51 protein-coding genes, 1 tRNA gene and 1 pseudogene (1 of these 53 cut by a window edge) are annotated in these 57,139 nt (G+C 71.1%); 20 read left to right on the top strand and 33 right to left on the bottom strand.

The window, feature by feature from the left end; all coding sequences use genetic code 11:
* The 17 genes and pseudogenes from ACFV20_RS31260 to ACFV20_RS31180 all read right to left on the bottom strand — a co-directional run.
* On the bottom strand, positions 1-740 hold the 5' portion of the coding sequence (locus ACFV20_RS31260) for a GNAT family N-acetyltransferase (protein WP_385662783.1). The gene continues 223 nt to the left of window position 1, outside the view; only the first 740 of its 963 coding nucleotides appear in the window; its start codon is at positions 738-740; its stop codon lies off the left edge, out of view.
* A gap of 2 nt (positions 741-742) precedes the next feature.
* The gene (locus tag ACFV20_RS31255) at positions 743-1,957 is read right to left on the bottom strand and encodes an ATP-grasp domain-containing protein (protein WP_385662780.1); all 1,215 of its coding nucleotides are present in this window, start codon (positions 1,955-1,957) and stop codon (positions 743-745) included.
* Positions 1,954-3,159, bottom strand: a complete 1,206-nt coding sequence (locus tag ACFV20_RS31250; RefSeq protein WP_385662777.1) for an MFS transporter — start codon at positions 3,157-3,159, stop codon at positions 1,954-1,956. Before ACFV20_RS31250 ends, ACFV20_RS31255 begins: the two co-directional genes overlap by 4 nt.
* A 72-nt stretch (positions 3,160-3,231) precedes the next feature.
* Complete coding sequence (locus ACFV20_RS31245; protein ID WP_385662774.1) at positions 3,232-4,137, bottom strand: NAD(P)/FAD-dependent oxidoreductase; 906 nt, start codon at positions 4,135-4,137, stop codon at positions 3,232-3,234.
* 36 nt (positions 4,138-4,173) lie between these two features.
* Positions 4,174-5,772, bottom strand: coding sequence for a gamma-glutamyltransferase (locus ACFV20_RS31240; protein ID WP_385662771.1), 1,599 nt, complete (start codon positions 5,770-5,772; stop codon positions 4,174-4,176).
* Entirely contained in the window at positions 5,769-6,644 is an 876-nt protein-coding gene (locus ACFV20_RS31235; protein WP_385662768.1) for a 3-keto-5-aminohexanoate cleavage protein, read from the bottom strand. The genes ACFV20_RS31240 and ACFV20_RS31235 overlap by 4 nt, the downstream gene beginning before the upstream one ends.
* A gap of 24 nt (positions 6,645-6,668) precedes the next feature.
* Entirely contained in the window at positions 6,669-7,715 is a 1,047-nt protein-coding gene (locus tag ACFV20_RS31230) for an alanine racemase (RefSeq protein WP_385662765.1), read from the bottom strand.
* Positions 7,716-7,923: 208 nt separating this feature from the next.
* Positions 7,924-9,714 (bottom strand): S9 family peptidase, encoded by a 1,791-nt coding sequence (locus ACFV20_RS31225; RefSeq protein WP_385662762.1) that lies wholly within the window; start codon positions 9,712-9,714, stop codon positions 7,924-7,926.
* 2 nt (positions 9,715-9,716) lie between these two features.
* On the bottom strand, positions 9,717-10,997 hold the full coding sequence (locus ACFV20_RS31220) for an aspartate aminotransferase family protein (RefSeq protein WP_385662759.1): 1,281 nt from the start codon (positions 10,995-10,997) through the stop codon (positions 9,717-9,719).
* A 29-nt stretch (positions 10,998-11,026) separates the two neighbouring features.
* Entirely contained in the window at positions 11,027-12,265 is a 1,239-nt protein-coding gene (locus ACFV20_RS31215; protein WP_385662756.1) for an MFS transporter, read from the bottom strand.
* The gene (locus ACFV20_RS31210; RefSeq protein ID WP_385662753.1) at positions 12,262-13,512 is read right to left on the bottom strand and encodes an ATP-grasp domain-containing protein; all 1,251 of its coding nucleotides are present in this window, start codon (positions 13,510-13,512) and stop codon (positions 12,262-12,264) included. Before ACFV20_RS31210 ends, ACFV20_RS31215 begins: the two co-directional genes overlap by 4 nt.
* An 8-nt stretch (positions 13,513-13,520) precedes the next feature.
* A complete protein-coding gene (locus ACFV20_RS31205) occupies positions 13,521-14,744 on the bottom strand; it encodes an NAD/NADP octopine/nopaline dehydrogenase family protein (protein WP_385662750.1) in 1,224 nt (407 codons plus the stop codon).
* A 15-nt stretch (positions 14,745-14,759) separates the two neighbouring features.
* Positions 14,760-15,680 carry a TauD/TfdA family dioxygenase gene (locus ACFV20_RS31200; RefSeq protein ID WP_385662747.1) on the bottom strand — a complete coding sequence of 307 codons (921 nt, stop codon included), beginning with the start codon at positions 15,678-15,680 and terminating at the stop codon, positions 14,760-14,762.
* A gap of 31 nt (positions 15,681-15,711) precedes the next feature.
* Positions 15,712-16,683: a TauD/TfdA family dioxygenase gene (locus tag ACFV20_RS31195; RefSeq protein ID WP_385662744.1), complete on the bottom strand. Its 972-nt coding sequence runs from the start codon at positions 16,681-16,683 to the stop codon at positions 15,712-15,714.
* 18 nt (positions 16,684-16,701) lie between these two features.
* Positions 16,702-17,859 (bottom strand): GNAT family N-acetyltransferase, encoded by a 1,158-nt coding sequence (locus ACFV20_RS31190; protein WP_385662741.1) that lies wholly within the window; start codon positions 17,857-17,859, stop codon positions 16,702-16,704.
* A pseudogene (locus tag ACFV20_RS31185) lies at positions 17,856-18,509 on the bottom strand (ACT domain-containing protein); the annotation flags it as partial. The pseudogene ACFV20_RS31185 and the gene ACFV20_RS31190, both read right to left, overlap by 4 nt.
* Before the next feature lie 192 nt (positions 18,510-18,701).
* Positions 18,702-18,881, bottom strand: a complete 180-nt coding sequence (locus ACFV20_RS31180) for a hypothetical protein (protein ID WP_385662738.1) — start codon at positions 18,879-18,881, stop codon at positions 18,702-18,704.
* 130 nt (positions 18,882-19,011) lie between these two features.
* Between ACFV20_RS31180 and ACFV20_RS31175 the strand changes: the two genes are divergently transcribed.
* Entirely contained in the window at positions 19,012-20,100 is a 1,089-nt protein-coding gene (locus ACFV20_RS31175) for a LuxR family transcriptional regulator (RefSeq protein WP_385662735.1), read from the top strand.
* Between the two features lie 413 nt (positions 20,101-20,513).
* On the opposite strand, the gene ACFV20_RS31170 is transcribed toward ACFV20_RS31175, so the two are convergent.
* The 5 genes from ACFV20_RS31170 to ACFV20_RS31150 all read right to left on the bottom strand — a co-directional run bounded on the left by ACFV20_RS31170 (position 20,514) and on the right by ACFV20_RS31150 (position 25,581).
* The gene (locus ACFV20_RS31170; protein WP_385662732.1) at positions 20,514-21,050 is read right to left on the bottom strand and encodes an NUDIX hydrolase family protein; all 537 of its coding nucleotides are present in this window, start codon (positions 21,048-21,050) and stop codon (positions 20,514-20,516) included.
* Between the two features lie 76 nt (positions 21,051-21,126).
* Entirely contained in the window at positions 21,127-22,266 is a 1,140-nt protein-coding gene (locus ACFV20_RS31165) for an amidohydrolase family protein (protein WP_385662730.1), read from the bottom strand.
* Position 22,267: 1 nt separating this feature from the next.
* Positions 22,268-23,671: a glutamine synthetase gene (locus ACFV20_RS31160; RefSeq protein WP_385662727.1), complete on the bottom strand. Its 1,404-nt coding sequence runs from the start codon at positions 23,669-23,671 to the stop codon at positions 22,268-22,270.
* An 80-nt stretch (positions 23,672-23,751) separates the two neighbouring features.
* Positions 23,752-24,564, bottom strand: a complete 813-nt coding sequence (locus tag ACFV20_RS31155) for an SAM-dependent methyltransferase (RefSeq protein ID WP_385662724.1) — start codon at positions 24,562-24,564, stop codon at positions 23,752-23,754.
* A gap of 201 nt (positions 24,565-24,765) precedes the next feature.
* A complete protein-coding gene (locus ACFV20_RS31150; RefSeq protein WP_385662721.1) occupies positions 24,766-25,581 on the bottom strand; it encodes a hypothetical protein in 816 nt (271 codons plus the stop codon).
* 189 nt (positions 25,582-25,770) lie between these two features.
* Here ACFV20_RS31150 and ACFV20_RS31145 point away from each other — a divergent pair, with 189 nt between their 5' ends.
* Genes ACFV20_RS31145 through ACFV20_RS31115 form a run of 7 tightly spaced genes read left to right on the top strand, consistent with a single transcriptional unit; the run spans position 25,771 to position 32,966 of the window.
* On the top strand, positions 25,771-26,484 hold the full coding sequence (locus tag ACFV20_RS31145; RefSeq protein ID WP_385662719.1) for a helix-turn-helix domain-containing protein: 714 nt from the start codon (positions 25,771-25,773) through the stop codon (positions 26,482-26,484).
* Between the two features lie 52 nt (positions 26,485-26,536).
* Positions 26,537-28,054 (top strand): M24 family metallopeptidase, encoded by a 1,518-nt coding sequence (locus tag ACFV20_RS31140; protein WP_385662717.1) that lies wholly within the window; start codon positions 26,537-26,539, stop codon positions 28,052-28,054.
* Positions 28,054-29,031: a thiamine pyrophosphate-dependent dehydrogenase E1 component subunit alpha gene (locus ACFV20_RS31135; protein WP_385662715.1), complete on the top strand. Its 978-nt coding sequence runs from the start codon at positions 28,054-28,056 to the stop codon at positions 29,029-29,031. Before ACFV20_RS31140 ends, ACFV20_RS31135 begins: the two co-directional genes overlap by 1 nt.
* A complete protein-coding gene (locus ACFV20_RS31130) occupies positions 29,019-29,999 on the top strand; it encodes an alpha-ketoacid dehydrogenase subunit beta (protein ID WP_385662712.1) in 981 nt (326 codons plus the stop codon). The genes ACFV20_RS31135 and ACFV20_RS31130 overlap by 13 nt, the downstream gene beginning before the upstream one ends.
* A gap of 41 nt (positions 30,000-30,040) precedes the next feature.
* A complete protein-coding gene (locus ACFV20_RS31125; protein ID WP_385662709.1) occupies positions 30,041-31,402 on the top strand; it encodes an amidohydrolase family protein in 1,362 nt (453 codons plus the stop codon).
* Positions 31,399-32,280 (top strand): cupin domain-containing protein, encoded by an 882-nt coding sequence (locus tag ACFV20_RS31120; RefSeq protein WP_385662706.1) that lies wholly within the window; start codon positions 31,399-31,401, stop codon positions 32,278-32,280. Before ACFV20_RS31125 ends, ACFV20_RS31120 begins: the two co-directional genes overlap by 4 nt.
* Positions 32,277-32,966: an SDR family oxidoreductase gene (locus ACFV20_RS31115; RefSeq protein ID WP_385662703.1), complete on the top strand. Its 690-nt coding sequence runs from the start codon at positions 32,277-32,279 to the stop codon at positions 32,964-32,966. The genes ACFV20_RS31120 and ACFV20_RS31115 overlap by 4 nt, the downstream gene beginning before the upstream one ends.
* Positions 32,967-32,990: 24 nt before the next feature.
* Here the strand turns inward: ACFV20_RS31115 and ACFV20_RS31110 are convergent, their stop codons facing one another.
* The 4 genes from ACFV20_RS31110 to ACFV20_RS31095 are packed head-to-tail and all read right to left on the bottom strand — an operon-like array spanning position 32,991 to position 34,769.
* Positions 32,991-33,638, bottom strand: a complete 648-nt coding sequence (locus tag ACFV20_RS31110) for an endonuclease (RefSeq protein WP_385662700.1) — start codon at positions 33,636-33,638, stop codon at positions 32,991-32,993.
* 3 nt (positions 33,639-33,641) lie between these two features.
* Positions 33,642-33,986, bottom strand: coding sequence for a DUF3140 domain-containing protein (locus tag ACFV20_RS31105; protein WP_385662697.1), 345 nt, complete (start codon positions 33,984-33,986; stop codon positions 33,642-33,644).
* 52 nt (positions 33,987-34,038) lie between these two features.
* A complete protein-coding gene (locus ACFV20_RS31100; protein ID WP_385662695.1) occupies positions 34,039-34,515 on the bottom strand; it encodes a Dps family protein in 477 nt (158 codons plus the stop codon).
* A complete protein-coding gene (locus tag ACFV20_RS31095; protein ID WP_385662692.1) occupies positions 34,512-34,769 on the bottom strand; it encodes a WhiB family transcriptional regulator in 258 nt (85 codons plus the stop codon). Before ACFV20_RS31095 ends, ACFV20_RS31100 begins: the two co-directional genes overlap by 4 nt.
* A 183-nt stretch (positions 34,770-34,952) precedes the next feature.
* Here ACFV20_RS31095 and ACFV20_RS31090 point away from each other — a divergent pair, with 183 nt between their 5' ends.
* Entirely contained in the window at positions 34,953-36,140 is a 1,188-nt protein-coding gene (locus tag ACFV20_RS31090) for a thiolase family protein (RefSeq protein ID WP_385662689.1), read from the top strand.
* Positions 36,141-36,240: 100 nt separating this feature from the next.
* Positions 36,241-37,014, top strand: a complete 774-nt coding sequence (locus ACFV20_RS31085) for a sulfite exporter TauE/SafE family protein (RefSeq protein ID WP_385662686.1) — start codon at positions 36,241-36,243, stop codon at positions 37,012-37,014.
* A 2-nt stretch (positions 37,015-37,016) separates the two neighbouring features.
* On the opposite strand, the gene ACFV20_RS31080 is transcribed toward ACFV20_RS31085, so the two are convergent.
* Complete coding sequence (locus tag ACFV20_RS31080; protein WP_385662683.1) at positions 37,017-37,817, bottom strand: HAD-IIA family hydrolase; 801 nt, start codon at positions 37,815-37,817, stop codon at positions 37,017-37,019.
* A 95-nt stretch (positions 37,818-37,912) separates the two neighbouring features.
* Between ACFV20_RS31080 and ACFV20_RS31075 the strand changes: the two genes are divergently transcribed.
* Positions 37,913-38,653 carry a cobalt-precorrin-6A reductase gene (locus ACFV20_RS31075; protein WP_385662680.1) on the top strand — a complete coding sequence of 247 codons (741 nt, stop codon included), beginning with the start codon at positions 37,913-37,915 and terminating at the stop codon, positions 38,651-38,653.
* 5 nt (positions 38,654-38,658) lie between these two features.
* Here the strand turns inward: ACFV20_RS31075 and ACFV20_RS31070 are convergent, their stop codons facing one another.
* The 3 genes from ACFV20_RS31070 to ACFV20_RS31060 form a co-directional block, all read right to left on the bottom strand.
* On the bottom strand, positions 38,659-40,734 hold the full coding sequence (locus tag ACFV20_RS31070) for an MDR family MFS transporter (RefSeq protein WP_385662678.1): 2,076 nt from the start codon (positions 40,732-40,734) through the stop codon (positions 38,659-38,661).
* Positions 40,735-40,815: 81 nt separating this feature from the next.
* Positions 40,816-41,586, bottom strand: a complete 771-nt coding sequence (cobF, locus tag ACFV20_RS31065; RefSeq protein WP_385662675.1) for a precorrin-6A synthase (deacetylating) — start codon at positions 41,584-41,586, stop codon at positions 40,816-40,818.
* Between the two features lie 217 nt (positions 41,587-41,803).
* Positions 41,804-42,382: a DUF309 domain-containing protein gene (locus ACFV20_RS31060; protein WP_385662672.1), complete on the bottom strand. Its 579-nt coding sequence runs from the start codon at positions 42,380-42,382 to the stop codon at positions 41,804-41,806.
* A 98-nt stretch (positions 42,383-42,480) separates the two neighbouring features.
* Between ACFV20_RS31060 and ACFV20_RS31055 the strand changes: the two genes are divergently transcribed.
* Both ACFV20_RS31055 and ACFV20_RS31050 read left to right on the top strand, forming a co-directional pair.
* A tRNA-Pro gene (locus tag ACFV20_RS31055) sits at positions 42,481-42,554 on the top strand.
* A 227-nt stretch (positions 42,555-42,781) separates the two neighbouring features.
* The gene (locus ACFV20_RS31050) at positions 42,782-43,606 is read left to right on the top strand and encodes a DUF427 domain-containing protein (protein WP_385662669.1); all 825 of its coding nucleotides are present in this window, start codon (positions 42,782-42,784) and stop codon (positions 43,604-43,606) included.
* On the opposite strand, the gene ACFV20_RS31045 is transcribed toward ACFV20_RS31050, so the two are convergent.
* Positions 43,572-44,300: a TetR/AcrR family transcriptional regulator gene (locus ACFV20_RS31045; RefSeq protein WP_385662666.1), complete on the bottom strand. Its 729-nt coding sequence runs from the start codon at positions 44,298-44,300 to the stop codon at positions 43,572-43,574. The genes ACFV20_RS31050 and ACFV20_RS31045 overlap by 35 nt on opposite strands.
* Positions 44,301-45,108: 808 nt before the next feature.
* On the opposite strand from ACFV20_RS31045, the gene ACFV20_RS31040 reads away from it, so the two are divergent.
* Genes ACFV20_RS31040 through ACFV20_RS31020 form a run of 5 tightly spaced genes read left to right on the top strand, consistent with a single transcriptional unit; the run spans position 45,109 to position 51,626 of the window.
* Entirely contained in the window at positions 45,109-46,515 is a 1,407-nt protein-coding gene (locus ACFV20_RS31040; protein ID WP_385662664.1) for an oligosaccharide flippase family protein, read from the top strand.
* Entirely contained in the window at positions 46,512-48,668 is a 2,157-nt protein-coding gene (locus ACFV20_RS31035; protein ID WP_385662661.1) for a glycosyltransferase, read from the top strand. The genes ACFV20_RS31040 and ACFV20_RS31035 overlap by 4 nt, the downstream gene beginning before the upstream one ends.
* Entirely contained in the window at positions 48,665-50,122 is a 1,458-nt protein-coding gene (locus ACFV20_RS31030) for an O-antigen ligase family protein (protein ID WP_385662659.1), read from the top strand. Before ACFV20_RS31035 ends, ACFV20_RS31030 begins: the two co-directional genes overlap by 4 nt.
* The gene (locus ACFV20_RS31025; protein ID WP_385662656.1) at positions 50,119-50,862 is read left to right on the top strand and encodes a hypothetical protein; all 744 of its coding nucleotides are present in this window, start codon (positions 50,119-50,121) and stop codon (positions 50,860-50,862) included. The genes ACFV20_RS31030 and ACFV20_RS31025 overlap by 4 nt, the downstream gene beginning before the upstream one ends.
* On the top strand, positions 50,859-51,626 hold the full coding sequence (locus ACFV20_RS31020) for a polysaccharide deacetylase family protein (protein WP_385662653.1): 768 nt from the start codon (positions 50,859-50,861) through the stop codon (positions 51,624-51,626). The genes ACFV20_RS31025 and ACFV20_RS31020 overlap by 4 nt, the downstream gene beginning before the upstream one ends.
* A gap of 107 nt (positions 51,627-51,733) precedes the next feature.
* Here the strand turns inward: ACFV20_RS31020 and ACFV20_RS31015 are convergent, their stop codons facing one another.
* Positions 51,734-52,834, bottom strand: coding sequence for a GNAT family N-acetyltransferase (locus tag ACFV20_RS31015; protein ID WP_385662650.1), 1,101 nt, complete (start codon positions 52,832-52,834; stop codon positions 51,734-51,736).
* 154 nt (positions 52,835-52,988) lie between these two features.
* Between ACFV20_RS31015 and ACFV20_RS31010 the strand changes: the two genes are divergently transcribed.
* On the top strand, positions 52,989-54,077 hold the full coding sequence (locus ACFV20_RS31010) for a GNAT family N-acetyltransferase (protein WP_385662647.1): 1,089 nt from the start codon (positions 52,989-52,991) through the stop codon (positions 54,075-54,077).
* Positions 54,078-54,165: 88 nt separating this feature from the next.
* On the opposite strand, the gene ACFV20_RS31005 is transcribed toward ACFV20_RS31010, so the two are convergent.
* Positions 54,166-55,356, bottom strand: coding sequence for a glycosyltransferase (locus ACFV20_RS31005; protein ID WP_385662645.1), 1,191 nt, complete (start codon positions 55,354-55,356; stop codon positions 54,166-54,168).
* Positions 55,357-55,489: 133 nt separating this feature from the next.
* Here ACFV20_RS31005 and ACFV20_RS31000 point away from each other — a divergent pair, with 133 nt between their 5' ends.
* On the top strand, positions 55,490-56,926 hold the full coding sequence (locus ACFV20_RS31000) for a sugar transferase (RefSeq protein ID WP_385662642.1): 1,437 nt from the start codon (positions 55,490-55,492) through the stop codon (positions 56,924-56,926).
* The last annotated feature ends 213 nt before the right edge of the window (positions 56,927-57,139 follow it).

The following is a 57,139-nucleotide window of genomic DNA, read 5'->3' as shown; positions in this document are numbered from 1 at the left end:
TCCCCGCCCATCTTCTCGTCGATCTGTCCGGCCGGAACAGGGGCGAAGCCCAGCCGGCATTTGAATCGGAAGAGACCGGGCTGTGCGATGTGTCCGAAGGCCGAAGTGTCGTTGCCGAGTGACATGGTGGGCAGCCCGAGTTCTCGGGCGGTCCGGAACACGGCCGCGTAGATGCCGTGCAGGACTCTGGCACGGCGTGCCGGCGCCGTGGCCGCGGCGAAGCGCAGTTGCAGCAGGCCCTGTGAGGGACGCAGCCACAAGATGCAGCCTGCCACCATGCGCTCGCCGTCGTAAGCGAATGCCGTCATCTGCTCATGGTGCTGGGCCAGGAGGCGGTCGCGATGGCGGCGGGCGTAGTTGACGCCGTTGCGCATCCGCTCCACCTGGGCGTCGTACACGGTGAGGAAGGCGTCCAGGCGTTCCTCGTCCAAACCGTCACGAATGCTCAGCGACAGTCCCGCGTCGTTGAGACAGCGGCGTCCCAGACGGAGGTTGCGCCGTTCGGAGGCGGGCAGGCGCGCGGTGAACTCCTCGTCGCTGCCGGTGAGGTCGGCGACCCAGTTGACCAGTGCCGGTTTGACGATGAAACCGGCCTCGGCCAGGGCCGCTCTGTCCTCCGGGGCGGGTTCGTCGACCCTGACGATGTCGAGGTCGTGGTGCGGCAGAAGGCCACGCCAGGCGCCGTCGCGCGCGTCGGCCGCGTCGACCCAGGCGATGTGGAGACCGTTGCGGCTTTCCACCCTCATGACGTTGCCTCGCCGAGTGTGATCTCGTAGGCCTCGCGGAGCAGGTGCATGCGTTCCCTGATCTGTGCTTCCGTGTCGCCGCGCAGCAGTACGACGCCCGCGTGGGCGGCGGAGTTGATGACCCGGTGGGACACTTCTCCCACGCTTGCTCGTACGTCTGCGTGGACGGCGCCAGGGCAGCGCAGCAGTTCCTCGTTCGTGCTGATGGCCTCTATGCGGCCGTTGGGGCGTGGCAGCATGAACTGCGCCAGATAGTCCGTGGCGGGCTTCGCCGTGACGGCGGAGGGTTCCTCCAGCGAGGCGGCGAGGAACTCGTGCCAGAGGTCGACTCCGTACTGGTGCAGCATCTGCTCGGCGATGCCGCCTCCGCCCGGCCGGCAGGCGATCTCCCCCACCAGGTGCCGGTCGGCGGACTTGAGGACCTCCAGGTGCGTCACGCCGTCACGCAGTCCCAGCGCCTGCACGGCGGCCGAATGCAGTTCCTTCACCAGCAGTGCCTGCGGATGTTCGTCCGGCAGTGTGTAGGAGGCGATGTAGTCACCGACGCTGCCGAGCACGGGGGCGGCGTACTTGGCGACGGCGGCGAAGACCACTTCGCCCTGACGGACCACGGCGTCGCAGTGGAACTCCTCCCTGATGTCGACGTACTCCTCGGCGAGGAGGGGGTAGGGCCATTCGCGGAGCCCCCGGGACCTCTCCGAGGCGGCCAGCTCGGCCGTTTCCCTTTCGTCACGGAGCACGAAGACGTCCTCGGCACCTCCCCCGAGGACCGGCTTCACAACGACCGGCCAGCCCAGGTGCCGCGCTGCCCGAGTGACCTCCGTCAGGTCCCCCAGCAAACGGAAGTCGGCGACCGGAATGCCGGCTTCGTGCAGGCGTTGCTTCATCACGTACTTGTTCGTGAACGCGTTCGCCATGTCGAACCCCGCTCCGCGGACCCCGAAGTGTGAGCGGATGTATCCGCCGGTCGGGACGTTCAGCTCGGCCGGGGCGACGACGTGGGTGAACGGATTCCGCTGCCGGATCCTCAGGGCCGCCAGCCGCACCTCGGACACATCGAGGACATTGGTCACCAGTTCGAGATCCGTGTCCCCGGTGTAGAAGTGACGGAATCTCGGGTCCGTGATGACGGACAGCTGGATGTCGGACCGTTCCTGGAGCATCCGCGCGGCCGTCTGTTTGGTGGTGTTGATGAGCAGTACGCGCTTCATGGCTGTGTCCTAGCGTCGGCAGGGGAAAGCGGCAGGTCCTCCTCGGTGGGGGGTGGCGTGTGTCGCCACCACACCCAGCAGGCGCCCACTGCGGTCAGCGAGACGGGCAGGAGGGCCCAGGGCATGCGGAACAGGTCTGCGGCCAGGCCGAGTACGAGGGCGGAGGCCGCCCAAGCGCCCATGACGAACGTGCGGATGATGGTGTTGACGCGGCCCGCGAGGTCACCGGTGACGTTCTGCTGGCGGTAGGCCATGGAGACGGTGTTGACGCCGCCCTCCCCCAGAGACACCAGGCAGAAGCCCACCAACGCCGTGCAGGGCCAGGGGACGAGGAGGGTGATCGCTCCCGCGGCGCACACGGTGAGCCACAGCAGCAGGTGGCGATGACCACGCACGCCCGTCGACAAGCGGCCGCTGAACCACGCTCCCGCCGCGGCGGCCACTGCGGCACACGAGACGGCGAGCCCCATCGTGCCGGGCGAGTAGCTCCAGTGGGACGCCCCCATCGTGATCAGCGTCGGCTCCAGCGCTCCTGCACCCAGGTTGTAGACGGCGAGTGCGATGGTCAGCCGGCGCAGGTCGGGCCGTGCGCGGAAGTGGGTGAATCCCTCGCGCAGCATCGTGGTCCAGGCGGCGTCGGACCGCTGCCCGGTGGGATGCCGTGGCAGCACTGTCGCGGCCGAGGCGGTGAGCAGGAACGTCGCGGCGTCGATCAGCAGGGCCCAGGTCGTTCCGAGGGTGCCGATCACCATTCCGCCCAGTGCGGGCCCGATGAAGCGGGCCACGAGGACGGCCGTGTTGTAGTGGCTGGTGGCCTTCTGGAGCCGGTCCGCCGGAACCAGTGCGGGGATGAGTCCGTAGTCCGCGGCGACGTTCGAGGCGACATTGGCCAGGCCCAGAACGAACAGGGACGCGAACACGCAGCCGATCAGGTCGTGCGCGATGAAGAACGGGACAGCGCCGACGGCTGCACCCTGGATCAAGTCGGCGACAGCGAAGGTGACACGTCTGTCGTACCGGTCGATCAAAGGGCCGAGCAACGGTCCCAGCAGGTAGGGAAGGGTGCGCGCGGCCACGCTCAGAACGGCGAGCGCAGGGGACTCGGTGGTGTCGAGAATGGCCAGGGGCGCCGCCACGAAGAGGAACGTGGTACCCACCATCGACACGGCCGAAGCCGCCGTCAGCACCCAGAAGGCCTTCACGTCGGTCGCTTTCCCATCAGTGATCAAATTCTGTGCTGTTCTTCGTCTTCTGCGCCGGCCCGTGGGGAGGGCCTACTCCATGACGAAGTCTTCCCAGGCGGCCCGGGCGGCGTTGAGACCGCTGCTGGCGGCACCGGTCCACATGTAGTACGACGTGCCCAGGGCGTTGCCCGCGCTGTAGACGAGCGGGTGCGAGGTACGGCCGTTGATGTCGGTCCTCGGGTAGCCCTGCTCGGTGAGTTGCAGGCCCAGCGGTTTGGTGAACCGCTGGTCGGGTTGGGCCACTTCGGCGAGCAGGACAACGCCGACGACGATCTCGCGGCCCTGGACAGTGCGCAGTTCCACCTCGCCCGAGTTCAGGGTCCGTGCGCTCTCGACCTGGTCCACGACGATGTCGGCACCGTCGTGTATCAGCCGATCCGCGGCCTCCTGCTCCTGGCTGACGGCTTCCGGGTCCCGGACGACCACCGTCATCCGGCCCGCGTGGGCCTGCGCGAGCCGGGCCATCCAAATGGTGTTCCCGCCGTCACCGACCACCGCGAAGTCCTTGCCCGCGTTCTCGTACGTGTGGCAGTAGGGACACTCGAAGACGGTCTTTCCCCACGTGTCCTCGGGGAGCCAGGCCGGGATGCGGTCGTAGCGGCCGGTGGCGAGGATCGTCCGGCGTGCGGTGTAGGTGTCTCCCGCCCGGGTGCGGACGGCGACGTGCTCGTCGAAGGCCTGGACGTCGTCGACGGCCTCCCAGAGGAACTCGACACCGCTGCGCTCCGCGTCGCGTTCCATCTTCGCGTACACGACTTCGGGGCGTTCGCCGTGTGCGAAGGGCACATTGCGCATGCTCGTGGCGGTCGAGTTGCGCCGGTCGCGCGTGGAGACGACCAGCACCCTGCGCCTGGACCGGCCGAGCATGACGGCGGCGGTCAGACCCGCCGCGCCCGCCCCGACGATGATGGCGTCGTACTGCGTGGTCACGTCCATGTGTTCCGACCTCCCGTTTCCCGCTCGGGCCGGCCGTTACCGGCCGGCTGTGAGACCTTCATGGCGTCCTTCGTCCAGGCCGTAGGTGAATCCACCGGCTCGTTCCACGACGCGTACGACACCGCCCACGCTGGCCTTGGGCACGACGTCGTGTCCTCTGGCGCCGAGTTCGGCGACCGTGTCGGCAGGCATGTGCGCGTCGACCCGCAGCTGCAGTGCCATGCCCGCTTCGGCCTTGTCGCTGCCCGGGTAGTACGTCCAGCGCGGCAGAGAGAGGGCCTGCAACGGATCACACCCGTCGAGCAGCAGCCGGATCAGTACTTGGGCGTTCCACTGCGTCTGGCCGTCACCACCCGGGGTTCCGCCCAGATGGCGCAAGCCGTCGGCTCCTGAGGTGAGCCAGGGCAGGATGGTGTTGACCGGCCTTCTGCCGGGCGCCACGCTGTTGGGTTCACCCTGCTGGAGCGTGGAACTGCGCCCGACCCGGTTGCACAGCAGCAGCCCCAGTTCCGGCACACCGACCCCTGAGCCGAAACCGAGGCCGAGGCTCTGTACCCAGCTGACGCCGTTGCCTTCCCTGTCGAGGATGCTGAACTGCGTCGTGTCGCCCTGGTGGTAATGGCCCAGGCAGCGGGAGGCGCTGCGCCGGTCGGGGTCGACCGCGGCGGCCAGTTCGGCGAGGACGCCGGGGTCGAGAGCGTCGGGGTCGCATCCGAGTGCGGGGTCGCCGAGCCGGCGCAGGCGCCAGCCGTAGGTCTGGTTGACGATCTCGGCAAGCAGGTGGATACCGGCCGGTGTGTCCAGCTGCGCCCCGGAGCTCAGCCGCTGGTACAGGGCGAGGTTCTGCAGCAGCAACGGGCCCTGGGTCGGGGCGGGGGTGGTGGCGACCGTGTGGTCACCGACCCGCTGCGTCGGAGCGATGCCGAACTCCGCGTGGTCGGCGAGGCAGTCCGTGGCGCGGATGAGGCCGCCCAGGTCGGCGCCGGCCTTCTCCACGGCTCGACCGATCACGGCACGCAGCCGCTCGGGGTGGTCGGCGTGCTCGGCCACCAGCGTGTACAGGCGGGCGAGACCCGGTTGCACAAGGACGGATCCCACGGCCTGCGGTGAACCAAAGACGCTGTACTGGGACTGGAATTCGCTCTGCGCCAGGTATTCGAGGTTGGACTTTCCCCAGCGCGCCGCCTGCCCGGTGATGACGGTGCCTTCCGCAGCGAGGCGGAAGGCCGGCTCCAGCAGACGTTCGAGGCTGAGGGTGGCATGCCGACGGTGGAGCGCGTACCAGGCGTCGATGAGGGCCGGTGTGGACACCGACAGAATGCCCGTCTCGGGCACCGTCGCGTGTCCGCGGGACCGGTAGGCGGCCGGGTCGGCGGCCTGCGGGGCTCGGCCGAGGGAGATCAGCGACGAGGCGTGCGGGGCGTCGGCGGTCCGGAAGACGACGGCCGCGTCTCCCGCGGGGCCGCAGGCCATCGGCAGGGTGACGGTGAGCACCGCGGACGCGGCGATGGCAGCGTCGAAGGCATTGCCGCCGATGTCCAGCACGTCCAGGGCCGCGAGCGTGGCCGCCGGGCTCCCCGTGGAGACCATGACCTCACGGCCCCACTGCTGACGGTCCCTCAGGACGTCTCTCACTTCACCCCCGCCGTGCTCGCAGCGCGGTCGACCGGCTTGAGGCCGATGATGCGGCGGGCCTCCTCCGGTGTGGCCGGCTCACGGCCCATTTCGCGGGCGATGCGCACGACGCGCTCCACCAGGCGCGGGTTCGTGGCCGGGGTGCGGTCGCGCCAGTCGTAGTACGGGTTGTCCTCCAGGCCGACGCGTACGTGGCCGCCGAGCGAGAGGGCCAGTGTGTTGGCCGCGAGTTGGTACCGGCCGATTCCCGCGAATGCCCAGGTGGCGTCCGCCGGCAGCGCGGCCAGGACGGCGGCGGCGTTCGCGGCGCTGACGTCGGCGGTACCGCGCGAGCCGAACAGGATGTTGAAGTAGTGCGGTCCGGGCAGGATGTCCTTGGCGATGAGGTAATTGGCGAAATTGGCCATACCGATGTCGAAGATTTCCAACTCGGGCACGATGCCCCGCTCACGCATTGCGGTTGCCAGGCTGGTGATCATCTCGGGGGTGTTCACCGATGCCGAGGTGGGGAAGTTCATCGACCCGAGGGTCAGGGACGCCATCTCCGGCTTCCCGAGTCCGCTGACGGAGAGTGATTCACTGCGGCGATCGAAATCGTTCCAGTTGCGACCGCTCGTCGTGACGACGAGGACCATGTCGGGCGCTTCCGCGGCGACGGCCTGACAGATGTCGTCGAATTTCTCCGCATGCCAGGTGGGTTCCTCGTCCTCACCTCGCGCATGCAGATGCACCATGGAGGCACCGGCCTCAAAGCAACGCTTTACGTCCTTCGCTATCTCTTCCGGAGTGGTCGGGACGTGCGGCACCTTGTCCTTGCGCGGAATCATTCCAGTGGGACACAGATTGATGATGACGCTGTCGGCCGGGCTCACGCTAATCTCCTTGAAACGGTCCGCTCAGTGAGGGGATTCAGGCAGGAGGACCGGATGCCAGCGGTCCGTCTCGACGCCTGATGCATTCAGCAGATGGACGGGAAGTCCCTGCAGCATGAAGGGGCAGATGTGGGCGGGTAGCAGGTCTACGGATTGCCCCGGAATCAGGCCGGCCTCATGCAGTTGTCTTCCATCGCGGTCCCGTGCGGTGACGTCGGGGTCCCAGTCGTGGTACGCGGTGGCGAGCAGCCCGTCGGCATCGGTGCGGACCCGGTCGCCGGTGACGTCCACCACCCGGGTCCGCACGCACAATGCGACGTCGTCCGCGGTGCACACTCCGGTTTCGGCGGAGCCCGCGTCGAACAGTGCGTAAGCCCCGGCGCAGATCTCGGTCACCCCGGGGACCCGGGCGGCAGCCGCCGCTCCCGCGGTTCCGCTGACCGACACGGTCGGGCACTCGATACCGTCCCGCCGGATCTCGTCCGCCAGTTCGGTCAGAACCCCGGCGACGCGTCGCGCCACGATGGCCGCGTCACGCATGTCCTGGCGTGTGGTGATGTTGGTGTAGCCGGCAACGCCTGCCAGCCTGACGCCGGGCGTGTGATCCACCAGAGCTGCAAGCCGGGCGGCGCGCTCCGGGGCGACTCCTCGGTCGTCGCCGAAGCTGACGTCGACACGGAGGGCGAGTTCCACGCCGGCGGCGACCGCGGCCGGCCCGAGCAGACCCACCGTCTCGGCGTCGGCGACGTTGACGGCGAGACGCGCGTCGGGTCGTTCCGCGCGGACACGGGCGGCGAACTCGACTATGCGGGGAAGCCGCCACACATCGAGCTGCGCCCGCGCAATGACCACATCGGGGATACCGGCTGCCAGATAGGCGGCTGCCTCCGGGGTCGTCTGCGCCATGACACCGACAGCACCAAGGTCGCTCTGCAGCTGCGCCAACTCGATGAGTCGATGCCCTTTTACATGGGACCTGACCACCGGCCCGATGGAATGAATGAGGTGATGGAATTCCCTGATGTTCCGCTGTGCTTTCGACGGATCGAGCAGAACTGCTGTGGTACGCAAGGCAGTAGAGCCAATTCTTGTCGAGCGGTCAGGGAACTGTTCAGCTGGGCCCGCGAAAAGGCGGGCCCAGCTCTTATCTCAGATGTCGCTGCGGCACATGGCGATCACCTCCGATCATTGTTCGGTGCGGGAAAAAAATTACAGCCACATGATCATCGCGTCAACCCGGAATCGCGCGATGAAAGTCACACGCGATGCACGACCCCGGTTAATGGAGGCCATGATTCCGCAGAAATTGAAGCTGCTGCCTGAACTGCTGGATTCGGTCAGAAGTCAGCAGTGAACCGTGACCCGCCTTGTACCGGTGAATCTGGTGAAGCTTGCCCTGCTTCTCGAGTTCGGCGACGTAATTGTCGATTTGCCGGATCGGGCAGCGGGGATCGTTGAGCCCTGCGAGGATGTGCACGGGCGCTCTCACCCGGTCGACGTAGGTCAGCGGCGAGGACGCGCGGTATCTGTCCGGGACGTCTTCGGGGCTCCCGCCGAACAGCGCACGGTCGAGAGCCCTGAGTGGTTCCATCGAGTCCTCGTAGGCACTGATGTAGTCGGCGACGGGAAGCGAGGCGAGGCCGGCGGCCCAGCAGTCCGGCTGGACTCCCAGGCCCAGCAGCGTCAGATAGCCGCCCCACGAACCCCCCGCCAGAACCATCCGGTTCGGATCCGCCAGGCCTGATGCCACGACCGATTGCCGCACGGCAGCCACGTCCTCGAGCTCGATCAGCCCCACACGGTGGCGCAACGCGTCGGTCCACTCGCGGCCGTAGCCCGTGGACCCGCGGTAGTTGACCCGCACGACGGCGTATCCGCACTGCACCCACGCGGAGGGACGGGGCGTGAAGGAGTCGCTGTCCTGCATCCGCGGTCCGCCGTGCAGTTCGAAGACGGTCGGGAAGGGGCCGTCCCCCGGGGGCCGGTGCACGAGGGCATGGACGCGACCGCCGGGGCCGTCCACCCACACGTCCTCGACCGGGACCGACCGCGGAGCCCGACCCAGCGACGGGTCGAGCACGATGTGAGCGGTGGACGAGCGCAGTTGAGGCGGCTGGGCGGCGGACGACCACATGTACTCGACACTGCCGTCCGCGCGTGCCGTCATGTCCGAGATGGTGCCCGGCGGGGTGTCCAGCAGTTGCGGCTGAGCAGCTCCCGGCGTGCAGGACCACAGCTGTGTCCTCGCTCGGTGAGTGCGTCTGATCAGCAGCGCGGAGCCGTCCGGGTACCACTTCGCGTCCAGCTCACCGGAGAGCCCGAGAGCGAGGTCGGACTCCTCTCCGGTGAAGACGTCCAGCAGCATCGGCTCCCAGCGCCCACGTCTTTGATGGGCCAGTAGCAGCCGGCCGTCGCCATGGACGGGTGCGAAACCGAGCACGCGCAGTCCCAGCCGTTGCGAGCCCCGCTCGTTGTCGTCGAGCTCGGCGACGGGCGAACCGTCGAGCCGCAGGACCCGGACGGCCGGATGCCTGCCGTTGCCGTGCTCCGTGTGGGTGATCGCAACCAACGTCTCGTCGTACGAGAGGCAGCTGACCGTGGACATCTCGTGGTGACGGTAGATCTCACGCGGGGCGGCGCCCGGGCGAACCACGTGCACCGAGGAGCCCTGCCTGTCGGCACAGCCGAGCACCGCCAGACCGTCATGGCCGAGGGCCAGGCCGGTCTGGTACGAGGGCGGCAGACCGGCGGCCGCCGGTTCGTCCGGCCCGGCGTCGAACGGGCGGCGCATCCACACGCCGCATTCGTCGCCGTCCGTGTCGGCGAACCACCAGATCCACTCTCCGTCCGGGGAGAGGGCGGCCGTGACGGTACCGCCCGGTCGCGCCGTGACCTGCTTCATGGTGTCCCGGTCACGGTCCCAGGCGTACCACTCGTGCACGCCGCCGGCGTTGGAGCGGAACACCGAACGGTCCGGCGCGGAACGGGACCAGGAGGGCAGGGTCATCTGCACAGCCCGGAAATACCGTTCCCAGGACTCGTCCTGAGCGGCACTGCGCGACTTCTCCATCCTCAGGCCCCGGCCCGAGCGGCAACGCGTACGGAGCTCTCCAACGCGGTCAGGAAGTGGTCGTCGGTCTCGGCCGTCTGGGGCAGGGACAGCGTGACGAAGCCGCTCTTGCCGATGTAGACGCCTCGTTCGAGCATCTCGTGGAACAGCAACTCCACCGGCCGTCGATCGATGCCGGCCAGGTCCGACGCGCGGACGACGGGGGTGTCGGAGGGATGGATGCCGATGAGGGACCCCCAGCCGGTGGCCTGGAAGCCGTGCTCGTGCAACACGGCGTCCGCGCGCTTGCGCAGGTCCTCGCCGCGCTCGAACAGTTCCGTGAGACAGGATGGCGTGAGCACCGTGCTGAGCATGGCCGCACTGGCCGCCATGGAGAAGCGGTTGTTGTTGAAGGTGCCGGAGTGGTCGTAGGAGTGTTCCCCGCCGCGCGCGATCTGCAGCATCAGTGGTTCGGCGCCGCCGACCGCCCCGAAGCCGAAGCCTCCGCCGATGTACTTGCCCAGAGTCGTCAGGTCGGGGCGGACACCGAGCAGGGCCTGGCCGCCGCCGTAGGACATGCGGGAGGTCTGTACCTCGTCGAAGGCGAGGACACTGCCGTTCTCGTCGCAGAGGGTCCTCAGTCCCTGGAGGAAGTCGGGGGCGGCCTGGATACGGCCCCCGGAGCCGAGCATCGGCTCGACCAGGACGCAGCCGATCTGCTCGGGCCACTGGTCGAAGGCCTCTCGTACGGCGTCAAGGTCGTTGTAGTCGCAGATGACGGCGTCGAACGGCACGTTGAGCGAGGGGCGGCCGCGGCTGAAGCTGAGGAAGCCGCCGTGGTATCCGCCGTCGAACACCAGGATCTTCGAGCGGCCCGTGAACTTCAGGGCCAGGTTGATGGCCACGAGATTGGCCTCGGTGCCCGAAGGGGTGAAACGAACCAGGTCCATCGACGGGTAACGCTCGCACAGCATGCGGGCGACCTCGGCCTCCTCTCCCGCCACGGTGCCCAACGACCAGCCCTTGTCGAGGACCGCCGTGACGGCTTGCCGCACGGCCTCGGGGCTGTGCCCGGCCAGGCCGACGCTGTAGTCCCCCAGGTAGTCGACGTAGGTGTGGCCGTCGACGTCCGTGAGGTGGCAGTCCGCGGCGGTCTCGACGGTGAAGGGAAAGGGGTCGAAGTCGAGCACGGAGCGGGTGGTCCCCGACGGCAGGAAGTTCCTGGCCCGTGCGTGGCGTTCCCGGCTGAGCGGACGCTTCTCGGCGTATCGCCGGTGTGCGTTCTCCAACGCGTGCGTGATCACGATGCTCTCCATCGGTCGGTCTCGGAGTTTCAGTGCGCGGGGGCTTGCGGGGGTCGGGTGAACCACAGCCCTGTGGCGACGACGGCGCCGATCACAACCGGTGCGAGCCAGGCCCACGAGTCGTCCAGCGACACCGTGTAGCCCAGAACCACCGAGGAGGCGGCGGCGCCGCTGATGACGGCGGCCCGGATGATGGCGTTGACCCGGCCCAGCAGCTCGTCCGGGATCGCGTTGTACCGGTATTCGTTCGTGGTGACGTTCATCCCGCCCTCGCCCATCGAGAGCAGGAAGAACCCCGCGATGACGGCGATCGACGAGCCGAGGAGCATGGCAGCGCCCCCCAGTCCACAGACGGCGAACCAGATGCCGACGCGTGTCTGGAGTCGTCGTCGGCGCGCGACGCGCGGGGTGATCCACGCTCCGGTGGCAGCGCCGGCGGCACCCAGCCCGAGCGCCGCACCCGTCATCTCCGGGCTCCAGTGCCAGCGCGTCTGCGCGAGGACCACGAGCACGGTCGGCACGGCTCCGGCGCCCAGATTGAAGATCGTCATGGCCGCCGTGAGCCGCCTCACCTGCGTGAGGCGCCAGAACGCGGTGAAGCCGTTTGTCAGCATCTGCCCGAAGAGACTCGGTCCGCGCTCCGCCGTCGGGCGCATGGGCAGCCACGCCGCTGCGCCCGCTGTGACCAGGAACGTGCTCGCGTCGATCCAGAGTGCGCTGCGGGGGCCCAGGCTGCCCAGCAGGACTCCGGCCAGAGCCGGCCCCACGAATCGCATCACGGAGATGGTGGTGGTGTAGCGGCTGTACGCCTTCGCCAGGCTGTGGGCCGGGGCTATCGACGGGATCAGGCCGAAATCGCTGGTCAACTCCGAGGTCAAGCCGCCGCATCCCACGAGGAAGAGCACCGCGAGCACGAGCACGACATGGTCCGAAGTGATGATCAGCGGCAGCAGTCCCACCAGCACGCACTGGGCTATCTCTGCCCAGATGAACACCAGTCGACGGTTGAAGCGGTCGACGACGACACCGAAGACCGGCGAGAGGGCGTAGGGCGCGAGCTGTACGCCGAAGCTCAGGGCGGCAATCGTCTTCGAGCCGGTGACCGTGAGCAGGATCAGCGGCATGGCGACGTTCAGCAACGTGTTGCCGAGCTTGGAGACAGCCGATGCGCCGGTGAACACCCAGAAGTGGCGCATCGAGCCGTCGGGGCCGCTCGCTTCGCCGTCTTCGTCCCGAGCGGTTGCGGCGGACGCTTCGTTGCTTGTCACGGCGCCGCCCCGGGATGTGCGTCCGACTCCTCGTAGTCCACGGTGAACCGCTCCGTCAGAGCCTTCACCAGCGCGGGTACGTCCTCGACGGACTCGACGCGGAACAGCGCCGTGCCGGCCCTGCTCGTGGAGTAGAGCATGCCGGAGATGCGGTCACCCGGCCTGGCCGTGATGTCGACCCGCTCGACCTGGGGAAAGTCCGCGAACACATCGGAGTCCGGCACGCGGCGCACCACTCCGGGACGTACCGGGAACATCAGGAAGCCGAAGATGCCGTCCGCCGGCTCGGGTGTCCACGCGGGCCGCGTGTTGAGCTCCGTAGCCAGGAAGTGCTCCCAGACGTCGAAGCCGTAGGCACGGCGGAGGGTCTGCGGGATGCCTCCGCCCCCCGGGCGGCAGGCGATCTCGCCGACGACGAGTCCGTCCGGCGTGCGGAAGACCTCGAGGTGAGTGACGGAGTCGCTCAGTCCCATGGCCCGGACGACATCCGCGTGGAGCCGGGTGAGTTCCCGCGCTTCGTCACTGTCGGCGGGCAAGGTGTAGGAACCGAACACGGAGCCCTTGGCACGCAGCGGCGGGCTGGTGTACTTCGATACGGCGGCGAAGCGCACCTCGCCGTCGTGAACGAGCCCGTCGCAGTGGTACTCCTCCTCGAACTCGACGAAGTCCTCGATGAGGAACGGCGCTTCGTCGTTGCTGAGCAGGGTGCCGTCGGCCCGGCTGATGCCGGCGATGTCGGCCTCTGTCCGCACCACGTGGACATTGGCGGCTCCGTCGCCCCAGGCGGGCTTGATCACCGCGGGAAGTCCGTGCTTGCGCAGGAACTCCCCAACACTCTCGTTCGACGGGACCAGTGTGGTGCGGGCGACCCGCAGTCCGGCCCTGCGGAGCCGCGCCTTCATGGCGTTCTTGTTGCAGAACGCGTGGGCCACGTCGAAGGGGATGCCCGGCATGCCGAGATAGCTGCGCAGGTAGCCGGCGGTGGGAATCGAGCTCTCCGCCGGTGCGACGATCGCGTCGAACGTGAAGCGGTTCATCAGGTCGAGCGTGGCCTGCCTGACCTCGTCGAGGTTCTGTACGCTCCCGACGAGAGTGACCGACTCCATCGTGTCCGTCGACGGGTAGTCCGGCAGGCAGTCGGCTTCCGTGATCAGCGACAGGCGCACTCCAGGATCCCGCAGAAGGCGGGTCACCAGCTCCTGCCGACGACGGTTCACGACCAGAACATCGCGGACGCGCTGAGACATGACTGCTCTCAACCCCTTTCCGGCACAGGGCTCTCGGTGCGGCCTGCCGTCACCAAGGGTTCGTTCAGCAGACGTCTGACCCCTTCGGCGCCGCCGTCGATCTTCTCCAGATAGGGCAGGTACATCGTGCAGGGCTGGAAGTCGGCCCCTACGTCCCGCAGCGCGGCCATGACGTCGTCGAAGTAGGCCTCGGTGTGCGGCATGTGCAGTCCGGCCTGCTCGGCGAGCCAGCGGATCGTCAGGAATGCCGGAACGTCCTCGGTGAGCACGCGTGAGACGCGCAGCTCCTCGATGCTGCCGCAGGAAAGCGAGCGGTAGATGCCCCGGCAGGACTGCATCATGTCGAAGAAGGACTCCTGGGGCGGGAGGCCGTACTGCCGCTGAATGATCTCGGGAAACGTCTGCGCCCTGGCTCCGAACGCCTGAGCCAGAAGCACGCGTTCCTGATCCAGCAGGTCGAGCCGCTGTGCGAGCCGGGCGGAGATCCCGTCGATGTAGTGCGTGTACCTGATGCCCTGGCGCGTCTTCTCGACGTTGTCGGGGTCGAGTGCCACACCCACGTGGATGATGTAGCCGAGAGGGGCGAAGAGCAGGTCGATGCCGTCGCAGACCTGCATGTCCGGCCAGGACGGTCTGCCGATCTGCCCACCGAGCGGGAACATACGGCGCAGGGTGGTCAGTGCGCGGTCCGGGTCGAGCGAGTAGAGGGACACGTTCACGGAAATCTTGCGCTTGTACTGGACCGTATTGCCGATCACGCGGGTCCCGTAGAACGAGTCCTCGACGAGGACGACCGAGGTGTCCCTCAGGCGCGGGGAGTCCTGGATCCACTTGCCCAGCACGGGCTGCCCGCCCTGGCCACCGCGGACGAAGACGATCAGCTTCCCCTCGAGGTCCACCGAGCCTTCGAGGATGTCCAGCAGTTCCAGCCTGAGATGCGGTATGTCGGGCACGGTGACGACGATGATGCCGGCGTCCCGCAGGGACCTGCGGCCCTCCTCGCTCCGCAGTGAGCCGAATTGGCTGTCGGAGAGCGAGCATGTTTGTACCTCGCCGGTCACCAGGTTCTCCATGACCAGCCGGGTCCAGTCTCTGCTGCGCTCCTTGATCGAGGCGGAGCTCTCCAAGGACAGCAGGCACGCGTCGAGCCGGTGATGGTGCTTGGTCAGCTCCAGGTCGGCCAGCAGGGTCAGGCCGACGTGGCCCGCGCCGATAACAACGATGTCGGACATGGTGAAGTACTCGCCCTAGCTGCTGAGTTGGACCATGGTGTTGCCGTGCCGTGCCGCGACGTCGTCGGGCAGGACGTACGCGCGAAGGAGCAAGCGCTCACACCTGTCGGGCTGGATGGTGTCGCGACCGTGCACGCAGTGGTCGTTGGGGATCAGCACTGCCTCGCCCTTCTGGATGGCGATGCCGCACTGACGGCCCACTTCGAGAGCGGCCCGGCTCAGCTCCGTCAGAGCCCGGGCGGCGCGTCCCGCCTCGACCGGGGCCAGGCCGGCGGCCGGGGTGTAGGTGCCGAAGTTGAGCCGGATGACCGGCGGCTTCCCGTCTTCCTCGATGAGCAGCTCCATGCGGCGCACGCGCTCGAACCCCCAGGACAGGGCTGACCCCGAGCGGGCCTCGAAGTGGCGCAGCCGCAGGACGTCCTTGGTCTCCTCCGGTAGCAGTGCGAGCACGTCACGAGCCGGCGCCAGGAGGGTCTTCGGCACCTCACCGGTGGCGATGTGCGGGACCAGCACCAGCGTCCGGGGGCGGCTGTTGTCGCTCGCCCAAGCCAGGTCGTTGTGCATGCTCAGCAGCTCCACACCGGAGCTCTTCTCCGACGACAGCGTGGTGGGCCGGATGTCGGTGATGTAGGAGTGGTTGTACTCGGCGTAGGCGACACAGGCGCCCACCGCCTCGCCGAGGAGCAGGCACAGGACCTTGCTCCGCTCGACGTCGTCGAACGTCGGCAGATTGTGCAGGTGCACCGGATCGCCGTCCGACGCCGCGAGGGCACTCAGGACGTAGTGAAGTTCGGTCCGTACGCCGAGTTGCCCGCGCATGTAGGAGAGGTAGCGGAACTCGGTCTGTCCCGGGCAGTTCTCCAGGACCGTTTCGACGAGGCCGGCCAGACGGTCGTGTTCGTCGGGCTTGAGCTCGAAGGTGGGCATGGTGCGCATGAAGGTTCCCTCGGGGATTCTGGCGGTCGGCTCAGGCGAAGGCGACGAAGACCTGACGGTCGCCGCTGTAGGGGTGGCGGCCGTGCATGGCAGCGCGGTTGTCGACCAGGAGGACGTCGCCGGCCTCCCACTCGACGGCGACCTCGCACGTCTCGAGCGTTTCGCGGACCAGTTCCATGTAGTGGCCGGGAATCTCGGTGCCGTCGCCGAAGGTCGCGCCGTAGCCGATCCAGCTTTCCCAGCGCTCCATGTCGGTGACATCGGGAACGGTGCTGGGGTCCTTGCGCCAGATATGGGTCTGGTTGAACCACGCCTGACGCCCGTCCGCACCGACCTCGACCGTGCCGGGCGTCCGGTTGGTGGTCAGCAGGCCGAGCGGTGTCCACTTGGCGGAGGTGTAGCTGGCCTGGCAGTGCGCGATGACGTCCTCCTTCGAGTCCGTCTCGAAGGTCTCCGGCCACGACTTGATGCCGCTGGGGTCCCCGGCAGCGTGTGGCAGGTGCTGGATGTAGGTGACGCCGCGCTCACGGAAGGCGTCCCGGACCTCGGACGGAAGCGACGTGTAGACACGGTGGCCGTCCACGATGGTGGTGGCCCCGCCCTCCTCAGCCACCACACTGCACCCGAAGACGAGCGTCGCCGGGTGCCAGGGGGCGTAGGAGAGCTCGTTGTGCGCGCGCACCGCGCGCGTCTTGTCCGGGCCGGACGCGTTGTAGACCAGTCCCCGCTCCGCGTGGCGGGGAGCGTCGCCTCCCTTGTACGCCGCCAGCTCGCCCAGGAGGCTCCGGGCCACCTCTTCGAACTGGTCGATGGTGAGGACGTCGAAGCCGCGAAGGAGAACGGCCCCGGTCTTCTCGAGGAGACCCCTCACCATTTCCCGGTGCTCGGGCTCGATATTCGCCAGCGCCTTGGCCGGGTTCGGGTCCTCTCCGATGTTCTCGATCAGAGAAGGGAAGCCCGACTCAAAAGAAAAGGGGCCTGCAGTGATCTTCTCAGTGCGCAAAGCAATCTCCATGAGGAATCAAGTGGACGGCCCGAAGGTGGCCAGGACGAGTGAGCGGTCGCCCGATGCGGCCGCGTGGCGGCGAACGTCGTTCCACTGCCGGAAAGCGGGCTGATGCTGAGGGGAGGCTGCGGTGTCCGACCAGGCGGCGCCGAGCAGAGGGCGGGCCTTGGCACCCCGGAACATCTTGGCGTCGTAGGAAGCACGTCCGAAGTGGACGCGTGCGTAGGAATGCTCGATCGCGTAGCGGATCGGCTCATAGATCGCGAGGTTGAAGTACTCGGAGGCGTCGGCCAGGTGCTCGTAGTCGAGGCCGAGCTGGCGTACGTAGACGGTGTCGCCCCACAAGAACGTGAGGCAGACCCCGAGGACTTCGCCGGCCGAGCGCATGACGAACAGGTGACTGTGATCGTCGACCTCGCTCACCAGAACCCGAAGGTAATGCGTGCGCTCTTCCAGCGAGGTGCTGTCACCGTATTTCCTTTGCAGCTTGGTGAAGAGCAGACTCGAGGTGTCGAGCAGTTCACTGAGCCGGAGAGCCGAAATGTCGTAGCCGGCCTCCGCGAATACCTGCGTCTCCCGGCGGGCCGCCGCTGAGCGCTTGCGGCCGAGAGAGTGCAGGTACTCGACGTAGCCGTCCCAGGAGTCCCACTCGATGTCCACCTCGCACTCGACATCGCAGACGAAGGACCCGGCCGGCCCGCGAGCGGCCTCGAACTGCCGGGCTCCCGCCTCGTTCAGGTACAGGGCTGAGGTAGCGGGAACACCCCATTCCCGCCGCCGTTCGTCGGCTGCCAGGAGCAGGTCCTCAAGGATCTCGGCCTCGCCCCGGGGTGTTGCTGCGTCGATGAGGAACTCGTTGGAGTAGGCCGCGCTCTGACCCAGCACCTGGTTCGGTGACCAGTCCTCGGCGCGGAAGTCACCGGCGGAGCACAGGAACCCGGAAAAGGCGTCGTAGGGGGCCAACGTGCCTGGACGCTGTCGGTAGATCGGCAACAGTCCGTCGAGGCGGCCGGCACCGTCCCGGTGCGTGACATAGGCGACGTCCGGACCCCGGAGGTGTTCGTAGGCGCGCAGCCAGGGCGCGCTGACGTAGAAGGAACGCCCCGCGGACAGGCGCGTGAGGTCACCCTCGTCGATCTCGGCGAGTTTGTTCACCAACTGAATGGCTGTCATCGTTCAGTACTCCCGTACACGGCGGTCGCTTCGACGTCGCGGTCCAGCCCGAAGGCGGACCGGACCGCCCGGACGGCCTCGTTGACGTCATCGGCGCGGGTGACGGCTGAGATGCGGATCTCGGAGGTCGAGATCAGCTCGATGCCCACGCCCGCGTCGGACAGGGCGGTGAAGAAGTCGGCAGTGATGCCGGGGGCGGTCTTCATCCCCGCACCGACCAGCGTGAGCCTCGCGATCCGGTCGTCATGGCGGAGCGAGTCGAAGCCCAGGGTCGAACGCTGCCTCTCCAGGGCGTCAACGGCCCTGTGGCTTTCCGACTTGGCGGTGGTGAAGGTGATGTCGACCCGCCCGCTCCCCGCGCCGGAGATGTGCTGGGCCACCATGTCCACGTCGGCCCCTGCGCCCGCAACGGCACGAAAGATCGCTGCCGCCTCACCGGGCTTGTCCGGGACGCCCACCACCGTGATCTTGGCCTCGGAGGTGTCGTGGGCGACTTCGGAGACGATGGGGTGCTCCACCTGTTCATTCCCTTGGTCGCAAAGACATGGCATGCCGGACCATGCACCTGGCACGGTGCTGGTGTGGATGGCGTCGGTGTAGCTCTCGGCGCATCGAGGAGCCGCAGGAGCGCTGCGTTCGGCCCGGAGCTGCCGGTCCCTCACTCCGTCCCGGTCCAGGGCGGAGCTCGGCCATGGGGGCTGTTCCGTCCGGAGGAGATGCTGTTGTGCTGAGGGCGGGCCCGTCAGCGTGCGCCTGTCCGAGGCTGGTGTCGATCGCCCCCGTCATTTGCGCCACTCGCGGGAGTCGCACCTCCTTGAGGACGTACGGCTCCCCGCGTCATGTCAGAGTGAGGCGGTCTCACCCTTCGCGGTGGCGGCCCCCCACTGTGAGTCCTCGGGCAGGACAAGTCCCCACTGGGAGTCCTGCTGGACGGCGGCCGGGCCGGAGTTGCCACCCGCGAATCCGGCGATGGTGAGCGCGGCCAGCGCACTCAGAGCGTAGCGAAGCCACAGCTTGGACATGTATGTCAACCTCTGTTTCCCAGACCCATGTCCACCGCTGTACTGGTGGATCCCCTCGTGGGCCCCCAACAAGCATGCAGGGTGGCTCCGACCTGCGGCTACGACCTTTGGCAGCATGATCAGGCAATGCGTGAACAAGCAGGGGGGATCTATGTGCTCAAACACCCATACAGTCAACGAAAGTCTGCCCGAGGTCTGCGACGAAGGCCTTGAGTACTACTCCGGGATGCTCGCCGGTTCCGTGGTCCCGCAGGACGCTCCTCGTTGCCTTCTGGAACTCGGACTGGTCAGAAGGCTGCCGAACGGCAAGCTCACGGCCATCGCCCCGCGTACGGCGGCGGCAGCCCGGATGGGCCTGCTGGAGACAACCATCCGGGAGCAGCAGCGCGCGTTGGAGGCCATACGCGCCTCGGTGTTTCGGGCGGAACGCACCTACATGGACAGCTACGGCCGCAAGAACTCACCGCTGATCCGTGAAGTCCAGGGCCCCGAAGCCATCAGCGCCACACTCTCGGCGTCCGTCCGCGCGTGCCGACGAGAACTGCTCACGGCCCAGCCCGGCGGCGGACGCCCTCAGGAGCTGCTGCAAAGGGCTCTCCCTGACGACCTCAACGCCCTGGCGCGCGGGGTCGAGCAGAAGACCATCTACCAGCACACCATTCGCTCCCACGCCCCTACGCTCGCCTACGCGGAAGAGATCAGCCGGGCGGGCGGCGAAATCCGCACGGTCGATGAGGTCTTCGACCGTCTGATCATTTGCGACCGGCAGATCGCGTTCGTCCCGGACCCCGCGTCGGAGCGCTCCGACCTCGCCCTCACCATCGAGCATCCGGGCGTCGTGCGGTATCTGGTGGGCATCTTCCAGCACATCTGGCAGCGAGCCGTGCCCATCCAGCCGAGCACGCTCAGCGATTTGCCCCAGACCGTGACCAACGACATCCGCCGTGCCGTGCTCCAGCTCATGGTCGACGGCCACACGGACGCGGTCATCGCAAGCCGCCTCGGCATGAGCGTGCGCAGCGTGACCAACCATGTGCGCTGGGCCTCCGACCTGTTCGGCAGCCGCAGTCGAGCTCAGCTCGCCTACCAGATCGGCCGGAGCGGCTTCTTCGGCGACGAGACGACCGACACGACGCCGGGCCGAGGCGGTGACGACAGGGGCGCAGCCGCCGGGGGCGGTGTGCCGCGCGAAACGGTCACGGGTGATCACGGCTCCTGAGCCCGGAACGCCACGTGCGTCGCACCGGATGAGACGCCGAAGGCACTGGCCTGACGAGGCCGCGAACTCGCTCGCGGCGTGAGACGCGGGCCTCGTGGACCGTTGCCCGCAGGGACGGACTGTTGCCGTGTCCGACCGGTCGGATACGGCGCAGTTCGTCGATGCCGAGGGCCGGAAGGCCGCTCTGCTGATGCAGTGGTGCCGGGCTGGCAGGAGAACGACGAGGTCCGGGTCCCGTTGCGCAGGTCGTACAGCCTGTCGTCCCCACTTGTGAAGCAGCAGGGCGGCGGCCGTATCGCGGCTTTCCGACACGGCCGCTCGAGCGTCTTTCGCGCTGCGCTCCGCGGCTCAAGGGACGCAGGCCGGGCACGCGCCTCCCGTCCGGAGGCCGGTCCTGTGAGAGAGCCTATGGCTCAGATCGCGCAGCCCGCATGCGCCAGCGCCTGCTTCAGGAGCACCCCGTGCCCGCCCGGCATCTCGCTCTGCACCGCCTCCGAGACCGCCTCCTGCGGGCTGAACCACACCAGGTCGAGCGCGTCCTGCCGGGGTCGGCAGTCGCCCGTCACCGGCACGATGTAGGCGAGGGACACCGCGTGCTGACGCGGGTCGTGGTACGGGGTGATGCCCTGCGTCGGGAAGTACTCCGCGACCGTGAACGGCTGGAGCGACGCCGGGACGCGGGGCAGCGCGACGGGGCCGAGGTCCTTCTCCAGGTGGCGCAGGAGCGCGTCGCGAACGCGCTCGTGGTGCAGCACGCGGCCGGAGACCAGCGTCCGGCTGACCGTACCGTCCGGTCCGATGCGCAGCAGCAGGCCGACGCTGGTGACTTCGCCGCTGTCGTCGACGCGCACCGGGACGGCCTCGACGTACAGGATCGGCATGCGGGCGCGCGTCATCTCCAGGTCGTCGGAGGACAGCCAGCCGGGCGTGGTTTCGGTCATGTCAGACATCGCTTGATCATACTTTCAGCCGTTCGGTCTTCCTGGGTAGCCGCTTCAGGAGAACTGTGACCGGCCCCACCCTTGTTCATTCGCCCTCCGGCTGTTCGTTCCGCAACCGGTAGACCCGAAGGGCGTTGTCCCGTCCGGTCCAGCGGGCGATCCGCAGCGCGTCCGGCAGGGCCAGTTCGTCGGCGTCCACCCGCTCCTGGAGCAGCTCCGCGAGACCCTGCCGGAAGGCGAGCGCCCCCAGGTGGTGGAACTCGGGCACACCGTAGGCGTCGGAGCTGTACAGCAGTTTGCGGAAGGGTGTGATCTCCAGGGCCTCCGCGAGGACCGCACCGGCCCGGGCGGGGCCGACGTGGTGGAGGGTGAGGCCGACGTCGAGGTACACCTGCTCGAAGACCGCCGCCAGGTAGGCGGCCTGCCGCTGGTAGGGCCAGCAGTGCAGGAGCAGCACGGGAACCGTCCCGGCGGTGAGGTGCAGCCAGTCCGTGAGGTGGGTGGGGTCGACACGGTGCAGCCGGATGTCGTTGTCACCGAACCCGGTGTGCAGCTGCAACGGCAGACCGAGGTCGACGGCGGTCCACAGCAGGTGCCGGGCGAGGACCGGGTCGTCGAGACGGCCCCCTCGGCCGAGCCACGCCCGGGCCGCCTCCGTGACCTGCGCGTCCGAGGGCCGGGCCGGGTCCAGGTCGAAACCGGTGCGGTAGGCCGCCACGGACTTCACGGCCACCACACCGGGCCGCCGCACGGCGTCCAGCGCGGCCGCGTGGAAGGCGTCCGCGTACGCGTCGGGTTCGACACCCGCCGCCAGGACCGACTCCGCCACACCCTCCAGTCGTACGACCTCGTACGACGTCCCGCCCGCGGCCTCGGCGATCTCCTGCGGCGTGGTGAGGGGGTGGGGTGCGTAACCGGTGTCGACGCAGAAGACGTCCGTGCCCGCAGCGCGCAGGAAGCGGCGCTGCACCTCGCGCCGGCCCAGTTCCGTGCGGCGGGCGAGGTACTCCTGCGGGGGAGCGTGCCGGGGCAGGTCCAGCAGGGGAGCGCAGTGGCGGCGCACGGCCACGCCCACGGGGCTGTCGAAGGGCGAGACGCCCGGCCATGCCTCGCCCTCCGTCAGCAGGGACTCGAAGGCGCCCCGGTCGAGATCGGCCGTGACGGTGCCGTGGCAGTGGTGGTCGACCAGCCGTACGGAGTCGAGCGCCTCGCGGACCGCACCCATGTCAGTACTTCCAGCGGTACGCCGCCGCCACCCGGTCGTCGTCGAGCCCGGCGACGGACGCCGCTTCGCCGAGGCGGACGGCGATCACCGCGTCGGTCAGGACCGGGCCGAGGGCCGCGCGCAGGGCGGCGTCCGCGCGGAACTCCTCGACGGCGCCCTCCAGGGAGACCGGCAGGCGCCGCACGCCCCGGGCCGCCGCCTCCGCCTCGCCCAGGTGGGCCGGGTTCCCGGTGGTCTCGTCGGGCAGGGCGGCCGACGACGTCAGTCCGTCGAGACCGGCGACGATCAGGGAGCCGATCGCGAGGTAGGGGTTGGCGGCCAGGTCGACGGGCTTGATCTCCAGGTTGGCCGCCCGGTCGCGCAGTCCGGCGGTGCCGGTGACGACACGCAGCGCGGTCTCCCGGGTCTCGCGGCCCCAGGCGGTGAACACCCCGGCCCACTGGGAGGGTCTGAGCCGCAGGTGGCTGGCGGGGCTCGGGGCGGTGACGGCCGTGAGGGCGGGCAGGTGGGCGAGGATGCCGGCCGTGAACGACTCCGCCTCCGCCGTCATGCCGTACCGGCCCGGGCCCCCGGAGTGCAGGTTCACGCCGTCTCGCCAGGCGGACAGGTGGACGTGGCCGCCGTTCCCGACGCCCCGGCCCACCACGGCCGGGGCGAAGGACACCCGCAGCCCGTGCCGCCCGGCGACCGCGCGGACGGTCTGGCGGACCAGCACGCTGCGGTCGGCCGCCGCCACCGGGTCGGCGGCAGCCACCGAGATCTCGAACTGCCCGGCCGCGTACTCGGGGTGGACCTGCTCGACGTCGATGCCCTGCGCCGCGCACGCGGCCAGCAGATCGGCGGTGTAGTCACCGAGCTCGACCTGCCGGATCGCCCCGTACGCCGGTCCGGTCGTCGCCGGCACGAACATGTCGCCGGGGGCGTCGCCCCGGGCCACGGTCCACTCGACCTCGACGGCCGCCTTGAAGGTGAGGCCGTGCCGCTCGGCCGCCTCGGCGACGGTCCGCCGCAGGAACGTGCGGGTGCAGCCGGGGTGCCGCTCGCCGTCCTGGGTGACGCGGTCGACCGGTGCCCAGGCCCAGCCGGGCTGCCCGGCCAAGACGACGAGCCCGTCCAGGTCCGGGTAGAGACGCAGATCGCCGTCGGGCGAGCCCAGGACGTCGGTGGTGACGACGGAGTCGTCCGCCAGGAAGGTGTCGAACACCGGCGACATGCCGACGCCCCAGGCCGCCGCGGCGGACAGCCGGGCGGTGGGGACGGTCTTCACCCGGCCGATGCCCGCGGTGTCGACATAGGCCAGTACGACACCGTGCACCCCCCGCCCGGCGAGTTCGCCGCTCAGTGCGGTGGCCCGCTCGACGTCGCCCGGACGGCCGCCGGGCACGGGATCGGCCAGGGTGGTCATCAGTCCTCCGCGGTTCTCGGACTTCTGCGGCGAGGGCGGCGAGGGCGCACGGGCGGCGCCGGCCCCGAGGGCGGTGCCCGTCAGGGTTTCACGGCCACCGCGCCGTACTGGGGAACCAGCACGGCCGAGCCGGGCTCGGCACGCCACTGCCCGCACGACACCATGCCCGGTTCGAGTACCTCGAGCCCCTCGAAGAACGTGGCGATGTCCGAGCCGCTGCGGGCCGTGATCGGGGGAGTGGCGTTCTCGTTCCAGAACGTCATGGCCGGGATCTGGCCCGCGCCGCCGAGCTCGTCGTCGTAGGTCGGGTGGGTGAGGACCAGGAAGCTGCCGGAGGGCACCGCGGCCATCACCCGGCGCACGATGTCCCGGGCCTTCTCGACGTCCAGGACGAAGTTGAGGATGCCCAGCATCATCACGGCGACGGGCTCGGTGAAGTCGAGGGTCTGCCCGGCCCGTTCGACGATGGCGTCCGGGTCGTGCACGTCGGCGTCGATGTAGGCGGTGACACCGTCGTGGGTGCCGGTGAGCAGGGTGCGGGCGTGCACCAGCACGATCGGGTCGTTGTCGACGTAGACGATGCGCGAGTCGGGTGCGAGCCGCTGGGCGATCTCGTGGGTGTTGTCCGCCGTCGGCAGCCCCGTGCCGATGTCGAGGAACTGGCGCACTCCCCGTTCACCGGCGAGGAACGACACGGCCCGGCCGAGGAAGTCGCGGTCGGCCCGGGCGATGTCCCGGATGATCGGGAACATGCCGGCGACGTGTTCGCCGACCTGCTGGTCGACCTCGTAGTTGTCCTTGCCGCCGATCCAGTAGTTCCACACGCGCGCGTTGTGCGCCACACCGGTGTTCAGCCTCGCCCACCCTCCGGAAGGGGTGTGGCCATCACTCACGACTCGTCCTCTCCTCGCACGCACGACCGACGCCGGTCGCCGCCGCCATTGTGCCGCCCCGGTGATCACGCTGTCCCGTGAATCGGCGGAGTGGGAACGGCGGTTGGCGCGGGCAAGGAGCCTCTCGGCGTGGGGAACGGCCTATGTGGGCTCGGCCTATGTGGGCTCGGCCTATGTGGGCTCGGCCTATGTGGGCTCGGCCTACGTGGGGCTCGCGGCGGGCGACTTCCCGGCCAGGACGTCCTCCAGCCGCTGGGTGCCCTGTTGCGCCGCCTGCTTCATGGAGTCGTCCTCGCCCCCGTCGAGCCCGCCCGCGGTGACGGTGATCGCGTCGTCGCCGACCCGTACGGCGGCGACGTCCAGGGTCAGTGTGGCGTCGTTGCCGTCGACCTGGCCCCGCACCGTCACCTCCAGGCCCTGACGGGCGTCGCCCACCTTGGGCACCGAGGTCTCGATGACCTGCACGGTGCGCTTGTCCTTGCCGTCGGTCAGGGTGAACTGGTCGCACTTCTCCGGTAGGGACGCCATCCAGTTCAGGGAGTCCTGCGGATCGGTCCGGTCGTAGGAGGCGACCTGGTACAGCAGGCGGGAGTCGCCCTGCTCGAAGCCGCGCAGGGCGGACGCACCCGACGGCCTGCCCAGCAGGTCGTCGTCGTACAGGGAGTCCATGAGCCGCTGGCAGTCGGACGCCTGGGCCTTGCCGGAGACGAAGTCGGACACGTCGACCGTGCCGACCAGCAGGCTGTCGTGCCAGTTCTCGGCCTCGGTGTCCTTGACCTGCGTCCAGTCGTCCTCGATGTCCGCCTCGGTGATCAGCGCGGTGCGCGCGCCGTCCGTGGAGAGGGTGGCGGTGGAGGACGGGGACTGCGCCCTCCCGGCGACCTGGGACGCGGTGACGCCGGAGACGCGTGAGGCGTCCGTGCCGCCGTCGTCCGAGCAGGCGGCTGTGGAGAGCAGCGTGCCCGCCGCCAGGGCGGTGGAGAGGACGTGGACGAGCCGGGCCGGACGACGGGTCATCGGGAGTGCCTCCTGAGAGCGTGACGCGTGCCCCCAGCGCACCACCGCCACCGGGGGCCCACCACCGGCGCCGGACCGTTCGGGTGAGCACCGTCGGGACCCCTCTGGCTTCGCACCCCTTGGGGGCTGTTCAATGGGACTGCACATACCCGTCTCGATGCACACACCCGTGGGCGAGAGGAGCCGCCCGTGTCCCCCGCCGTCGTGCCGCCTGTCGGTGCGCGCATCAGGCAGGCCCGCCTGGAGCGCGGCACGAGCCTGCGCGCGCTGGCCCGTGAGGTCGGGGTGTCGGCGAGTCTCGTGTCGCAGATCGAGACCGGGAAGAGCCAGCCGTCGGTCAGCACCCTGTACGCGATCACCACGGCACTGGGAATCTCCGTGGAGTCCCTCTTCGACGCCCGGGAGCCGGCCCGGGAGCCGGCCCGGGAGCCGGCCCGGGAGCCGGCCCGGGAGCCGGTCCGGGCGGGTGCCGGAGGGGATCTTCCCGCCGCGTCCCCCGTCGCCGCGCCCCCCACCGTGCCCCTCGCCCTCGCCGCCTTCGCCGCCGAGCCGGGGCGGCGGATCGGGCCGCTGGTCGCCGCCGGCGGGCGCGAGAGGCTGGAGCTGGACTCGGGAGTCGTGTGGGAGCGGCTCGGGCGGGTCCCGGGCGCGGAGGCCGACTTCCTGCTCGTGACCTACCGGCCCGGTGGGTCGTCGTCCGCCTCCGGGGCGCTGATGCGGCACCCCGGGACCGAGTACGGCCATCTGACGTCCGGCGAGCTGATCCTCACCCTCGCCTTCGAGGAGTACACGCTGCGGCCGGGCGATTCCGTCTGCTTCGAGTCGACGACCCCCCACCGCTACCGCAACGATGGAGAGGTACCGGCGGTGGGCGTCTGGTTCGTGTCCGGCGATGTTCAGTGACACTTGACACCCCTCGCACACGGGCGTTCACTCCGAAGTGGGGGTGGTCGCCATGGCGATCCACACATACGGCCCCAACGCCGTCGACTGGGAAGAGCGCATCGACCTGGACCGGCTGCGCGGGCAGCGGCTGGCCCGGCTGCACGAGTCGCTGAACCGCTCCTCCCTCGGCGCGGTGCTCAGCTTCGACTTCGCCAACATCCGCTACATGACGGCCACCCACATCGGCACCTGGGCGATGGACAAGCTGATCCGCTTCGCCCTGCTGGTCCGCGACGGCGAACCGGTCGTCTGGGACTTCGGCTCGGCCGCCCGACACCACCAGCTCTACAACCCCTGGCTCGACCACAGCGACGGCGAGGGCGGCCCGCCCACCGGCGCCCGGGCCGGCATCTCCACCCTGCGCGGCGCCTTCCACCCGGACGCCGGGATCGCCCAGGACGTGGCGGCCAAGATCGCAGCCGAGCTGCGGGCCCATGGTCTGGCGGGCGAGCCGCTCGGCGTCGACGTCGCCGAGATGCCCGTCCTCACCGCGCTGGGCGCCGAGGGCATCGACGTCGTCGACGGGCAGCAGGTGTTCCTGGAGGCCCGCCGCATCAAGACCGGCGACGAGATCTCCCTGCTCACCCAGGCGTGCGCCATGGTCGACGCCGCCTACGAGGAGCTGTACGGGTACCTGCGCCCGGGAGTGCGCGAGAACGAGTGCGTCGGCGTGGTCAGCAAGGTGCTGTACGACCTCGGCAGCGAGTACGTCGAGGGCGTCAACGCCATCTCGGGAGAGCGCTGTTCACCGCATCCGCACGTCTACAGCGACCGGTTGGTCCGCCCCGGCGACCCGGCCTTCTTCGACATCCTGCACAGCCACCTCGGCTACCGCACCTGCTACTACCGCACGTTCGCCGTGGGCAGCGCCTCGCGGGCGCAGCGGGACGCGTACGTGCGCTGCCGGGAGTACATGGACGAGGCGATCGCCCTGGTCCGGCCGGGCGCCACCACCGCCGACGTCGTGCGGGTCTGGCCGCGCGCCGAGGAGTTCGGCTTCGCCGACGAGACCGCCGCGTTCGCCCTCCAGTACGGCCACGGCGTGGGCCTGTCGATCTGGGAGAAGCCGGTCTTCAGCCGTCTGGTCTCCCTCGACCACCCCGAAGTCCTCCAGGAGGGCATGGTGTTCGCCCTGGAGACGTACTGGCCGGCCGCCGACGGCTGGTCCGCCGCCCGGATCGAGGAGGAACTGGTCGTCACCGCCGACGGCTGCGAGGTCATCACCAAGTTCCCTGCCGAGGAACTGCTGGTGGCCGGGCGCAAGTACTGGACGGCCGGCGGCGAGCTGAACACCCGCCGCGAGGCGCAGTCCCACCTCAACACCGGGGACCGCGCACGGGCGGCGGCCCCGGACCGCGCCGGGGCGGGCACCCGGGACGGCGCGCAGGCGGACACCGGGGGACGCGCGCAGGCGGACACCGGGGGACGCGCGCAGGCGGACACCGGGGGACGCGCACGGGCAGGAGCCGGGGAGCGCTCGCGGGCACACAGCGCGGGCCGCCCCCGCACCACCGGCGGGGACCGCTGATGGACGCCGGCGCGCTCCTCGACCGGTACGAGCGGATGAACGTCATCCGCCGCACGGAGAAGGCCGCCCACGACCTGTTCCTGCGGGGCCTGGTGAAGGGCACCACGCACCTGGCCGCCGGGCAGGAGGCGGTCGCCGTGGGCGCGAGCGCCGCCCTGCGCCCGGACGACTACGTGTTCGCCACCTACCGGGGCCACCACCACGCCCTCGCCCGGGGCGCCACGCCCGAGGAGTGCCTCGCCGAGCTGATGAGCCGCTCCACCGGGCTGTGCCGCGCCAAGGGCGGTTCCATGCACCTGACCAAGGCGGCCACCGGCATGCTCGGTTCGTACGCCATCGTCGGCGCCCACCTCCCGATGGCGGTGGGTGCCGCCTGGTCGGCCCGGCTGCGGGGCACCGGGCAGCTCGCGGTCGCCTTCTTCGGCGACGGCGCGACCAACATCGGAGCCTTCCACGAGTCGCTGAACCTGGCCGCTGTGTGGAAGCTGCCGGTGCTGTTCGTGTGCGAGAACAACCTGTACATGGAGTACACGCCGATCGCCGACGTCACGGCCGTGCCCCGGCCCGCGGCCGACCGGGCCCCCGCCCACGGCATCCCCGGCGAGGTCGTCGACGGCAACGACGTCGTCGCGGTCGAGGAGGCGGTGGGGCGGCTGGCCCGGCGGGCCCGGGCCGGGGACGGGCCCGCCGTGCTGGAGGCCGAGACCTACCGCCACTTCGGGCACAGCCGTACCGACCCGGCGGCCTACCGCCCGGCCGAGGAGGTCGAACGCTGGCTGAAGCACGACCCGTTGGACCTCGCGCGGGGGCGGCTGGCCGAGCTGGGGGTGGGGGAGGAGAGGCTCGCCGAGTGCGACGAGCGGGCCCGGGCCGTCGTGGAGCGGGCCGTGGAGGCGGCGAAGGCCGCGCCCCCGCCCGACCCGGGTGAGGCGCTGACCGACGTGTGGGCGGACGGGGGTGCCGCATGGCGGACGTGATCACCTACCGGGACGCGGTCGCCGAGGGCATCGCCCGCGAGATGCGGCGGGACGCGTCGGTGGTGTGCCTCGGGGAGGACATCGGCGCGGCCGGCGGGGTGTTCAAGACGACCACGGGGCTGTGGGAGGAGTTCGGGCCCGAGCGGGTATGGGACACGCCCATCTCCGAGCAGGCCATCGTGGGCGCGGCGATGGGGGCCGCCATGACCGGGATGCGGCCCGTCGCGGAGATCATGTTCTCCGACTTCCTGGCCTGCTGCTGGGACTACCTCGCCAACGAGATCCCCAAGGTGCGGTACATGACCGGCGGCCAGGTGACCGTGCCGCTCGTCGTGCGCACCGCCAACGGCGGCGGGCTCGGCTTCGGCGCCCAGCACTCCCAGGCCACCGAGAACTGGGCGCTGACCGTCCCCGGGCTGAAGATCGCGGCGCCCGCGACACCCGCCGACGTCGTCGGCATGCTGGCCGCGGCGATCCGCAGCGAGGACCCGGTGATCTTCTTCGAGCACAAGGGACTGTTCGCCACCAAGGGCCCGCCGCCCCCGCCCGATCACATCGTCGAGCTGGGCCGGGCCGCGGTCGTCCGCGCGGGCGGCGACATCACGCTCGTCGCGCTAGCCTCCACGGTCCCCTTGGCCCAGAAGGCCGCCGACATCCTGGCAGGGGAGGGCATCGAAGCCGAGGTGGTCGACCTGCGCTGCCTGGTCCCGCTCGACGCCGCGACCGTCCTCGCCTCGCTGCGCAGGACCTCCCGGCTCGTCACCGTCGAGGAGAACCCGTACCAGGGCGGCTGGGGCGCCACCGTCGTCTCGGTCGTCGCCGACGAGGGGTTCGGTCTCCTCGACGCGCCCGTGCGGCGGGTGGCGGGGAAGTGCGTCCCGCTGCCGTTCGCCGACGCGCTGGAGGAACAGGTCGTCCCGACCGTCGACAAGGTCGTCACGGAGGTCCGCCGACTCGCCGCCTACTGAGCCGCCCACCCGCCACCGCACACCCCATGGGAGGAACCGCGATGACCACCAGGACACTGCTGCGCTCCGGTCACGTGATCTCGATGGACCCGGGCATCGGGGACCTGCCCCAGGGGGACGTCCTCGTCGAGGACGGCCGGATCGCGGCCGTCGAACCCGAGATCAGCGCCGACGCCGAAGTCCTCGACATGAGCGGCCGCATCGTGATCCCCGGCTTCGTCGACACCCACCGCCACACTTGGGAGGCGCCCATCCGGGGCGTGGCCCCCGACGCCACCCTCGACGACTACTTCGTGGACGTCCTCGACACCTTCGCGCCCCTGTACACCCCGGAGGACGTGTACGCGGGCAACCTCGCGGGCGCGCTGGAGTGCCTCAACGCCGGCATCACCACGCTCGTCGACTGGTCGCACATCAACAACACCCCCGAGCACCCGGACGCGGCGATCCAGGGCCTGCGGGAATCCGGCATCCGGGCGCAGTACGCGTACGGCAGCGCCAACACCTCCCTCGCCGAGTACTGGTTCGAGAGCCGGATCGCGATTCCCGCGGACGACGTGCGGCGGATCAGGTCGACGTACTTCGCGTCCGGCGACGGGCTGCTGACCATGGGCCTGGCCACCCGCGGCCCGGGCTTCTGCGTCGACGAGGTCGTCACCGCCGAGTGGGCCATGGCGAGGGAGCTGGGCCTGCCGATCACCGTGCACGTGGCCATGGGGCGCCTCGCCGGCCGCTTCGGCATGGTCAGGCAGCTCCACGCCCTGGGGCTGCTCGGTCCGGACACCACCTATGTCCACAGCTGCCACCTCAGCGGGGAGGAGTGGCGGATGGTCGCCGACAGCGGCGGCACGGTCTCCGTCGCGCCCCAGGTGGAGCTCCAGATGGGGCACGGCTGGCCGCCCGTGATGCAGGCCATCGAGTACGGCCTGCGGCCGGCGCTCAGCATCGACGTCGTCACCACCGTGCCCGGCGACATGTTCACCCAGATCCGCGCGGCCTTCGGTGCCGAACGCGCCCGGGTCAACGCCGACTGCTGGCAGGCCAACATGCCCGTGCCCAGCACCATGCTGACAGCACGTCAGATGCTGGAGATCGCCACCGTGAACGGCGCCCACGTCGCCGGTCTGGAGGACCGCACCGGCTCCCTGACCCCCGGCAAGCGCGCCGACGTCGTCGCGATCGACGCCACCGCCCCCAACGTCGCCCCCGTGCACGACGCGGCGGCCGCGGTGACCCTGTGCGCCGACGTCTCCAACGTGGACACCGTCCTGGTCGACGGCGTGATCCGCAAGCGGGACGGCAGGCTCCTCGGCGACACCGCCCGGGCCCTGCGGCTCGTCGGCGCATCCCGCGACCGGCTCCTCGCGGCGAAGGAGGCCAAGGCGGCGAAGGCTCCGGCATGAGCGCTCACCTGGTGCGCCACGCCCCCGACCTGCCCGGCACCCCCCACGACGGCCGGGGCCACCGGCGGCGGGCGCTGGTCGGCGAGGACGACGGCAGTGTCCACACCGGCTTCGGCCTGTGCGACCTGCGTCCCGACGGCCGGGTGCCCGCCCACGTGCACTCGTACGAGGAGACCTTCCTCGTCCTCGACGGGGCCGTGATCCTGGACCTCCCCGAGGGCTCGTACCTGCTGGAGGAGGGCGACTACGGCCTGGTGCCGACCGGCGTCCCGCACGCCTGGCGCGGGGACGGGAACACCGGCGGCCGCTGGGCGGACATGCTGGCCCCGGTGCCGCGCGCCCGCTACGGACACGACACCCAGGCCGTGCCGGGCCTGCCCGCCCGTGCACCGGCCCGCATCGACGTCCGCGACCCGCGCACCCGCTCCTTCGGCCACTTCGAGCCCGCCCAGATGGACCCCGGCCGGCAGTCCCAGGACCTGCTGGCCGTCACGGCGAGCATGCGGACCGCGCTGCTCGTCTACAGCGGGATCACGGTGAAGATGATGATCGACGGCGATCTGGGCGCGGTCGCCTCGACGATGTTCATGGTGCAGTACGCGTCCGACGGGATCATCGGCACCCACGACCACCCCTTCGAGGAGACGTATCTGATCCTGGAGGGCGTCGCGGAGGCCACCCTCGACGGCGAGCGGTACCGGCTGGAACCCGGCGACGTGGCCTGGGCGGGCGCCGGGTGCGTGCACGGGTTCGCCAACGCCGGGCGCGGCCCGCTGCGCTGGCTGGAGACCCAGGCGCCGCAACCGCCGTCACGGCACTCCTACCGGTTCACACGGGACTGGGACTACCTGCGCTCGGCACTGGAGGAACAGTCATGAGCAGTGTGCTCGTCGTCGGCGGAACGTCCGGGATCGGGCTGGCATTCGCCCGCACGCGCGCCGAGCGCGGGGACGACGTGGTTCTCACCAGCCGCGACGCCCAGCGGGCCGACACGGTCGCCAAGGAGTTCGGCGCACGCGGACGCGCCCTCGACCTGACCCGGCCGCTGGAGATCGCGGCCGCCCTGGCCGGCCTGGGACGCGTCGACCATCTGGTGATCGCGGGGGTCTCCCGGGACGACAACAAGGTCACCGAGTACGACATCGACGCGGCCCTGCGCCTGGTCACCCTCAAACTCGTCGGGTACACGGAGGTCGTGCACACGCTGTGCGGCCGCCTGCACGACGGCAGCGCCATCGTGCTCTTCGGCGGCCAGGCCAAGGAGCGCCCCTACCCGGGCGCGACGACGGTGGCGACGGTCAACGCGGGGGTGCGGGGCCTGATGCACACCCTCGCCGTCGAGCTGGCCCCCGTCCGGGTCAACGCCGTGCATCCCGGTGTCGTGGGCGACAGCCCGTACTGGCAGGCCAAACCGGAGAAGGTGCTCACCACCCTGCGCACCGAGACCCCCACGGGACGGCTCGCCTCGATGGACGATGTCGTGGACGCGGTGGACTTCCTGCTGCGCAACCGGTCGGTCAACGCGGTCGAACTGACCGTGGACGGGGGCTGGTTGCTCGGATGAGCGGCCCGGGGGCCGAGGCGGCGGTCACCCGGCGCGCCGCAGCGTGTCCGGTGCGGCCTCCTTCTCCACCGCCGCCCGTACCAGAGCCGCGGCGAAGACGGCCGGGTCGGCGTCCCCGGCCAGCTCGGCGAGGCGCTCGGGGTCCGTGGGGAGATTCAGCCGCCCGGCGCCCTGCAGGGCCTTGGCGTCCAGGTAGGGGGCCGCCTCCGGCCACACGCCCTGCGCCTCGCGCAGGAAGATGTCGGCGCCCGCGGGGCCCACGCCGGGGAACTCCTGGAGCAGACGCCGCAGTTCGGGCACCTTCCCGTCCGCCTCCTCGCGCAGCTGCCGCAGATCACCGCCCCACCGCCGGACGAGGAGCTCGGCTCCGTCGCCGAGCTGGGTGGCCGTGCGTTCGTCGTAGCGCCGGTAACCGCCCCGGCCCAGGGCGTCGACCCGTTCCTGCCAGGAGGCCCGCGCCATGCGCCGCGGATCGCGCAGCCCCGCCTCGTGCAGGGAACGGGCGGTGGCCAGCGCGACGGAGCCGCGGATGCGGGCACTGAGCAGGTGGGACAGCACCAGCAGCCGGTACAGCGGCTGCGGCGTGTCCTTCAGTCCGATGCCCGCCTCCTCGGCGTACGTCCGGCCGTGCGCGTCCAGAAGCTCCCGGACGACGCGCTGCCGACGGTCCACGTCCTATCCCTTCAGCGGATCGTGCCCGACGGTCATCAGCCGGTGCCGGCGACGGGTGTCCTCGGCCGTCACCTCGGGTTCGGGCTCGTTCTCCAGGTCCACCTGGGCGGTGACCGTGTCGACGACCTTCCGCATCACGCGCAGGTCGTCCTCGGTCAGGTCGGTGCGCCGCTTCTGCAGGATGGCCAGCACATGCTGCCCGGTGGGCGAACCCGCCTGCTCGGGCAGCGGCTCGGTGTCCTCGTCGGCGTCACGGACCCGCAGCCAGGCCGCGAGTTCCTGCGACGTCATGTTCACCACGCGGTGGAAGTCCTCCCACAGCGCGTCCTTTTCGAGGGCGTCGGTCATCGTCTGCCCCTTCCGTGCGTTCGTCGGATGCCCTGCGCCGTCGCCCCGCCGGTCAGCGGGGGAAGTTCTCGGCGTCGAACATCCACCGCTGCTTCTCCAGCTCCGCGGTGATGCCGATCAGCAGGTCCTGGGTGACGGGGTCGGCCTTCTCGGTCGCGTCGATACGCTCGCGCAGCCGGGCGACCGCCTCCTGCAGCGCGTTCACCATCACCCGCACGGCGTCCGAGTCGCGCACCCAGCCCTCCTGCGGGGCGGGCAGCGTGAAGGCCTTGGCGACGGTCTCGGGCCGGCCGTCCGGCGGGACGCCCAGCGCCGCGGACCGCTCCGCGACCGTGTCGGCGAAGTCCCGTGCCGCCGTGACCACCTCGTCGAGCTGGAGGTGGATGGACCGGAACCGCGGTCCGACGACGTTCCAGTGCGCCTGCTTCCCGACCAGCGAGAGCCCGAGCAGATCCACCAAGGTGTCCTGGAGTGCCTCGCAGGCGACCTTGCGGGCGTCGTCGGGCAGGGTGCTCCTCACAGTCGTCATAGGGCGCTTCTCCTTCTCACGTCGTTCCTCGTCGTCCGGAGCAGTGCGTCGCGTTCCTCCTCGCCGGTGCCGCCCCACACGCCCGAGGCCTGACCGCTGCTCAGCGCGAAGCTCAGGCACTGGTCGGTGACCGGGCAGCGGGCGCAGACCCGCTTCGCGGCGCTCACGTCACGCAGGGCGGGGCCAGCGGTGCCGACGGGAAAGAACAGCTCGGGGTCCTCGTCCACGCAGGCGGCGCTCCGCAACCACTCCATGAACGCGCGGGTGCCCCGGGCGCATCGGTGCAAACCCGACGTGCGAACCTCACCCGACCTGCGATACGACTGCCAGGAGTCCCTGATGGCGCAGAATCTTCACAGAAGGCGGGCCGAGGGTCTATAGTCCGAAACTAGCAGTGCTAATTAATGCGCGTTGATGCGCGGCGTGAGGAGCCTCCCGTGCGTTCCGTCCACTTCGCGGCCGCCCGCCGCACCCCCATCGGCAAGCTGCGAGGAGCCCTCTCCTCGGTACGGCCCGACGACCTCGCGGCGAGTGTGGTCCGCGCCCTGGTCGCCGGCGTGCCCGCGCTGGATCCCGCCCGGATCGACGACGTCTACTGGGGAGCCGCCAACCAGGCCGGCGAGGACAACCGCAACGTCGCCCGCATGGCCGCGCTGCTCGCCGGTCTCCCCGACTCCGTGCCCGGCGCCACCGTCAACCGCCTGTGCGCGTCGGGCCTGGAGGCCGTGACCACCGCCGCCCGCACCATCGCCGCCGGTGAGGCCGACGTCGTGATCGCGGGCGGCTCCGAGTCGATGAGCCGCGCCCCCTTCGTGCTGCCCCGCCCCGACGAGGTCCTGCCGCACCGCATGGAGACCGCCGACACCCGCCTCGGCTGGCGCCTGGTCAACCCGGCGATGCGCGAACTGCACGGCCTGCTCGCCATGGGCGAGACGGCCGAGGAGGTCGCCGCGCGGTACGGCATCCCGCGCGAACGGCAGGACGAGTTCGCCCTGCGCAGCCACCAGCGCGCCGCCCTGGCCCGCAAGAACGGCCACTTCGACGACGAACTCCTCCCCGTCGAACGCCCCGACGGTGTGGTCGTCGACACCGACGAATGCGTCCGCGAGGACACCTCGTACGAAAAGCTCTCCCGGCTGAAGCCGGTGTTCCGCGACGGCGGCACGGTCACCGCGGGCAACGCCTCACCGATGAACGACGGCGCCGCCGGCCTCCTCCTGGTCAGCGAGGAGGCCCTGAACGACCTGGGCCTCACGTCCCTGGGCCGCTACGTCGCCGGCGCCTCCGCCGGAGTCCACCCCGACGTGATGGGCATCGGCCCGGTCCCCGCCACCCGCAAGGTGCTGGCACGCGCCGGCTGGAGCGTCGACGACCTGGAGGAGGCCGAGTTCAACGAGGCCTTCGCCGCGCAGGCCCTGGCCTGCGTGGACCAGCTCGGCATCGACCCCGAACTGGTCAACCCCAGCGGAGGGGCCATCGCGCTGGGCCACCCCCTGGGCTGCTCCGGCGCCCGCATCCTGACGACGCTGCTCCACCGGATGCGGCGCACGGGCGCGGAGCGGGGCCTCGCCACGATGTGCGTCGGGGTGGGCCAGGGAAGCGCGCTCCTCGTCGAACGGCCCTGAGCGGTCCCATCGGCCCCAGCGGTCCCAGCGGCCCCGCCCGGCCCACCAGGCGAGACAGCGCTTACAGCACCCATTCGTTGCACATAGCATCAGTGTTCGCATGAACACCATGACGCTCTGGCACATCACCGGCTGGGAGTTCGCCGCCCTCGCCCTCGCGGCCCTGCTCGTCGGCTTCTCCAAGACCGCCGTGAGCGGGGCCAACACGGTCAGTCTCGCCATCTTCGCCGCCGTGCTGCCCGCCCGCGCCTCCACCGGCGTGCTGCTGCCCATCCTGATCGCCGGGGACCTCCTGGCCGTCGCCACCTACCGGCGGCACGCCCACTGGCCCACGCTGTGGCGGCTGTTGCCCGCGGTCGCCGCGGGCGTGGTCCTCGGCACGGTGTTCCTGCTCCGGGCCGACGACGCGATCGTACGGACCTCGATCGGCGCGATCCTGCTGCTGATGGCGGCCGTGACGGTGTGGCGCCGGCGCACGGCCGGCCAGGAGGAGGAACCGGAGTCGGTCACCACCCGGTCGGGCCGCCTCAAGGCCCGCTCCTACGGCGTCCTCGGCGGCTTCACCACCATGGTCGCCAACGCGGGCGGCCCCGTGATGTCGATGTACCTGCTCTCCGCCGGCTTCCGCAAACTCGGCTTCCTCGGCACCTCGGCCTTCTTCTTCCTGATCGTCAACGTCTCCAAGCTGCCCTTCAGTGCGGGCCTCGGCCTGATCGACGGCCGCTCCCTGCTCCTCGACCTCGCGCTCGTGGCGTTCGTCGTGCCCGGCGCGCTGTTCGGCAAGTGGGCCGTGCACCGGATCAACCAGCGCCTGTTCGAGCAGCTCGTCATCGCGGCGACGGTCGTGGGCGGTCTGCAACTCCTGCTGCGCTGAACCTACGGCCGCGCCGGCCCCCGCAGCAGCGCCGGGAGGTCCGCGAAGGAGTCGATCACATGGTCGGGCCTGCCGTCCGCGGCCCGCAGCGTCTCCTCCTGGAACTTCCCGGTCCGCACGAGCACCCCGGTGAGCCCGGCCCACTGCGCCGCCAGCACATCGGACTCCACGTCGTCGCCGACCATCACCGCCTCGTCCGCGCCGACGCCCAGCCGCGCGAGCGCCGCGTCGAAGAACGCCCGCGCCGGCTTGCCGGTGATCTCGGCCTCCACCCGGGCGGCCCGCTCCAGACCCGCCAGGAACGCCCCGGAGTCCAGCCGCAGTCCCTCGGCCGTGCGCCAGTACAGGTTGCGGTGCATCGCCACCAGCCGTGCCCCGCGCTGCAGATGACCGAAGGCCCGGTCGAGCGCCGCGTAGCCGAACTCGGGACCGGCCCCGCCGACCAGGACGACATCCGGCACGGACTCCGTGTCGTCCTCCTCGACCAGACGGGCCCCTTCGAGGTCCTCCGCGATGTCGCCGCTGTTCAACAGCGCGCACCGGGCGCCCGGACAGTGCTCGGCGAGGTAGGCGGCGGTGGCGGCGGGCGCGGTCAGGATGTCCTCGGCGGACACCGGGAACCCCGCCTGCGCCAGCGTCCCGGCGATCGAGGCCCGGGTACGGGAGGTGGTGTTGGTGACCAGCAGAACACCGAACCCGGCCTCGCGGATCTCCCGCAACGCCTCGACGGCCCCCGGCAACGGCCGCCACGAGACGGTGAGCACCCCGTCGATGTCCACGAGCACGGCACGCACGGACTCCATGCCAGGACGATAACCGCAAGCAGCGGCCTTCGCCGGGGACGCGGCCCCGCACCCACCCCGTTCCCGGCCTCGCCCGACCTCGTACCCTCGACGCCGTGTCCCCTCACGTCCTGATCCTCGGCGGCACGACCGAGGCCCGTGTCCTGGCCGCGGCGCTGTCCGACCGCCCCGGCGTCCGTGTCACGACGTCCCTCGCCGGGCGCGTGACCAAGCCCGGGGCGCTGGCCGGGGAGGTGCGCACGGGGGGATTCGGCGGGGCCGCGGGACTGGCCCGATGGCTCCGGGACGAGGGCGTGGACGTGCTCGTCGACGCCACCCATCCCTTCGCCGAGGTGATCACGGCCAACGCCGCCGGCGCCGCGCGCGAGACCGGCGTGCCCGCGGTGGTGCTCCGCCGCCCCGGATGGCGGCCCGGCCCCGGGGACCGGTGGCATGCCGTCCCCTCACTGGACGCCGCCGCGGAGCTCCTCCCACGCCTCGGCCGCCGGGTGCTGCTCACCACCGGGCGCCTCGGTCTGGCCTCCTTCGCCCACCTGACGGACCTCCACTTCGTCGTGCGGTCGGTGGACCCGCCCGAGCCGCCCCTGCCGCCCGACACCCGTGTGCTGCTCGCCCGCGGCCCGTTCACCGTGCCCGGCGAGACGGCCCTGCTGCGCGAGCACCGTGTCGAGGTCCTGGTGACCAAGGACAGCGGGGGAGCGGCCACGGCGGCCAAACTGACGGCGGCCCGGGACCTCGAACTGCCGGTCGTCGTCGTACGGCGGCCGCCGCTGCCGGACGGCGTGACGGCCGTACCCGACGTGGAGGGCGTAATGGAGCGGCTCGGGCTCGGGTAGGGCGCTCAGACCGAGCCGGCCGCGAGGGACTTCTCCCCGCTGCGCGGCAGCCCCTGGCTCAGGTCCTCCACCAGGAGCCGTTTGGCGATGGCGTCGACCGCCACGCGCAGATCGCTGTCCGAGGGACGGCCGATGTCCCGTCCCAGCCGCTCCTCCAGCCAGTCGGCCCAGGCCCGGGTGAGGACCGCGGCCTCGCGGGCGCCCGCCTCGGTGTGCGACAGCAGGGAGCCGGCACGGGCCAGGAACCCCTCCTCGACCATCCGCTCGAAGACCGGCAGCAGCACCTCCGGAGGCAGCCTGCGCCGCGCCGCGATCAGTCCCAGACTGGCGTGGCCGACCATCCGCGTGAACAGCTCGACCTGCATCACCGCCCACGCCCCGGCCACGTCGAGCCGGGTGTCGGACTCCAGGACGATCCGGCGCGCCGTGTCCAGGTCCGTGCCGCCGATGATCTTGCCGACGGCGGCCTCCAGCACCCGCCGGGAGTCCGCGCCGCTCGGCGAGCCGAAGCCCTCGCCCAGGTCGGTCGAGCCCGTCCGCGCGGTGTCGCGCAGCGGGACCTGCTTGAGGAACAGGGCGACCAGGAAGCCCAGCGCGGCGACCGGCACCGTCCACAGGAACACGGTCTGGAGCGTGTCGGCGTAGGCGTCGACGATGGGGGCGGCCGCGGCGGACGGCAGCTCGTGCAGGCCTTCCGGGCTCGTCGCCGCCCGGCTCAGCGCGTCGGGGGCCACCTCGCCGGTCCGAGCCGCCTGCGCCACCCCGTCACGGAGGTTGGGCGCCAGCGCGTTGGTGTAGATCGTGCCGAAGACGGCCGTGCCGAACGAGCTGCCCAGCGTGCGGAAGAAGGTCACGCCGGAGGTCGCGGTGCCCAGGTCGGCGTAGTCCACGGTGTTCTGCACCGCGATCGTCAGCACCTGCATGCACAGGCCGATGCCGCTGCCCAGCACGAACATGTACAGGGACTCCAGCCCCGCACCGGTGTCCGGCCCCATGAGCGACATCAGGAACAGGCCGACCGCCATCACCAGCGAGCCGGCGATCGGGAAGATGCGGTACCGCCCGGTCCTGCTCACCACGGTGCCGCTGAAGACCGACGCGATGAGCAGCCCCGCCACCATCGGCAGCGTCCGCACCCCGGAGATCGTGGCCGAGTCGCCGTCGACGTACTGGAGGTACGTCGGCAGGAACGTCATCGCGCCGAGCATCGCGAAGCCGACGATGAAGCTCAGCACCGAGCAGACCGTGAACACCGGGTTGGCGAACAGCCGCATGGGCAGCATCGGTTCGCGCGCCCGCGTCTCCACCCGGCAGAACAGGGCGAGGGCCAGGACGCCGCCCGCGAACAGCCCGATGATCACCCCGGAGCCCCAGGCGTACTCGTTGCCGCCCCAACTCGTCGCCAGGATCAGGGCGCTGGCGCCGACCGCGACGAGCGCGATGCCCAGGTAGTCGACGACCGGCCGGGTGACCGCCTTCACCACCGGAATGGTCCGGGCCGCCGCCACCACGACCACGATCGCGATGGGGACGTTGACGTAGAACGCCCACCGCCAGGTCAGGTGGTCGGTGAACAGCCCGCCCAGCAGCGGCCCGATGACGGTGGCCACCCCGAACACGGCACCGATCGCGCCCTGGTACTTGCCGCGCTCGCGCAGCGGGATCACATCGGCGATCAGCGCCATCGAGGTGACCATCAGGCCGCCCGCGCCGATGCCCTGCATCGCCCGCCAGGCGATCAGCAGCGACATGTTCGTCGCCAGACCGCACAGGAACGAACCCGTGATGAACACGACGGCCGAGACCTGGAAGACCACCTTGCGCCCGAACAGGTCGCCGAACTTGCCGACCAGCACGGTCGCGACGGTCTCCGCGAGGAGGTACGAGGTGACCACCCACGACATGTGATCCGCCCCGCCCAGGTCCGACACGATGGTCGGCAGGGCGGTGCCGACGATGGTCTGGTCGAGGGCCGCGAGCAGCATCCCCAGCATGATCGTCACGAAGACGACGTTGCGGCGGCGTGTGTCCAGCACCGGCGGCTGGGAGGCGGGCAGGGCGGTTTCCTCCACGACGGTCACGTCGTCACCTTCACACCTGTGGGCTACGTGCGCATGCCAGAACGTCCGCACGGGTGCCCGGTGATGGGCCCGCCAGTCCCGTCAGTGCCGGGGATGCCGGCGCAGCAGATACGTGTCCATGATCCAGCCCTTGCGCTCCCGGGCCTCGGCCCGCAGCCGCTCGATGCGGGGGGCGGCCTCGGCGATCGGACCGGACACGAGGATCTCGTCCGGAGTGCCGATGTAGGCGCCCCAGTAGATGTCGACGTCCTCCTGCGCGTACCGCCGGAAGGTCTGGTGGGCGTCGAGCATGACCACCACGTCGTCCACGCCGTCCGGGAAGCCCTCCGCCAGCCGCCGGCCGGTGGTGATCTGCACCGGCCGCGCCACGCGGTTCAGCCCCGTGCGGTGGCGGGCGACGAGCGCGGAGACGCTGCTGATACCGGGTACGACGTCGTACTCGAACGCCACGGCGCCGCGCTCCAGCACCTCCTCCAGGATCCCCAGCGTGCTGTCGTAGAGCGACGGGTCGCCCCACACCAGGAACGCGCCGGTCTGCTCCTCGCCGAGCTCCTCGGAGATCAGCCGCTCGTAGATGTCGGCGCGGGCGCTGCGCCAGTCCCCGACGGCGGGGGAGTAGGCCGAGCCGCCGGCGCTCCGGTCCCGCTCCGGGTCACGCGCCTCGACGACGCGGTACGTCCCCTCCGGTACGTGCGCATCGAGCATGTCCCGGCGGAGCCCGGTGAGGTCCGCCTTCACCTCGCCCTTCTCCAGGATGAAGAACACGTCCGTGCTCCGCAGCGCCCGGACCGCCTGGAGGGTGAGCTGGTCGGGGTCGCCCGCGCCGATACCGATGACATGAATCTTTCGCACGCCTTGAGTCTGCCGCACGGGGGTGAGGCGGGTTCCACCGCGGTCGGATCACCGACCGCCGACTCGGCGCCCCGGCCCCGTCATCGGTCACGGCCCCCCGTCGTCGGCCCCCGGCTCAGCGTCCGGGTGCACGGTCGTCGGCGCAGGGTGCAGCCTCCGGGTGCACGGTCGTCGGCGCAGGGTGCAGCCTCCGTATGCATGGTCGTCGGCGCCGGGTTCAGCGTTCGGGTGCACGGTCGTCGGCGCCGGGTTCAGCGGGCCGTCCGGGGCCGGCGCCCCGCAGCCGAGGGGCTCGCCCGCCCGCGTCCACCGCCCGGCCGTCCCGCTCCACGTCACCGGCCAGCTCCCGTGCCCAGGCGGCCACGCTCGCCACGTCGATGCCGTGCGGCTGTGCCTGCCCGGCCCCGGACGCCCACGTCTCCGCCGCTCCCGCCCCGCGCCGCAGCAGCCGGGCCCCGCCGGTCAGGTTTCCCCGGGCGGCGTGTGTGAGCCCCACGGCGAGCTGGGCGAGGCCGCGCCACAACTCGCGCTCGTGGTCCGGCCCCGACTTCCACGCGTCCTCGAAGACCTCGTGCGCGTGGAACGGCTTGCCCTCGTCGAGCAGCCGCTGCGCCTGCGTGACGGTCTCCTCCGGTGTGCGGACGACGCCCTCCGGCTGCCGGGGCACACCGTCCGAGCCGTACGGCAGGGGCCGTCCGAGTCCGTCCCGGGGCCGGGCGTTGCGGGCCCGCCCCTCACTGTCGCGGTCCCGTGCGTCGCCCGGCCGGCCCGGGGAGGTCTCTCCTGTGCTGCCCATACGCCGATTGTCCCGCCGAGCTCGTTTTCGGCGCGGCCAGGGGTGTGGGGTAAGGTGCTGTTCGCGCGATCACGCGGCTCACCGCGGGTGGCGCGCACCGGGACGTGGCGCAGCTTGGTAGCGCACTTGACTGGGGGTCAAGGGGTCGCAGGTTCAAATCCTGTCGTCCCGACGGTGCGAGGGGTCCCGCAGGCCGATGCCTGCGGGACCCTTTTCGTTGCAGTACGCCCTCGGCCTATGCCCTGACCCACGCCCTGACCCACGCCCTTGACCTACACCCTTCACCTCGAGAGCGCTCCAAGATGAAGACTCCGCAGCGAGCGCGGCTGGACGCGGCGCACTGACACCGTGGGACCGTGGAGGGGAACGGCATCCGGACCTCCGGAAGGAGCACCGGCCATGAGCACCCACCCGGGCCACCCCGGCGCCCGCTCGATCCGCATCACCCCGGAAGGCCTCCTGTGGGAGCCCAGCGAGCGCTGGGTGCGCGGCCGCAAGGGCGACGTCACCGTCGTCGACAGCCGGCACCCGGTGCTCGTCTGGGAGCCCCACCTGCCCGTGCCGCAGTACGCCTTCCCTCGCGCGGACGTGCGCACCGACCTCCTCCGCCCGGCCGCGAGCCCGCCCGTCGGCGCCCACACCGGCTCCCGGGTCTTCTACGACCTCGACGCCGACGGCGAGGTGCGCCGGAACGCGGCGTGGACCTTCCCCGCCGACGACCTGGCCGGCCACATCTCCTTCGAGTGGTTCCTGCGCGCCGACACGGGCCTCGACCACTGGTACGAGGAGGACGAGGAGATCTTCATCCACCCGCGTGACCCGCACCAGCGCGTCGACGCGCTGCCGAGCAGCCGTCACGTGCGGGTCGAGATCGACGGGCAGGTCGTCGCGGACAGCCACGCCCCGGTCCTGCTCTTCGAGACCTCCCTGCCCACCCGCTACTACCTCCCCCGGGAGGACGTCCGCCTCGACCTGTTCGACGCCACCGACCACCACACCGGATGCCCCTACAAGGGCACCGCCTCCTACTGGTCGTGGCGCGGCGAGGCCGGGGTGCCGCCCAACCTCGTGTGGACCTACCCCGAGCCGCTGCCCGCGGTGGCGGCGATCCGGGGCCGGGTCGCCTTCTTCAACGAGGTCGTCGACCTCACGGTGGACGGTGAGCGCCTGGAGCGGCCCGAGACGCCGTTCAGCCGGATGCTGCGGAGGGGGAGCCGTTCGTGAACCCGTCGAGCAGGGCGTCGAGCCCGGCCGCGAGGCCCTGCGGGCCGCCCTGCTCGGCGAGTGCGGCCGCTGTTTCCCGCAGGGTCGGCAACTCCCTCGCCGACAGCCGGTGCAGCCCCAGACGGAAGGCCGGATCGGTCTCGTCCGGGTTGTCGACCGTCGGACGCAGCTCCACGGAGACGTAGCCCAGCAGCCAGGCCGTGAAGGCGCGGAACACGTCGGCCGTCGTCGCCTCGTCGAACCCGGCGCCCCGCAGGAGGGCCAGCACCCTTTCGTGATCGCGCAGGACCGCGGCGGGCCGCCGGGCCAGGGGGACCGCCAGCAGCCGTGTGGCCAGCAGCGGCACCGCCTGCGGGTGCGTGAGACACACGGCGTAGGTCGCCCGGGCGATCCGGTGCAGCCCGGCCCGCCAGTCGGAGTCCTCGCCCGCGTCGGCGGCCAGTCGCTCCTCCAGCTCCAGGTACAGGGCCTCGACCAGCCCGTCCAGCAGGGAGTCCTTGCTCGACGCATACCGGTAGAGCGCCATGGCCTCCACACCGAGCTCGGTGCCGAGGCGGCGCATGCTCAGGGCGGAGAGGCCCTCCCGGTCGACCAGGGCCAGGGCGGTGGTCAGCACGCGCTGCCGGGTCAGCCTGCCGTAGCGCCCGCGATCGCTCGCCCGCCTCGCCGGGCCCGTCCCTGAACCGTTCGCCATTCCGGGTGCCTCCTCGTCGCCGACGCTGCCCGGGGGCGCGTGCATCCCTATACGACGTAAACGTAAGCGATCCGGGCCCCGCGCACGCGTCGTCGCGGCCGCGCAGGCGCAAGAGCCCACCGGCGCACCGCAGAAGATGCACCCCCGAGGGGTGTGAGTGACGATTGGTGAGGATCATCCGCGTCGGAGTATGCAAAGGTGTTCCCCATTGAGCTGCCCGGGCATGAGCTTTCGCCGCGGCTCCCTTCCAGGGCGCAGACCCGTGCCACCACCTCGTCGGTCGCCGCGTCCGCACCTGATCGGGAACCCGCCGCGCACACGCCGTGCGTGTCACGGCCCCACGCCGCGGGTTCTCCTGCCTGCGACCGGCCCCTCCGGCGGTGCGTCCGCGTTCGGCGGCCGGACACGGTCCCCCGGTCCGCGCCACAGCCCGCCGCGCCTTCCGCTTCGGGCCTCGGCGCACGTGCACCGGGAATCCCGCGGCGCGGGACCCCCCGCCGGCCGCGGAGCCACCACTCAGACCCTGCCTCGCCCGGTGTGTTCCCGGTTCGGCGCACACCGCAGGCGGCGCGAACCGCCGTCGCCTCCCGCCGACCCCGTCGAGACTCACTCGGCGCAACGCTCCGCCGAGACGCCCGGAGACAGCCGGCACCCCGACGACGCCACCGGCCCAGGCCCCTCCCGGGGCGAGGGGAACGACGGACCGCCGGGGCACGACGGCGAACCGGATGACACAGCACAGCCGGGCCGCGGTTCCGCTCGGGACACACCGACGAGTGACAAGACGGTACGCACGGCCCGCACCATCGTGGTGCTCGGCGTCACCGAGGTCATCGGCAAGCTGTCCACGGTCCTGCTCTTCATCGGAGCGGCGCGCATCCTCGGGGTGGCCGACTTCGGGGCCTTCGCCTACGCGCTGGCCGTGGGCGCGCTGGCCACCCTCGTCCCGCTGTGGGGCTACGACACGATCGTGGTGCAACGGGCCAGCGCCGAGCCCGGGCGGTTGCGGGCCCTGCTCGCCCAGCTCCTGGCCATGCGAACCGTCCTGGTCGTGCTGGTCCTCGCGATCGTCTCGGTGGTGGCGTTCGGGTTCCCCCGCTCGTCCGACACCCGCACGACCGTGGCCGGGCTCCTCGTGGTCACAGCCGTCGTGCTGGACACGTACACCGAGGGCTACCGGTCCGCGGCCGCCGCGATGCAACGCCAGAACACCATCGCGGTCGTTCACCTGCTCCAGCGTCTGCTGACCGCGGCCTGGGTCCTGACCGCGCTGCTCCTGGACACCGGACTCCTCGGTCTGGCCGTCGCCTACGCCGCCGGGACGGCCGTCGGCCCGGTGGCGGCCATGCTGTTGCTCCGCCGCCAGGGGGTACGTGCCGACTGGAGCACCGTGTCGGCCGACTCCCTCGTCCGGCTCAATCGCGGGACCTGGATGATCGGCCTCGAAACCGTCGTGGCGATGGCCCTGTTCAGGCTGGACACGCTGTTCGTGGGCTGGCTGGTGAACAACCGGGCGGTCGGCGTCTACGCCGCCGCGTACCGACTGCTCGAGACGGCCGTGTTCGTCTGCTGGGTGGTCGCCCGGGCCGTCTTCCCGCTGATGGCCGCGGACCCCAGACCGCACCGCGTCCGCCGGAACACCGAGCGCGGGATCGGCGTGCTGGCAGCCGTGTTCATCCCGTACATGACGGTGCTGTTGTGCCGGGCGCACGATGTGCTGCTGCTGCTCTACGGCGAGCAGTTCGCCGACGCCGGTACGGACATGCTGCGCTGGCTGGCGCCGGCCCCGCTGCTGTTCGGTCTCGTCTACCTGGTCACCGACTCCCTGACCGCGGCCGGCCCGACGCTGCGCGTGCTCACCGGGGCGGTGATCGCCCTGGTCGTCAACGTGGCGCTGAATCTGCTGCTCATCCCGCGGTTCGGGGCGACCGCGGCGGCGTTCGTGACGTCGCTCTCGTACGCGGTCGAGGCCGTCGTGCTGGTGTTCCTCGGGCAGTCCAGAGTGGGCCGCCCCCGGCTCTCGCGCACCGTCCTGCCCGCCGTCGTGGCGTCCGGCGTCGCCGCCGGGCCGCTGCTCGCTCCCTGGCCCCTCGCACCGGCTCTGCTCACCGCCGCGGCGGTCTACGTGCCCTGCTGGGCCCTCATCGCACGTCGCATCGATCCGGAACAGGTCAGGGTCCTTCGCGACATGGTGAAGCGGAGGAAAAGGACATGACTCGCCCCCTGCGCGTCAGTGTGGTGGCGCCCAGCGGAGTGCTGGGCGGTGCCGAACTCTGGTTGCTGTCCCTGCTGGACGCTACGGACCGGCTCACGGTGGACGCCGTGCTGCTGGCAGACGGACCGCTGCGCGACGAGCTCGCCCGGCGGGGCGTGCCCTGCACCGTGCGTCCCACCGGCCGATCAGGAGCCGCGATCGCCCGGTCGGCGGCCTGGCTGACCCGCCGGCTGCGCGCCGACCGGCCCGACGTGGTCCTGGCCAACGGGGTCAAGGCGGCGTCGGTGGCCGCTCCCGCGGCCTGGCTCGCGGGGGTCCGATGCGTCTGGGCCAAGCACGACCACTCGCACGACGGCCCCCTGATGGCGGTGCTGGCCCTGTTCTCCGACGGCTGCGTGGCGACCGCAGCCGAACTGATCCCGGCCTCCCGGCACCGTGACGCCGTGCTGGTGCCCTTCCCCGCGCCCGGACGCGCCGCACTGCCCCGCGAGACCGCTCGCCAGGAGCTGCTGCGCAGAGGGGTGCGGCTCGGCCGGGACGAACTGCTGCTGCTCACCGTGGCCCGACTGGTCGGGTACAAGGGGGTCGACGACGCCGTGACGGCACTCGCGCAGCCCGGCACCTCACGGTGGCGACTGGCCGTCGTGGGCCCCGAGGATCCGGCGGAGCCGGGCGAGCGCGAGCGGCTCACCCGGCTCGCGGCCTCCCTCCACGTGGCCGACCGGGTCGACTTCACCGGCTGGCTCCCGGACGCATGGCGGTTCATCCCGGCGGCCGACGCGGTCGCCGTACTGACCAAGCCGGCCGGGAGCGGGCCGTCGCAGGAGAGCTTCGGCGCCGTGGCGTTGGAGGCGATGCTCGCCGGAGTCCCGGTCATCGCCACGGCGCCCGGTCCCGTCTCGGAACGCGTGGCCCCGCCGGGAGCAGACCCGGCCGGGATCACCGTGGAACCGGCGCGCGCGGACCAGGTCGCGGGGGCCCTGCGGCGGCTGGAGGATGCCGACATCCGCTCCGCGATGGGGGCCGCCGGCCGCCGCAGCGCCCACACCCATCCGGGACCCGAGCAGAGTGCCGCACTGCTGGTGCGCACGCTGGCCGAGACGGCGCGGCTGACCGGCACCGGGCTGGAAGGCACCGCCCCGGTCAGCGTGGTGACCACCGTGAAGAACGAGGCAGGAGTGATCGACCAGCTCCTGGAACTGCTGGCGCCCCAACTGACCGTGGACGGCGACGAGATCATCGTCGTCGACGGCGGCTCCACCGACGGCACGGCACAGCGCGTCGAGAGCTGGACGTCACGCGACCCGCGCGTGCGCCTGCTGTCCGCCCCGGGCACCGGCATCTCGGCAGGCCGCAACACGGGAATCCGGGCGGCCCGCAACGCCCTGATCGCCTGCACCGACGCGGGCTGCTATCCCGCGCCGGACTGGCTGGCCCGGCTCCGCGCGGCGGCCGGGGAAGCCGAGGGCGCGAGCCTGCTGACCGGTGTCTACCGGGTGAGCGGCCGGGGAACGGTGGCCCGCGCACTCGCCCTGGTCGGCTACCCCGTGCCCGAGGAGGCCCGGCACCCCGGGCCCTGGACGCGCGTGTACTGCCGGTTCCTCGGCCGGGAGTTCGACGCCACCCTGCCCACGGGCCGCTCCGTGGCCTTCACCCGTGCGGCATGGGAGGACGCCGGCGGGTTCCCGGAACACCTCCGAACCGCCGAGGACGTGCTCTTCGGCCGGGCCGTGGTGGCCGCCGGACACCGTGCGGCACTGGTCACCACCGCCGAGGTGGGCTGGGAGCAGCGGCCGACACTCCGTCAGACCGCGGCCATGTACTTCCACTACGGCGAGGGCAGCGGGTGGTCGGCGAACCCCCTCCTGCTGGGCCGCGACACCGCCAGGGCCGTCGCCTACACCGCCGCCCTGGCGGCGGCCCTGCGCGGCCCGGCCGCGCGCCGGGTCACCGCCGTCACCTTCCTCGCCTACCTGTCCCTGCCCCTGACCAGGGCCGTGCGGGAGCGGCGCTGGACGGCCCTGCCGGCCGTCCCCCTGGTCGCGGTCGTGCGTGACCTGTCCAAGGCCGCCGGTGCGGCGCACGGTCTGGTGGGCCGGCTGAGGTCGGTCCGTGCGCACCGCGCCGCCCGCGGCACGGGTGGGCCCTCGTGAGCGGGGGAGGCGCCGTGGAGCGCGGGCCCGGTCTGCCGGTCACCGCCGCGCTCCTGGCCGCCACCGTGGGCGTGTGGATCGCCGGATGGAGTGTGTCACCGAAACTCGGGCTCGTCCTCATGGTGCCGGTCCTGGTGGCGCTGGCCCTCGTCGCCGTCCGCCGCCCGGTGCTGGCCGTGGCCACCGTCCCCCTGCTCCTGGTGGTCGGAAACCTCGGGCTGCCCCTGGGCCTGCCTCTGGTACGGGGCCAGATCGTGGCCGTCGCGGTGATCGTTCTGATCGCGGCGAAGAGGGGACACGGACGGCGGATCGGCTGGTCGCCCGTGATCGCGGCCATGGCACTGTTGGTCGTGGCCGCGCTGCTGTCCACGCTCACCGGTGTCGATCCGGCGCGCTCGCTCCGGCACGACGTGGGCTACCTGATCGGGCTGCTGCTGGCCGCCGCGATCGTCGTGGTCACGGTCGACCGCTCGGATCTGCTGCTGCTCGCGTCCGCCGTCTGCGTCGGCGGCACCATCCTGTGCGCCACCGCGGTCACCTCGATCCCCGACCTCCAGGTGGAGAGCAGTGACGCGTCACTGATCGTCAACCGCCCCGTGGGGGTTTTCGGCCAGCCGAACGAACTCGGCCTGGCCGCCGCGATGACGTTCTGCTTCAGCGTGGCCATGACCGTCGTGGCCCGTCGCCGGCGCCGGGCCTGGATGACCGCACTGTTCGCGGTCGCGTCGCTGGTGGCCGCCGCCGCCCTGGTGGCGAGCCTGTCCCGCGGTGCCTGGATCGGCAGCGCCCTCGGGCTGGTCGTACTCGCCGTGCTGCTGCGCGAGTCCCGCACCCTGCTGATCAGCCTGGCGACGGCCCTCACCGTCGGACTCGCGCTGCTGGTGGTCGCCGTACCGTCGCAGAACACCCCCGTGGCCGCCCAACGGCTGCTGTCGATCTTCGGAGGCCAGGGCAACCCGTACGACGAGCGGCCCGCCGCCCGCGCGGAGGCCTTCGTCCAGATGTCCGAGCATCCCGTCCTGGGGACCGGCCCCGGCACCTACCAGGCGGCCGCGATGCAGGGCCTGGCGCATGTCGACGCCGCGAAGAAGGAGGAGCACGCGCACAACCTGGCGCTCGCCGTGGGCGCGGAGCAAGGCGTACTGGGAGTGACCGCGCTCCTGGTGGCGACGGGTGTCGGGGCGCGAGAGGCCCTGCGGAACAGCCGCGCGCCCTGGCTCCAGGCGGGCGCCGGCGAGGCGCGGGACAAGGCGGCGACCGGCTTGACGATTCGCGGTGTGTCGGCCGGGGCGGGCGCCGCGCTGGCCGCCGTGATCGGCCACGGGGCGGTCGACTACCCGCTGCGCAACCCGGTGATCGCCACGCTGGCCTGGCTGTTCATCGGGCTTCTGGCGGCATGCGCGTGCACGCGAACGCTCACCCGACCACGAGAGACACGAGGCGAAGAACCATGAGCCAGTGGCAGCCACAGCAGTCCGCCGGTGACGGCGCGAGGACCACTCCGGATGCCGCACAGGGCCCGAGCGAGGACGGCGCCCCGGCCGCCCCGGCCCCGCCGTCGCCTCAGACGTCACCGTCCGGTCCCCGGGGCACCGCCGGACCACCGCCCCCGGACGGCGCGAGAACCCTCCGCTCCATCGCGCTGCGCCGACGCGGTCTGCTGGCGGCGTTGCTGGCGGGGCTCCTGGTCCTCGTGACCGGCCTGGTGATCATCGAGCAACTGCCCACCCGCTATGCGACGAAGAGCACGATCTCCTTCGCCCCGCGGTCGCAGCCGAATGTCAGTGCGGACGTCATCGAGCTGGTCGCCAACAAGTACGCCGTGGTGGCGACCTCGACGACCAGCGTCGCCTCCGCCGCCAGGGCGGCTTCCGTGACCCGCAAGGAGCTCCGTGACGCGCTGTCCGTCTCGGTGCCGTCGAACACGGCCAACCTGGACATCTCCGTGTCCCTCCCGGACGCCAACGAGGCCGCCACCGCCGCCAACAGCATCGCGGCCGTGGTCAGCAGGGCCGCGGCCGACGACCAGCTGATCGAAGGGGAGATCACGGCTCGGGCCGATCCCGTCTCCGCCCAGCTCCAGCCCTCACGCTCGCTCCTGCGCGTCGTCACGGTGGCGGCGGCCCTGCTGGTGGCCGGCTGGGTCAGCTTCGCCGCCCGCCAGATCAGCCGCAGAGCGGGGAGAACCCGGTGAACGCGCTCAGGAACAGACCGCTGGTGCTGATGTACCACGCGGTCGGCGAGCGCGCCGCCGAAGAGGACCCCTTCTGCCTGTTCGTCCCGCAGGACCGGCTCTACGAGCAGCTCGCCTCCCTCCTCGCGCGTGGCTGGACACCTCTGACCCTCGACACCTACCTCCACGGTGCCCTCCCGCCCCGGAGCCTGCTGGTGACGTTCGACGACGGTTACCGGGCGGTGCTGGACCAGGGGCTCCCCGTCCTGAGGGAACTGAAGGTGCCCGCCACGGTCTTCGTGCTCGGCGGTCTCCTCGGCGGCAGGTCCCGGTGGATGCCCGAGATGCCGGACGAGCCGCTCCTCGACGCCGAAGGTGTCCGCGAGCTGGCCGGCGCCGGGCTGGACGTCGAGTGCCACGGGTGGGAGCACGGCACGCTGGTGAACGCCTCCCCTGAGGAACTCGCCCGCAACACCACTCAGGCGGCCCGGGTGCTGACCGACCTCACCGGCCGGCGGCCACGCGCCTTCGCCTATCCCTTCGGGGACCACGACGCCCGGGCACGCCGTGCGGTGGCGCAAGCCGGCTTCGAGATCGCCTTCAGCACCTACCACGCCGAGGGGCGCTATGCGACGCCGCGCGTCGCCGTCAGTTCCACCGACACCCGCACGACATTCCGCCTCAAGGTGCTGCCGTCCTACCCGGTCGTGCGCCGGGCCGCGGGGCACGTTCCGAAGCTGCGTCCCGCTGTGCGGTCTCTGATCGGCCGTGCCTCCCGGAACTGACATCGCGTCACGGCGGGCCGGGGGCAGTCTCGGACACCCGCCTCCCCGAGCGACCCGGGATCCCGGCGGCCGGGTCCCCGAGCGATCCGGGGTTCCGGCCGCCGGGTTCAGCGAAGCCGGTCGACCACGCCGGCCGCCTTGACGGTGGCGCGGTGGATCCTCGGGTGGGAGTGGAGTGCCGCCCGGGCGGTACGGCCGGACGCCGTCCGCGCCCGCCACAGCGCCGCCTTGGGGGTGTGGCGGGCGACGTAGCCCTCGGTGATGGCCAGTTCCGCGGTCTTGAGGTCCTGTTTGAAGGGTTCGGTGCCCTTGCCCAGGTCGATCCGGGCGATGCCGTGTTCCTCGGCGGCCTCGGTGACCTTGAGGTACATCACGAGTCCCGGCGAGCACCGCGCGAACCGCGTGTCGTAGGCGGGGAACCAGTCGGCGAGCACCTGGTGCGAGCGCAACGCGTAGCGCAGGGCGACGACTTCGTCGCCCGCGTAGAGCACGGCGAGGACGCCTGAGCAGGACTCGGAGGACAGGTCGAGGAGTTCCCGGAGGATGGCCCGGAACCAGTCCTGTGAGAGCAGGTTCCGCCGCATCCCCTTCGCACGCAACTGGGCGGCCTTCCAGCGGATCAGGGTGTCCAGGAGCACGGGCTCGGGGGAGTGGAAGACCAGCCGGACCGGGCCCAGTTCACGGGTCAGCTTTCGTTCCTTCTGGCGTACCTCCTTGAGGAACGAACGCCGCCGGTGCTCCAGGTAGGCGCCGAGGTCGCCGTTCACCTCGATGATGGGTGAGGCGGTTCGGGTGCGCGGCGTGCCCGCCTTCTCGAACCGGGTCTGGCCCGCGGCCAGGTGGTCGTACTCCCAGATCGCGAGGTCACAGGCCCGGAGCAGTTCCAGGGGATCCCAGTCGAGGCCCGGTTCGTGAATGAGGCCCTGGCTGTCGCAGAAGCCGGAGCCGATGGGCTTGCCGGTGCCGAGCGCGTGCCGTTCGAAGGGGAAGAACCCCACGGTGCGCGGGCCCTTCGCGGCGGGCACGGTCAGCCGGGCCACCCGGGCGTTCGAGCGCTGGTGCCCCACGGCCCGGGTGAACTCGGGTGAGAAGAAGGGATTGGCCAGTGCCAGGTCGGCACGCTGCATGGCGTGCCACGCGCTGATGTCGTCCGTGGTCAGTTCATCGGGCCGGAGGACCGTGACGTCCATCGCGATCACCTCAGTCATACCGGGATGTCACCGCGGCACAGAACCATTCAAAAGAATATCATTTATGGACATTTATGTAGGTCGCAGCAGGGCTACGATGGACATGAGGACACGGGTGGGTGTCCCCTCCGCGGGGGTCGCCGTCCTGAGTCCGGCAAGCCGGGAGAAGGCCGTGAGCGCATCCGTTGAACTCCTGACCGACACGCCTGCCGGCCCTGTGCAGGTCACCTCCCCGGTGCCGCGTGCGACTTGGTGGGACGTCGTCGGCCGGGACGCGGCGGCCCAGATCACCCAGACTCCGCCCTGGCTCGACTGTCTCTGCGCCACCGGGGCGTACCGCGACGCCGGCCGGCTGTACGAGTTCGAGGGCGGCGGCAAGCTGGTGCTCCCTCTGGTCGGAAGACGGCAGCGCCCTCGGTGGCTGGACGAGGAGGAATCCTGGCCGGGGGGCGAGTGGGGGATCGGGGGACCGGTGTTCTCGCCGGGCGTCGGTGAGACGGAGGCCCGGGCGATGTTCGACGACCTCGCGCGGCGGCCGGCCAACAAGGTCGGTGTGTGGTTCCGGCCCGGGGACGACGCCCTGTGGGCGCGGTCCGCGCCCGCGGGCTTCCGCGTGCAGCCGAACACGGCGCACGTGCTGGACCTGGAGGGTGGCTTCGGCACCGTGTGGGAGCGGCGCTTCCACCAGGGTGTGCGTCGCGGGGTCCGCCGGGCCGAGCGCTCGGACCTGGAGGTCGAGGTGGACCGGGACGGCCGTCTGGTGCCGGACTTCTACCAGCTGTTCGAGCAGTCGATCCCCCGCTGGGCGAAGCAGGACCACGAGCCGCTCGCGCTGGCCCGGTGGCGCAGGATGCGCATCTTCCCGCCGAGCCGGCTGGAGACGATCGCCGCCCGGCTCGGCCCGTCGTGCACGATCTGGATGGCCCGGCGCGGTGGGGAGCCCGCCGCGGCGATCGTCGTCCTGCGGCACGGCGGCCACGCCCTGTACTGGCGCGGCGCCATGAACCGCGAACTGGCTCATCCGGCCCGGGCCAGTCACCTGTTGCACCGGCTGGCGATCGAGGACGCGTGCGCTGCGGGCTGCGAGCAGTACGACATGGGGGTTTCCGTCCAGGGGTCGACGCTCCGCAGGTTCAAGGAGAGCTTCGGGACGGACGCCGTCCCGTCCCCCCGCTACTACCGTGAGCGACTTCCCTTCCGTGCCCCCAGGCGAGGGCTTCGGTGGGCGGTCCTGCGCGCGGTTCGCTTCCGGGGCACCTGAGGGCCTTCCCGGCGCTCCGGGGCGGTCGGAGGGTGGCGTGGCGGGCGCGGCCCCGTCGGGGACGGCGGCCTCGTCGGGCCCGCCGTCGCTATGCACCCGGCCGGACGCCGTCGGCCCAGGCCCGGACGGCGTCGCCGTACACGGCGTACATGCGCTCGACGACCTGGTCCACGCTGTGATGGCTACAGGTGTGGTCATGGGCCTGCTTCCCCAGTGCGACGCCGGCCGCCCGGTCGGCCAGCAAGCGTGTCAACTTGGTGCCCAGCGCCGTCGGATCGTCCCGCGGCACCAGGCAGTCCGTCGCGTGGCGCGGTGGCAGGAACTCCCGCGCCCCGGGCACGTCGGTGACGACCACGGGCCGCGAACACGCCATCGCCTCCAGCGGTGCCAGCGCCATGCCGGCCTCCCAGCGCGACGACAGGGTCACCAGATCGGCGGCGATGTACCAGTCACGGGGGTCGGCCACATCGCCCGCGAAGGTGACCGCCGCGGGCGCGCGAGCGGCCAGCGCCGCACGGTCCGCCCCGTCTCCGACGAGGACGAGCCGGGCGCCGGGGACCCGTTGGACGACGCTCGGCCAAGCCGCCAGGAGCACGTCCTGACCCTTCTGGCGGCACAACCGCGCGACACACACCACCAGTGGTGTCGAGGCGGCTATCCCGAGCCGTGCCCGGACCGTCTCGCGGGACGGCGCCGTCGCCGGGTCGAAATGGCCGAGGTCGACGCCGTTGTGCACGATCGTGTACGACGCGTGCACCCCCGCGGCCTCGCCCTGGCGGCGCTCGCCGTCGCTGACGCACACCAACCGGTGTGCCCACCGGGCACCTGCCCGTTCCCAGCGGACGGTGGCCACCGCCAGCGGGCCCGTCACGGCTTCGAAGGACCACGCGTGCGGCTGGAAGACGGTGGGCAGCGCCCCGTGCAGCGCCAGCCGGCCGGCGAGCCCTGCCTTGGAGCTGTGCAGATGCACGACATCCGGACGGACATGGTCGACGATGTGCCGCAGATCGGCTGTCTCCCTCAGGAGCGCGGGGCCGGGAGACCGCCGAGCGTTCCAGACGCGGACCTCGGCACCGCCCTGCTCGGCCGCCGCGGACAGCCGGGTGTCCGGCATGCAGGCCACCACCACCCTGTCGCCCCTGGCCTCCTGCCGGGACGCCAGATCCGCCACCACGCGCGCCACGCCGCCCCCACTGGACTGGGCGATGTGGAGGATGGTGAACCGGTGGTGACCCCGGCCGACGAGACGGTCGCTGTGCTGAAGCGCGGGTGTCGGCATGATGGCGGACCTCCTGTCGCGCAAAGTGTAAGTTTACGACATATATGTACACCTTCAGCTCATCCCGATAAAGTGTAAGTATATGTCGTAAACGTGTGCGTGAGCTGGTGCTCACAGGGGAGGTCTGACCCCGATGCCGACGACGATCCACGAACGGCGCCACCCTGCGCGAAAGCGCCACATTCCCTCGGTCAGGCTCGCCGGCGGCGCGGCTCGGCGTGCGCGAGGAGGGCGCCGGTATGCCCTCCCCCGGCTGTTCGCGGTCGACGCCGCGGCCGCCGCGGCCGCGTGCCTCGTCACCGGCCTGGCCCATGGACGGTGGATCGTGCCGCTCGTGATCTGTGTGGTGTGGATGATGTGCCTGGGGGCGCAAGGAGCCTATGGGTGCGGCGTGCGCACGGGCAGCGAGGAACGCAGGCGTGTCCTGCGGGCCGCCGGCATGGTGGTCGCCGGAGTCGGGGTGGTCTGGTGGTTCACCTCGTTCGACCGGATGGCGCGCGACGGCCTCGGCGTGGTGGCCGTCGCCACCGCGCTCGCGATCGCCTTCCGTCACGCCCGACGCCGTCGTCACCCGTCCGTGCAGCGGATTCTGGTCGTGGGGCCGGCGAAGTCCTCCGCCGAGCTGATCTCGAAGATCCGGCGGGCGGACGGCTGCGGGCTCCTGGTCGTGGGTGCCTGCCTGACGGATCCGGCCTACGCGAGTGAGGTCACCGCCTGCGGTGTGCCGGTGCTCGGCCGGGCCGGAGACACCCCTCACGCGGTGCACCAGAGCGGCCCTGACGCCGTCGTGGCCATGCCGTGCCCCGAACTGGGCGCCGACGGGCTGAGGGAACTGACCTGGCAACTCCAGGGCGCGGGTGTCGAGCTGATGCTCGCACCGGTCCTCGGCGACGTCGCCGCCGGGCGCGTCGGTGTGCGGATGGCCGCGGGGATGCCGTTGCTGCGGCTGCGCGCGCCCAACCTGTCGAGACTGGCGCGCGTTCCCCAGGCGGTCGCCGACCGGCTGCTCGCCGTGCTGGCGCTCGTGGTCCTCTCTCCGCTCATGCTGTGCATCGCGTTGGTGGTGCGACTGGACAGCCCGGGCCCCGCCCTCTTCCGGCAGCGCAGGCTCGGCTACGGCGGGCGGGCGTTCACCGTGCTCAAGTTCCGCTCGATGTATCAGGGCGCCGAGAAGCGCAAGGCGGAGCTGGCGCATCTCAACCAGAACCATGAGGGACTGCTCTTCAAGATTGCCGACGATCCCCGGGTGACCAGATCGGGTTCCTTCCTGCGCCGGTACTCGCTGGACGAACTCCCGCAACTGCTGCATGTGGCGGCAGGCACGATGTCCTTGGTCGGACCGCGGCCCCTGTCGGCGCAAGCCAGCGCCTACACCGACGAGATGAAGCGCCGGTTGCTCGTCAAGCCGGGCCTGACCGGGCTGTGGCAGGTCAGCGGACGCTCCAACCTGTCATGGCAGGAGAGTCTCCACTGCGACCTGAGCTACGTGGAGAACTGGTCGCCGGCTCTCGACCTGAGGATCCTGCTGCGGACCGCCTCCGTCGTGGTGCGGGGCACCGGCGCCTACTGACGGCGTCCGCACCTGCTGCCGGGGGCCGGAGGCCCTACCGGCCCGGGGAATTGACGGCGTCCGGGCCTGCTGACGGCGTCCGGGCCTGCTGACGGCGTCCGGGCCTGTTGATGACGGCGTCCGAGCGGCTCGTCCCCCTCGTCTCGTCGAGCGTTTGGCTCTCCCCCCGAGCGTGGGGGTGGCGGCCCCCGGGCCCGGCGGGGGGGGGCAAAG

The sequence above is a fragment of the Streptomyces sp. NPDC059696 genome, assembly GCF_042733745.1.
Classification (GTDB): Bacteria; Actinomycetota; Actinomycetes; order Streptomycetales; family Streptomycetaceae; genus Streptomyces.
This window is presented reverse-complemented; position numbering and strand designations above follow the sequence as displayed.

Excerpts from the sequence above, each read along its gene's own strand:
- ACFV20_RS31160 (WP_385662727.1), bottom strand. The coding sequence starts at position 23,671 with ATGACCACCCTGGCCGATCCCGTGCCCGGCGGCCGTCCGGGCGACGTC.
- ACFV20_RS31150 (WP_385662721.1), bottom strand. The coding sequence starts at position 25,581 with ATGACCCGTCGTCCGGCCCGGCTCGTCCACGTCCTCTCCACCGCCCTG.
- ACFV20_RS31200 (WP_385662747.1), bottom strand. The coding sequence starts at position 15,680 with ATGCGCACCATGCCCACCTTCGAGCTCAAGCCCGACGAACACGACCGT.
- ACFV20_RS31100 (WP_385662695.1), bottom strand. The coding sequence starts at position 34,515 with ATGACGACTGTGAGGAGCACCCTGCCCGACGACGCCCGCAAGGTCGCC.
- ACFV20_RS31045 (WP_385662666.1), bottom strand. The coding sequence starts at position 44,300 with ATGGCGAACGGTTCAGGGACGGGCCCGGCGAGGCGGGCGAGCGATCGC.
- ACFV20_RS31105 (WP_385662697.1), bottom strand. The coding sequence starts at position 33,986 with ATGACCGACGCCCTCGAAAAGGACGCGCTGTGGGAGGACTTCCACCGC.
- ACFV20_RS31165 (WP_385662730.1), bottom strand. The coding sequence starts at position 22,266 with ATGGGTGCGGTCCGCGAGGCGCTCGACTCCGTACGGCTGGTCGACCAC.
- ACFV20_RS31245 (WP_385662774.1), bottom strand. The coding sequence starts at position 4,137 with ATGGACGTGACCACGCAGTACGACGCCATCATCGTCGGGGCGGGCGCG.
- ACFV20_RS31050 (WP_385662669.1), top strand. The coding sequence starts at position 42,782 with ATGAGCACCCACCCGGGCCACCCCGGCGCCCGCTCGATCCGCATCACC.
- ACFV20_RS31135 (WP_385662715.1), top strand. The coding sequence starts at position 28,054 with ATGGACGCCGGCGCGCTCCTCGACCGGTACGAGCGGATGAACGTCATC.
- ACFV20_RS31225 (WP_385662762.1), bottom strand. The coding sequence starts at position 9,714 with ATGGAGAAGTCGCGCAGTGCCGCTCAGGACGAGTCCTGGGAACGGTAT.
- ACFV20_RS31255 (WP_385662780.1), bottom strand. The coding sequence starts at position 1,957 with ATGAAGCGCGTACTGCTCATCAACACCACCAAACAGACGGCCGCGCGG.
- ACFV20_RS31190 (WP_385662741.1), bottom strand. The coding sequence starts at position 17,859 with ATGACAGCCATTCAGTTGGTGAACAAACTCGCCGAGATCGACGAGGGT.
- ACFV20_RS31005 (WP_385662645.1), bottom strand. The coding sequence starts at position 55,356 with ATGCCGACACCCGCGCTTCAGCACAGCGACCGTCTCGTCGGCCGGGGT.
- ACFV20_RS31085 (WP_385662686.1), top strand. The coding sequence starts at position 36,241 with ATGAACACCATGACGCTCTGGCACATCACCGGCTGGGAGTTCGCCGCC.
- ACFV20_RS31080 (WP_385662683.1), bottom strand. The coding sequence starts at position 37,817 with ATGGAGTCCGTGCGTGCCGTGCTCGTGGACATCGACGGGGTGCTCACC.
- ACFV20_RS31060 (WP_385662672.1), bottom strand. The coding sequence starts at position 42,382 with ATGGGCAGCACAGGAGAGACCTCCCCGGGCCGGCCGGGCGACGCACGG.
- ACFV20_RS31205 (WP_385662750.1), bottom strand. The coding sequence starts at position 14,744 with ATGTCCGACATCGTTGTTATCGGCGCGGGCCACGTCGGCCTGACCCTG.
- ACFV20_RS31120 (WP_385662706.1), top strand. The coding sequence starts at position 31,399 with ATGAGCGCTCACCTGGTGCGCCACGCCCCCGACCTGCCCGGCACCCCC.
- ACFV20_RS31140 (WP_385662717.1), top strand. The coding sequence starts at position 26,537 with ATGGCGATCCACACATACGGCCCCAACGCCGTCGACTGGGAAGAGCGC.
- ACFV20_RS31210 (WP_385662753.1), bottom strand. The coding sequence starts at position 13,512 with ATGTCTCAGCGCGTCCGCGATGTTCTGGTCGTGAACCGTCGTCGGCAG.
- ACFV20_RS31115 (WP_385662703.1), top strand. The coding sequence starts at position 32,277 with ATGAGCAGTGTGCTCGTCGTCGGCGGAACGTCCGGGATCGGGCTGGCA.
- ACFV20_RS31025 (WP_385662656.1), top strand. The coding sequence starts at position 50,119 with ATGAGCCAGTGGCAGCCACAGCAGTCCGCCGGTGACGGCGCGAGGACC.
- ACFV20_RS31180 (WP_385662738.1), bottom strand. The coding sequence starts at position 18,881 with ATGTCCAAGCTGTGGCTTCGCTACGCTCTGAGTGCGCTGGCCGCGCTC.
- ACFV20_RS31035 (WP_385662661.1), top strand. The coding sequence starts at position 46,512 with ATGACTCGCCCCCTGCGCGTCAGTGTGGTGGCGCCCAGCGGAGTGCTG.
- ACFV20_RS31095 (WP_385662692.1), bottom strand. The coding sequence starts at position 34,769 with ATGGAGTGGTTGCGGAGCGCCGCCTGCGTGGACGAGGACCCCGAGCTG.
- ACFV20_RS31130 (WP_385662712.1), top strand. The coding sequence starts at position 29,019 with ATGGCGGACGTGATCACCTACCGGGACGCGGTCGCCGAGGGCATCGCC.
- ACFV20_RS31125 (WP_385662709.1), top strand. The coding sequence starts at position 30,041 with ATGACCACCAGGACACTGCTGCGCTCCGGTCACGTGATCTCGATGGAC.
- ACFV20_RS31000 (WP_385662642.1), top strand. The coding sequence starts at position 55,490 with ATGCCGACGACGATCCACGAACGGCGCCACCCTGCGCGAAAGCGCCAC.
- ACFV20_RS31170 (WP_385662732.1), bottom strand. The coding sequence starts at position 21,050 with ATGTCTGACATGACCGAAACCACGCCCGGCTGGCTGTCCTCCGACGAC.
- ACFV20_RS31015 (WP_385662650.1), bottom strand. The coding sequence starts at position 52,834 with ATGACTGAGGTGATCGCGATGGACGTCACGGTCCTCCGGCCCGATGAA.